The organism is Collinsella aerofaciens (assembly GCF_902501475.1).
In the GTDB taxonomy this organism is placed as follows: Bacteria; Actinomycetota; Coriobacteriia; order Coriobacteriales; family Coriobacteriaceae; genus Collinsella; species Collinsella aerofaciens_AL.
In genome coordinates this window covers 56336-112942 of sequence record NZ_CABWIF010000033.1, presented here as the reverse complement: position 1 = coordinate 112942, position 56607 = coordinate 56336, and the positions used below count along the sequence as shown (strand labels likewise).

The following is a 56607-nucleotide window of genomic DNA, read 5'->3' as shown; positions in this document are numbered from 1 at the left end:
GGTAAGAGCGGCGAGGACCTGATTCTCAAGGTCCCTATGGGTACCGTGGTGCGCGAGCTCGACCCCGAGACGCAGACCCCGATGTTCGATATTGCCGACCTCGTTCACGATGGCGAGCGCGTTGTCGTGGCGCCCGGCGGTGCCGGCGGCCTTGGCAATACGCACTTTGTGACGTCGGTGCGCCGCGCGCCCGCGTTCGCTCAGCTGGGCGAGCCGGCCGAGGAACACTGGATCGAGCTCGAGATGAAGCTTATGGCCGATGCCGCGCTCGTGGGCTTCCCCTCGGTGGGTAAGTCATCGCTCATCGCGCGCATGAGTGCCGCCCGTCCCAAGATCGCCGACTATCCGTTTACAACGCTCGTGCCGAACCTCGGCATGGTGCGTGCCGGCGAATATTCTTACGTCGTTGCCGACGTCCCCGGTCTTATCGAGGGCGCGAGCGAGGGCAAGGGCCTGGGTCACCAGTTCCTGCGTCACATTGAGCGTACGGCCCTGATCATGCACGTCGTCGACATGACGGGTGGTTTTGAGGATCGCGATCCGGTCGAGGATTACCACATCATTAACCGTGAGCTCGAGCAGTATGGCGCCGAGCTTTCGGAGCGTCCGCAGATCGTCGTCGCTAACAAGTGCGATGCGCCGGGCACGGCTGACAAGATTGCCGACCTTAAGCGTGCGGCGCTCGACGATGGCCATATGTTCTTTGCCGTGTCTGCTGTTACGGGCGCCGGCCTCAACACGCTGATGCTTGCCGTGGGCGAGCAGGTGGCTAAGCTTCGCGCCGAGCTGGCGGTTGCTGATGAGCCGGTCGATCTGCGCGACGAGGAGTGGGAGCGCCGCCGTCTGCAGCGCGAGAAGCGTTTCCGCATTGTCCAGGAAGAGCCCGGTGCCTTCCGCGTGGTCGGTCGTGCCATCGAGCGCATGGTCATTCAGACCGACTGGGAAAATGAGGAAGCCGTCATTTACCTGCAGCATAAGTTTGCGCGTATGGGTGTTGACGACGCGCTCGAGAAGGCCGGTTGCCGTGCGGGCGACGAGGTCCGCATTTGCCAGCGCGCCTTTGACTTTGAGGGCGCCGAGGACTTCTCGGAGTACGAGGAGCTCGAGGATGCTGGCGAGGACGTTGCCGTTGGGGCCATTGACGTGACCGATGCTGCGGATGAGGGCGTCGAGGTTGTCGACGCGGTGGATGCCGCGGACGATGCCGAGACCTCGGAGGGCGAGTAAGCCATGTCGCTGCGCGGTGGAATCGGTCTGCCCGAGCTTCCTCTAGAGGACGGGCAGGAGTTTAGGCTCGGCATTATGGGTGGCACCTTTGATCCCATCCATTACGGGCACTTGGTGACCGCCGAGCAGGCGCGCGAGTCGCTCGACTTGGACGCTGTGCTCTTTATGCCGGCGGGCTCTCCTGCCTTTAAGCTTGACAAGCCGGTGACGCCTGCCGAGGACCGTTATGCCATGACGGTCCTCGCCACCGCCGCGAACCCGGCCTTTTTGGCGAGCCGGTTCGAGATCGACCGCCCGGGCGTAACCTATACGGCCGATACGCTTCATGCCCTTCGCGATTTTTACCCGCCGCAGGTAAAGCTCTACTTTATTACGGGCGCCGACGCGATTATCGATATTGTGACTTGGCATGATGCCGAACGAATCGCTGAGCTTGCTACCTTTATTGCGGCGACGCGACCGGGCTTTGATATCGATACGGCGCGTGCCCGAATCAAAGAGTCGGGGCTGCCGTTCGACGTGCGCTATATTCAGATTCCGGCGCTGGCGATCAGCTCGACGAACATTCGTAAGCGAGTTGCCCGCGGCATGAGCGTGCGCTATCTTACGAGCGAGTCTGTGCTCGGCTACATTCGCAAGCGCGGTTTGTATGTCGATCTGGTTCAAGAAGATTTTGAGTGATGGGGGTCTACGTTGTCGGTAGAGGATCAGTTTGAGGGCGATGAGCGCGCGCTGCTCAAGCGCATTCAAGAGCTGCTCGATGTTCGCATGAAGGATAAGCGCAAGCGCTATGTGCATTCGCTGGGTGTTGCCGAGACCGCACTTCATCTGGCCGAGGTCTACGGCGTCGACCGCTTTGATGCCGCTGCCGCCGGCTTGATCCACGACTGGGACAAGGTGCTTTCCGATGACGAGCTGGTCACGCGCGCTCTGCATTACGGCATTAAGATTGCCGGCTCTCCTTCCGCTGCGACGCCGCTTTTGCATGGCCCTGTGGCCGCCTATGAGCTTCCGCAGCTTTTCCCCGAGTTGTCGCCGGCCGTTTTCCAGGCTGTCGACCGTCACACCGTGGGTGCCTGCGACATGACGCCGCTCGATATGGTGGTCTTTGTGGCCGATGCCATCGAGCCCAACCGCCACGGCGACTATGCGCATGCGCTGCGCAAGATGGTGGGGGAGTCGACGCTCGATGAGTTGTTCTTCTCCTGTTTTGCGCAGGGTCTGGTCTATGTGATCCAGTCCGGGCGCTATCTTTATCCCACGGCTATTACGATTTACAACCATTACGCCCAGCTGCGCTAGCTCGGGCTGTCTAGAAAGAGGTATTCCATGGCCGACGAGACCATGACCGATGAGCAGATTCTTGAAGGTGTGGAGCACAAGAGCTTCGTCGCCACGTCCGACCGCACTGCCGCCTCGCTGTCCGCGAGCGGTGTCGCCGCCGAGGATGTCGCCCGCGCCGCCGCGCAGGCCGCCTACGACAAGAAGGGCGAGGACGTTCAGGTGCTCGACCTGACCGAGCTTTCCGACGTATGCGACTACTTTGTGCTTGCCACCGGTACCAACAACCGCCAGGTCGATTCTATCGTCGACGAGATCGAGGAGAAGGTCGCCGAGGCTTGCGGCGAGCACCCGTTCTCCATCGAGGGTCGCGAGCAGAAGACCTGGATGCTCATGGACTACGGTTCGGTTGTCGTCCACGTCTTCACTCCCGAAGCCCGCGACTTCTACCGCCTCGAGAAACTCTGGGGAGACGCCCCCCAGCTCCCCCTCAACCTCCTCTAGTAGCTCATTTGAGACGGGGTTTAGCTATCCTCACTCATATCGCCGGGCAGTTGCGGTTTTCCGCACCTGCTCGGCTTTCTTTTTGCCCAAGGGCGGTTAATCATTGAAGCGGTATTGGCGGCCGAAGGAAAGGGCGGTGTCACCGAATTTGTCTCGGACGGCGTCGATGGCGACGGAGAGGTCGCGTCGGTCGCTGGATTGGGCTCCGCGGTCATCGATCTCGCAGAACAGGTCGGTCTGGATGCCGCCTTGGTGGTCGAAGTCGCTCATGCCGATGCCCGCTAAGCGAACATGCATGCCTTCCTGCCAGATATTGTCGAGCAGCTCGAGCGCAACCGCCACGAAGATGTTCTCATCGTCGGTCGGATGAGGCAGCCGGCGCTGTGCCGTACGCCCGCTGCCATACGAATACTTAAGCTTGAGCGTTACCGTGGCACCCGTCAGCCCCTGACGGCGCAGGCGGCGTCCCACTGACTCGCCCAGCAGCGCAATCGCCGCCTCAATATCCCCACGCTCAGTTAAATCTTTAGCAAAGGTGCGTTCATTGCTGACCGACTTGACCTCGCGCTCCTCATCGAGACTCGTGACTTCGGAGATTTCGAGTCCCAGCGCACGCTGGCGCATGCGTTCGCCGTTGACGCCAAAAATAGAGGCCAAGGTGGATTCCGGTGCACGTGACAGCTCGCCGAGGGTGTAGATGCGCATGCGGCGCAGTCGCTCCTCGGCCGAGCGCCCGATGCCGCTCATGGCAGATACCGGCAGCGCGGCCAAAAAGCGCTGCTCGGTTCCGGGGCGCACGATGGTCAGCCCAAACGGCTTATCCCGCTCGCTTGCGATCTTTGCGACCGTCTTGTTACAGCCCACGCCAATGGAACAGGTCACTCCCAGCGCTGCCACGCGGTCGCTTATATGCCGCGCAACCAGTAGCGGGTCTTCGGGCGCAAAGCGACCCGGCGTGATATCGATAAAGGCTTCGTCGATGGATACGCGCTCAACGCGCGGCGTCTCGTCGGCGAGAATCGCCATGACCTGCGCGCTCACCTCGCGGTAGCGATCAAAGTGCGCGTGCGTCCAAATGGCTTGCGGGCACAAGCGCCGCGCCTCGGCCGAGGCCATGGCAGAGTGCACGCCAAAGCGACGTGCCTCATACGAACACGTGGACACGACGCCACGCGAATCGGCGTCTCCGCCCACGATGAGCGGCTTTCCGCGCCATTCGGGATGATCGAGCATTTCCACGCTCGCAAAAAACGCATCAAGGTCCATCAGGCCCACCGCCGGACCCGTCCAGGGAGGCGGCGTGACGCCCATGGCATCCTCATAACCGTATGTATGTTCGCGTCTTTCCATGTCATGAGTATACCGCGCAGCTCATGTGGGGTGCGTGTATGTGCTTGCAAATCCCGAATTCTTGTCTAAGATATGGATTTGCCCTCGACTACACCGAAGAAGTTGGTCTCACGGACTTCACCTGCCCGCGTCGATGGCGTATTATGTTCAACTGTTTGTTTGTAGTTGCAGCCTAAAGCTGCTTGGTTGGAGGAGTTTCCTTTGGCAGTCAAGATTCGCCTTGCTCGTCACGGCGCTAAGAAGCGTCCGTACTACCGTGTCGTCGTCGCCGATTCCCGCGCCCCGCGTGACGGTCGTATCATCGAGGAGGTTGGCCGCTACAACCCGATGACCGCCCCCAAGACCATCAACCTCGACCTCGAGAAGATCGCCGACTGGCAGTCCAAGGGCGCTCAGCTCACCGACGCCGTCGCCGCTCTGGTCAAGGCCGCCAACGAGGGCGAGAAGACTGAGACCGTCGTCAAGAAGTCCAAGAAGCAGCTCGCCAAAGAGGCCGAGGCCGCTAAGGCTGCCGCTGAGGCCGCTGAGGGTGCCGAGGAGTAAATCGTGCCTGAGGTTGACGCTGCACAGCTCGAGGGTGAGGCAATGCTCTCAGATCGCATCGCCGATCTCGTCGAATATCTCGTTGTTCAGATCGTCGACGACCCGGATTCCGTGAGCCTTGAGGTCATCGATGGTGACGACGCCTCTACGATTGAGGTTTCGGTCGCCGAGGATGATGTCGCTAAGGTCATCGGCCGTCGTGGCCGTACCATCAAGGCCATTCGCACGCTCGCCCGTGCACTGGCCGCTCGCCTCGACACTGCTGTCGAGGTAGAGGTTCTGGGCTAGGACCTTGAGGTCCCAGTACAAAAACATCGCCCGTGTGGTCAAGCCGCACGGAAGGAAGGGGGAGGTCCTCGCGCAGCCGCTGCGGGGGCTTCCTTCTGTATTAGAGCCGGGTATGCGCGTCGCCCTGACGCCGCCGGCGCTCAAGCGCGACCGCTTTTGCACGGTCGTGTCCGTCACCGATACGGGCGATGGCGATCTGGTCTCGTTTGAGGGCATTGACGACTTGACGGCCGCCGAGGGCATCACGGGATGCTACGTGCTGGCAAATCGTGACGACTTTGAGCTCGATTCGCTCGACGCTGCCTATACCGACCTGATGGGTCGCGAGGTGGTCGACGAGCGCTTCGGTTCGCTCGGTACGATCGTCGAGATCATGTCGACGCCCGCCAACGATGTTTGGGTTGTCGAGGGTGATCGGTACGGCGAGGTGCTGATTCCCGTGATCGAGCAGGTCGTGCTCGATCTTCCCGACACAGGAACAATTTCCGTCCACGTTATGGACGGCCTGATCGATATGGACAAGTAGGGAGGACAACATGCTGATCGAGACCCTTTCGGTCTTTCCCGAGATGTTTGAGCCCGTCATGTCCACATCGATCTTGGGCCGCGCCCGCAAGGCCGGCCTTTTTGATTTTAAGGCGTATGACCTGCGCGACTGGACGCACGACCGCCATCGTACCGTCGATGACGAGCCGTACGGCGGCGGGCAGGGCATGCTCATGAAGGTCGAGCCTATTGCCGAGGCCATCGAGGCCATCAGCTCCGAGGGTCCCAAGCCCACCGTAGTGTTCTTCACCCCCTGTGGCGAGCCCTTTACGCAGCATGTGGCCGAGCGCCTGCTCAAAAGTGAGCGCCTGCTGTTTGTGTGCAGCCGCTACGAGGGCGTCGACGAGCGCGCGTATGCGTATGCCGATGAGCGTCTGTCGATCGGCGACTATGTGCTCACGGGCGGCGAGCTTCCCGCTATGGTCGTTGCCGATGCCGTCGTACGCCTGATTCCCGGCGCCCTGGGCGACGAGATGAGCAACGTCGACGAGTCGTTCTCGACCGCCGAGGACGGAGGGCTGCTCGAGTACGCGCAGTACACCCGCCCCGCCGAGTTCAACGGCGAGGGCGTGCCGCCGGTGCTTGTGAGCGGCGATCACGCCAAGGTCGATGCCTGGCGTCGCAAGAACGCCATCGAGCGCACCTGCCGCTGGCGTCCCGATCTGATCGAGACGGCGCGCCTTACGCCCGAGGAGCGTGCGTACGCGCAGGAGATTTTGGACGCTTCGTATTCGCAGAGCGAGGAGTGAGAATGGTTCCATCGCAGCATTCCGCGTTGAGGGGCGCTTTTGAGTGGATCGCGGTCATCGCGATCGCACTGGTCGCCACCTTTTTGATTCGCTCGTTTGTGGTCGAGCCCTTTGTGGTGCCCACCGGCTCCATGGAGTCCACGATCGAGATTGGCGACCAGATCCTGGCACAAAAGGTGAGCCTCGAGCTCGGTCAGCCCGTCAAGCAGGGCGATATCGTGGTGTTCCACAACCCCGATGGCACCTCCGAGCATGATGTTCTTGTCAAGCGTGTTATTGCCACGGCCGGCCAGACGGTCGACCTGCAGGATGGCAAGGTGGTCGTTGACGGCCAAGCGCTCGACGAGGACTATACGACGGGCATGAGCTGGCCACTTTCGGTCCAAGCGCCCGGTGCTCAGGTAAGCTATCCCTACACCGTTCCCGACGGGTGCGTGTGGGTGATGGGCGACAACCGCGAAAACTCTGCCGACTCACGCTACTTTGGTCCCGTCGATCGCTCTGATTTGATCGCCGTGGCACTCGTGCGCTACTGGCCGCTCAACCGCATCGGCGCTATCGACTAAAAACCGCTATAGTACAGTACCTAACCGTGTAATCGTTTCGACGAGGGGATATTAGAGGCATGAACGCTTCATCGCTTTCCTTCCAAGACATCATCCTGCGCCTCCAGCAGTACTGGGGCGAGCAGGGCTGCGTCATTATGCAGCCCTATGACTCCGAGGTCGGTGCCGGTACCTTCCATACCGCGACCACGCTGCGCTCGCTCGGTCCCGCCGAGTGGCGCACCTGCTATGCGCAGCCTTGCCGCCGTCCCGCCGACGGCCGCTACGGCGAGAACCCCAACCGCATGCAGCACTACTATCAGTTCCAGGTGCTCATCAAGCCCTCTCCGGTCAACGCCCAGGAGCTTTACCTGGGGTCTCTTGCCGCTATCGGTCTGGACCCCAACGACCATGACGTCCGCTTTGTCGAGGACGACTGGGAGAGCCCGACGCTCGGCGCCTGGGGCCTTGGCTGGGAGGTCTGGCTCAACGGCATGGAAGTCACGCAGTTTACGTACTTCCAGCAGGTGGGCGGTATCGAGGTCGACCCCGTTCCTGTCGAGATCACCTATGGCCTGGAACGCATCGCCATGTACGCCCAGGGCGTCAACTCGGTCTACGACCTGGTGTGGAGCTACCTGCCCGACGGTACGCCCATGACCTATGGCGACGTGTTCCTCGAGAACGAGCGCGAGTTCAGTGCCTACAACTTTGAGGTCGCCAACGTCGAGATGATGCGTCAGAAGTTTGACGACTACGAGGCCGAGTGCCATTCCTGTCTGGAGCGCAAGCTGCCGCTGCCGGCATATGACTGCGTCATGAAGTGCAGCCACGCTTTCAACCTGCTCGATGCCCGCGGCGCTCTGTCCGCAGTCGAGCGTGCCAACTACATCCTGCGCGTCCGCGCCGTCGCCAAGGCGTGCTGCGAGGCCTACATGGCCGAGGTCGCCGGAGTCAACGAGAATGCCGACCAGGAAGGCGAGGTGGCGTAAGCCATGGCAGACGCTAAGGATTTCCTGTTTGAGATCGGTACGGAGGAAATGCCCTCTGCACCGCTGAACAATGCCGTCAAGCAGCTTGGCACCATGATCGCCAAGGGTCTCGACGAGGCCGGTCTGGCCCACGGCGAGGTCCGCGTGATCTCGAGCCCGCGCCGCCTGGCTGCACTCGTTGCCGATGTCGCCACCGCGACCGACGAGGTTCACGAGGTCAAGCGTGGCCCCGCGGCCAACATTGCCTTCGACGCTGACGGTAACGCCACCAAGGCCGCCCAAGGCTTCGCCCGCAAGTGCGGTGTGGCTGCCGAGGACCTGGTCCGTCGCGAGGACACTGACGGTCGCGAGTATGTGTTCGCCGAGAAGAACATTCCCTCCGCACCGGCTACCCCGATCCTGACGGCCCTGTGCGAGAAGACCATCGCCGGCCTGCAGTGGCCCAACTACCGCTCCCAGCGCTGGGGTCACGAGCATGCTACCTTTGTTCGTCCGGTCCGTTGGATTTGCTGCCTTCTGGGCGAGGATGTTGTGCCCGTGTCGTTTGCCGACGTGACGAGTGGCAACACCACGCGTGGTCATCGCGCACTTGGCCCCGGTGACCATGTGGTCGCCAGCCCCGCCGTCTACGAGCAAGTGCTCGAGGACGCCGGCGTGCTCTCTGCCGAGCGTCGTCGTGAGGCCATCCTCGCCGGTATCGCCGAGGTCGAGGCTGCCCGTCCCGGCTGCCATGTCGATACGCCCAAGAAGGTCTTCGAGGAGGTCATTAACCTCTGCGAGTGGCCGACGGTGCTCGTCGGTACCTTCGATGAGGAGTTCCTCAAGGTCCCGCACGAGATTATCTGCGAGTCCATGCTCACCAACCAGCGCTACTTCCCGATCTATGACGGCGAGGGCAAGCTCACGCGTGAGTTCGTGGTCGTCTCCAACAGCAAGCCCGAGAACGCCGAGCGCGTGATCGACGGCAACGAGCGCGTTGTGCGTGCCCGTCTGGACGATGCCAAGTTCTTCTACGAGGAGGACCTGAAGATCTCCCTCGACGAGTTCCGCGAGCGTCTGGCCAAGGTTGCCTTCCAGGAGAAGCTCGGTAGCGTGCTCGCCAAGTCCGAGCGCATCGAGCAGCTCGCGCTCGCTATTGCCCGTGAGGCACACCTGGGTGCTCACCTGGCAGCCGATGCCGCTCGCGCCGCGCACCTGTGCAAGGCCGACCTGGTATCCAACGCCGTCGTCGAGTTCACGAGCCAGCAGGGCGTGATGGGCGGTTATTACGCGACCGCGATGGGGGAGAACGACGAGGTCGCTCATGCTATTCGCGATCACTATCGTCCTCGCTTTGCCGGTGACGAGCTGCCCGAGGGCACCGCTGGCTGCATCGTGGCCTGCGCCGATAAGCTCGATACCATCGCCGGTATCTTTGCCATCGGCGAGCCCCCGACTGGCTCTTCGGACCCCTACGCGCTGCGTCGTGCCGCTATCGGCATCATCAACATCCTGCGCGACCGCTTGCCGATCGACCCCACGTCGCTCATCGACTTCGCCCTCGAGCTCTATAGCGAGCAGGGTATTGAGTTCGACGCCGCCAAGGTCGCCCAGCAGGTTCGCGACTTCTTCCATGGCCGCCTGGTGAGCATGGCCCGCGACGAAAAGATCCCGGCCGATACCGTTGCCGCCGTCTCCGCGGTGCACATCATCGCCCCGTCCGTCTTCTTCGCCCGCTGCGCCGCCCTCGACGAGGCCCGCAAGAACGACGCCGAGACGTTCGACAACCTTGCGACCGCCTATGCCCGCGCCGCACACATCTCCAAGCCCGAGCTGGGTGCGGAGTACGACCGCGGCCTGATGGGCGAGGCCGAGCTCGCGCTTGCCGATGCCTCCGAGGCTGCTCAGACCGCTGTCGATGCCGCCCTTGCTGCCGAGGATTACCCGGCCGCATTTGCCGCCCTTGCCGCCCTGCGCGCGCCCATCGACCGTTTCTTCGACGAGGTTATGGTCATGGACAAGGACGAGCAGCTCCGCGATAATCGCCTTAAGCTGCTCAACCGCTTCGAGGCCGTTTTCTCCGGCATCGCCAACATCGGTGAGCTTGCCCGCAAAAAGTAAGCTAGCCTGCGCATAAGCGCAAAAGGAGCCCCGCATGGATTGCCCGGTCACCGCTCGTCCCACCGTTATCGTTATCTCCGATTCACTCGGCGATACCGCTTGTGAGGTGGTGCTTGCGGCGTCCGGGCAATTTGATGAAGGGGCTTTTCGTCTCTTGCGCCTGCCCAAGGTGAACTCTGTGGAGCAGGTTAAATCGTTTGTGGGCCCGCGCGTTGATGCGGACCATCGCGATATTGCCGTGTTCCATACCATTGTCGACCCGGCGCTACGTGCTCGTGTGCTCGATTACCTTGGTATGTTGCATATTCGCTCGGTCGACCTGATTGGCCCGACGCTCGCCGTGCTGTCGTCGCTTATCGGTGTGTCGCCCAAGGGCGTCGCGGGCGTGATTCACAGGACCGATGACCGCTATTTCCATCGTATCGAGGCCATGGAGTATTTTGTTGAGCACGATGATGGGCGCGGTTGCGACGATCTGTCAGGTGCCGATATCGTGCTGCTGGGCGTATCGCGCACATCCAAGACGCCGCTGTCGATGTATCTGGCCTATCAAGGTTACAAGGTTGCCAATGTTCCGTTGGCCCATGGCATGGAGCCGCCAAAGTCGATTTACGAGGTTGACCCGATGCGCCTGTTCGGCTTGATTTCGACCGTCGATGTGATTTCCGAAATTCGCGATAGCCGCTTGGGCAATGACTACGCTCGTGCCGTTGCCGGCTCCTATGCCGAGCCCGAGAGCGTGCACAGCGAGCTCGAGGAAGCCCGTGCGCTCATGAAGCGCCTAGGCTGCTTTGTGGTACGTACCGACGGCAAGGCCATCGAGGAGAGCGCCTCCGAGATCATCAGCCACTTGGAGGAAATCCAAGAAGCCCGTGCCCGCCGCGCCGCCCGTCGAACCTAATAGTAGCAGCATTTTGATAAAGCGATTTAGCAAAAATATCGCATCTGACCTGCACTTTCTTACAGTGATATCTTCATAAGGTAACCACCTTTACCTACCGTTTACCGCCAGTTTTAGCACGTTTACCAAACCGCGCACCCTCTGCTTAAGCCTGCTCAAAACCCGCCGTATAGTTCCCTCACGGCCCGCATCTGACGGGTCGATTCGTTACCACGGTCGTGCGCGTAAGCGCATGGAAGGGGAAGTATCGTGAGCGATTGCAAGAGGGTTTACCGTTTTGGAACCGACGCCCAGGGCACCTGTGTCACCGAGGGCGACAAGTCCATGAACTTCGTGCTTGGCGGCAAGGGCGCTAACCTTGCCGAGATGAGCCGTATCGGCCTGCCGGTTCCCGGTGGCTTTACCATTACCTGCCAGACTTGCGTCGAGTACTTCGGTGCCGGCAACGTGTGGCCCGAGGGCGCACTCGATGAGATCGTTGCCGCCGAGGCAGACCTCGAGGTCCGCTGCGGCAAAAAGCTCGGCGACGCCTCCGATCCGCTGCTCGTGTCGGTTCGCTCGGGCGCTCCGTTCTCCATGCCCGGTATGATGGACACGGTCCTCAACTTGGGCCTCAATGACGATTCCGTCCAGGGCCTCATCGCGCAGACGCAGAACCCGCGTTTTGCCTGGGATAGCTACCGCCGCTTTATCCAGATGTTTTCCAATGTCGTCATGGGCGTTGATGCCGACCTGTTCGAGAACGCCCTGACCCAGGCCCGTCTGGTCGCCGGCGTTCGCGTCGATTCCGAGCTTTCGGCCGAGGACCTGCAGGAACTCGTCGAGACCTTTAAGGGCATCTTCTCCGAGAACGTCGATGCCTCCCTGTATCCCGAGCTCGAGGTCGCTGACGGCAAGCCCGTTTTCCCGCACGACCCGGAGCTTCAGCTACGCCTTGCAATCCAGGCCGTCTTTGGCAGCTGGATGAACGAGCGTGCCTGCATCTACCGCAAGCAGCATGGCATTTCCGACGACCTCGGCACCGCCGTCAACGTGCAGGCCATGGCCTTTGGCAACAAGGGCGAGACCTCTGCGACGGGCGTCGCCTTTACGCGTAATCCGGCCGACGGCACCAAGGAGTTCTACGGTGACTTTTTGGTTAATGCCCAGGGCGAGGACGTCGTCGCCGGTATCCGCAACACCGAACCCATCGCCGACCTCAAGACCACCCCGGGCCTCGAGTCCGCAGGTGAGGGGCTCGAGCGCGTGTTCCTGACGCTCGAGGATCATTACCGCGATATGTGCGATATCGAGTTCACCATCGAGCAGGGCAAGCTCTGGATGCTCCAGACCCGCGTGGGCAAGCGCACCGCCACCGCCGCCCTGCGCATCGCTATCGAAATGGTCGAGGAAGACCTGATCACCCGCGAAGAGGCCGTGAGCCGCATCGATCCCGCGCAGCTCGACCAGCTCCTGCACCCGCAGTTCGACGCCTCCAAGATGTACGAGGCTCTGGCCAGCGGTCTGAACGCCAGCCCTGGTGCCGCTGTGGGCGAGGTCGTGTTCTCGAGCGACGATGCCGTCGCGCGCGCCAACGAGGGTCACAAGGTCATTCTGGTTCGTTGGGAGACCAACCCCGACGACCTGAAGGGCATGGTCGCCGCCGAGGGCATCCTGACCAGCCACGGTGGCAAGACGAGCCATGCCGCCGTTATCGCCCGCGGCATAGGTACGCCCTGCGTCTGCGGCGTTGAGCGCTTCCACATCGACGCCGCCGAGAAGGTCGTGCGCATCGAGGGCAGCGACCGCGTACTGCACGAGGGCGATGTCATCTCCATCGACGGCACCCAGGGCATCGTCGTCGACGGTCCCGTCGACCTGGTCTCCGCCGAGCTTACCGGCGACCTGGACACCATCCTGTCCTGGGCCGACGAGATTCGCCTGGACGAGACCTGTGGCCATGCCAACCATGTGCGCGTCAACGCCGACAACCCCGAGGATGCTGCACTCGCACTCGAGTTTGGCGCCGAGGCTATTGGCCTGTGCCGCACCGAGCACATGTTCCTGGGCGATCGCAAGAACATCATCCAGAGCTTTATCCTTTCTGACGATGAGGCCGTGAAGCAGCAGGCCCTGGCCGACCTGCTCAAGGTTCAGACCGAGGACTTCCTGGCGATGTTTAAGACCATGTCCGGTCGCGATGTGGTCGTTCGCCTGCTCGATCCGCCGCTTCATGAGTTCCTGGATAATCCTCGCGAGCTTGAGGTCGCCATCACCAAGAAGGAAGCCGCTGGCGCCAGCGAGGAAGAGCTTGCCGTCCTGCGCGCCCGCCTGCGTCGTATCGACGGCATGGTCGAGTCCAACCCGATGCTCGGCCTGCGCGGTGTGCGCCTGTCCGTCGTCTTTAGCGATCTGCCGCTCATGCAGGTTCGCGCCGTCGCCACGGCTGCTGCCCGCCTCATCAAGGAAGGCGTCGACCCGCGCCCCGAGATCATGGTTCCGCTCGTTTCCATCACGGCCGAGCATGTCCAGACGCGCGAGGTCATCGAGCGTGTCATCGCCGAGGTATCCGCCGAGGAGGGCGTCGAGCTCAACATTCCCGTGGGCACGATGCTCGAGCTGCCGCGTGCCTGCATGGTTGCCGACGAGATCGCCCATCATGCCGACTTCTTCTGCTTTGGCACCAACGACCTCACGCAGACGACCTTCGGCTTCTCCCGCGACGACGCCGAGGCCAAGTTCATCCCGCTGTACATGCACAAGAAGATCTTGAAGAACAACCCCTTCGAGACCATCGACTCGGCGGTACTCGAGCTGGTGCGCATGGCCGTCGAGAAGGGTCGCGCCACCAATCCCGACATGCACTTTGGCGTGTGCGGCGAGCACGGCGGCGACCCCAAGTCCATCAAGGGCCTGTTTAACGTGGCCGACGTGGATTACGTGTCCTGCTCGCCCTATCGCGTACCCCTCGCACGTCTTGCGGCCGCCCAGGCCAAGCTCGAGGCCAAGCGTTCCGCCTAACGTTTTGGGCGTAGACGCCTAGTGTAGCCCCCCCTTCATGCCGCCCGTCTCATTTGTGAGACGGGCGGTTATCATGTGCGGGTTTTGTCTTTTTGTCTGCGTAAAAAATTGTTCTTGCAGCAGAAACCCGCGCGTGTATACTCGAATACGTTTGTTCAACTACGTGCCGGCCATGGTGGTACGGCACCTCTAGAAGAGTAAGGAATTGCACATGGATTACATCCGCGCAATCGAGCGTCAGCAGATCCGCGAGGACATTCCTCAGGTTCGCGTCGCCGACAACGTCAAGGTTCACTACCGCATTAAGGAAGGCGACCGCGAGCGCATCCAGGTCTTCCAGGGCGACGTCATCCGCATGGCCGGCGCCGGTGCCCGCGAGACCTTCACCGTCCGCAAGATGTCCTTCGGTGTCGGTGTTGAGCGTACCTTCCCGCTTCACAGCCCCAAGATCGCCAAGCTCGAGGTCGTTCGTCATGGTCGCGTCCGTCGCGCCAAGCTGTACTACCTCCGCGACAAGGTGGGCAAGGCTGCTCGCATCCCCGAGAAGCGCTAAGAAGATCGCAGCGTCTGTCCACTCGTTTGGACGTAAGGGTCACCTTCGGGTGGCCCTTCTTTTTATCTGATTTGCATGCAAGGAGGGCCTGGTATGGCCAATATGACGAGCTCGGTTTCGGCATCGCAGGTTGCCGGAGAGCTAGCGAGCGCAACGTTTGAGGAGATCCCCGCCCTCGTGGAGCATTATCGCGAGGACCCGCGCCAGCAGGTGATCAAGGCTTGTGAACGCGCCCTCAAACGCCATGCTAAGGAACTTGCCGAGCGCGAGCGCGTCAATGACATGTACGAGCTTATGCATGAGTTTGGCGGCGATGGGGTGGTCGTTGGTGTCGACGAGGTGGGTCGCGGATCGGTGGCCGGTCCCCTGACGGTGTGTGCCGTGTGCCTTCCCATGGAGCCGCGCGTCTGGGGCATTAACGATTCCAAAAAGCTCACGCCGGCGCGCCGCGAGTTGCTCTCAGTGAAGATTGCCGAGGTGGCGACGGCGATCGGTTTTTGCCATATCGCGCCTAAGGATATCGATGAGATGGGCATGGCCCGTGCTATCCGTACCGCCGTTGCGGGCGCCGTGGCCGATACGGGGCTCGAGCCCGACTGCGTCCTCATGGATGGCAACCCCTTGGGCGCTGTTCCTAACGAGCGCGATGTGGTGAAAGGCGATGCCAAGATCGCCTGCATCGCCGCAGCGTCCATCATGGCCAAGGTCACGCGTGACGAGATGATGGTCGAGTACGACGCCGAGTACCCCGAGTACCATCTGGCCGAGTCGAAGGGCTATGCGAGCCCCGAGCACATCGAGGCCATTCGCAAACATGGACTTTGTCCGCTGCATCGCGTGAGCTTTTGCGGAAACTTTCTGCAGACTGAGCGCCTTTTCTAGGCCAATTGTGGAGACAGGGACCTCTGGGGTTTTATAAACCTGCTGGTAGCGGGCCGTATGCAGCACCATTGCTGCGTACGGCCCGTTTTTTGAAGGCATTTGGTCAGCTTTTGGTTTGCTTTCGGTACTTACCCGCATGAAAGGTGCCCTCATCATCGGGGCAATGCAGTGTGCGGGAAAGGAGACCCCATGAGTGCCGCAAGCAAAAAGAGCAAGACGCAGCAGCTCAAGGAGCGTTGGGAAAACGGCGAGCTCGACTGCGGGGCGATGACGCCCGAGTTTATCAAGGGACTCAGTCCCCGCGAGCTGGGCATGCTGGGCGAGCTGATCACCATCGACTACTTTAACGAGCGCGGCTACACCTTGCTGGAGCAGGGTTATCGTTGCACCGAGGGCGAGGCCGATCTGGTGCTGCTCGATGAGCTCGACGATGTCGTGGTGATGGCCGAGGTCAAGACCAGACGCGTTGCGCTGGATTGCAACACGCGGGTCTTTCCCGAGGAGGCCGTGGACGCCCAAAAGCAACGCCGCTACCGCCGCATCGCAAGTTGCTATCTCATGGAGCATTATCCGCTCAAGGCGATTCGCTTCGATGCCGTGGGCGTCACCATCCGCGACGGGCATATTGCCGAGATCGAGCACCAGTACAACGCGTTCGATTGGCAGGTGTCGTGATGGCGTTCGAGACGTTTGCCGTTCACGCGGCCTGCATCCGCGGCGTCGAGGCGATTCACGTCACGGTCGAGGTCTCGCTTGCCGGCGGCGTTCCGGGCATTCAGATGCTCGGCATCCCGAGTATGGAGGTGATGGAGTCACGTGGTCGTATTCGCTGTGCGATGCGCTCGGCCGGCTTTGAGATCCCGCGCTCGGGCATTACGGTCAATCTGGCGCCCGGCGATATTCGCAAGACCGGTAGCGGCTTTGATCTGCCCATCGCCATCGCGGTTCTAGCGGCCGATGGTCAGATTCCCCGCGACAACCTCGATCGTTGTCTTATCGCCGGCGAGCTCGGCTTGGACGGCACGGTGCTTCCTGTCAAAGGCGAGGTGGCGTTTCAGCTATTGGCTCGCGACATGGGGCTGTCTTTTATCGCCGGCAGGTCCGACCAGCATGTGCCACTCGCGGGCGTGGATTGCGGCTTTATCGACCATCTGTCTCAGCTTGCTCACGGCATGGGCGATGCCGCACGGCACTACTTGGATTCCGAGGGTGTCGAGGCGACCTTTGAGCCCGAGCTCGACTATGCCGACGTGCTGGGGCAGGAAGTCGCTAAACGCGGCATGGCGCTTGCGGCGGCAGGAGAACTCGGCTTGCTCATGATCGGGTCTCCGGGATCGGGCAAGACGATGCTCGCACGCCGTATGACCGGCATCCTGCCCGAGCTTTCCGTTGAGGATCAGCAAGAGGCACTGTGCATCCATTCGGTTTTGGGTGAGAACATTGATGGCTTGTTGGCGGGGCACCGCCCCTTCCGCAGTCCCCACCACAGTATTTCGACCGCAGGCCTTATCGGCGGCGGGCGCCCGGTGCACCCGGGTGAGATCAGCCTTGCTCATGGCGGCGTGCTCTTTTTGGACGAGCTTGCCGAGTTTCCCACTGGCGTGCTGCAGACGCTGCGTCAGCCCATCGAGCGCGGCTACGTGAGGATCGTACGCGTCGACGGGGCTTTTACCTTCCCGTCGCGCTTTCAGCTGCTGGCTGCGAGCAATCCCTGCCCCTGCGGCTTTTTGGGCGATCGCGAGGTGCCGTGTCGCTGCTCGGCGGCGATGGTCGAGCGCTATCGGTCTAAACTGCGCGGTCCTTTGGCCGACCGTATCGACATGATGATCGATGTGACCCGTCCCGACCCTCAAGTGATTATCGAGGGTGCGGAGGGCATGTCGTCGGCCGAGTTACGTGACTACGTTGTGCGCGGTCGCGCCTTTCGCGCTTGGCGCGAATCCCGCATGGACGATGCGGATGCCGAGGCCGAGGATGACGAGACACGGTCCATTGACGGCGTCGTTTCGACCTTTGAGCTCGATGATGCGGCGGAGAAGTGTGTGCTCGGCCTGTCGAAGCGCACGCATCTCACAGGGCGTGGCATCGTGCGCCTTGTTCGCATTGCGCGCACGATCGCAGATGTCGCCGAGAGCGAGCAGGTGACGCAGGACCACGTGCTCGAGGCGGCGATGTACCAGGGAAGGAGGGACCAATGATGGCTGAGGGGACCTTCGAGCTGCATCCAGGTGACGCGTTGTATCCCGAGACCGTTTTGGAGCTTTCTGATGTACCTCAGACGCTCTATGTGCGCGGCAACCCCGAGGCGCTTTCGACGCCCGCGCTCTCCATCATCGGTGCGCGAAAGGCCTCGCCGTATGGTCTTGCCGTGGCAGAGCTTGCGGCGAAGGTGGCGGTTGAGGCGGGAGTGACGGTAGTTTCGGGCGGTGCGGTCGGTTGTGACCAGGCCTCGGGTTGGGCTGCGGTCAACGCCGGCGGCAAACACGTTGTGGTGCTGGGGACGGGCGCCGACGTGGTCTACCCGCGTTCGAGCGCGGGGCTGATTACGCGCACGCTTGATACGGGTGGCGCGGTCGTGTCGATCTCTCCGTGGGGCATGGGTCCGCGCAAGTTCGCCTTTCCGCGCCGCAATCGCGTAATCGCGGCCCTGTCGCAAGCCCTCTTTGTATCCGAGGCGGGTATGCCTTCTGGGACGTTTTCCACAGCCGAGGCTGCTATGGATTTGGGGCGCGAACTTCTTGCCGTGCCGGGGTCGATTCTATCGCCCGAGTCGCGTGGCACGAATTATCTCATTGCGAACGGTGCCTGCTGCATCGTCGACGAGGAATCTATCGAGATGGCTATCTCACGCATCTACGGAACCCTGCGCTACTCGCGCCCCGATGCTCCCGGCATTGCCGACCTGGATCCAACGCAGCAGACCGTGATGCATGCGCTCATCGCCTCTCCGCTCAAGGTCGACGACATCGCGGCGCTCGTCTCGCTCGATGCTGTCGGCGTACTCAAACTCTTGGGTTCGCTTGAACTCGAGGGTCTTATCGAGCGCATGATGGATGGAAGGTATGCGCCCTCCAAGTTTGCCCTTCACGCCCAGACACCCTTCGGTCACAATGGAAAACGTGTCAATTAGAAAGGTGTTTGCAGATGCAGTTCGATCAGGTGACAGTTATCGGTGGCGGTCTGGCGGGTTCGGAGTGCGCGATCCAGCTGGCAGATCGCGGTTTTGCCGTAAAGCTGTGCGAGATGCGCCCCCAGGTGAGCTCCCCGGCTCACCATACCGATCACCTGGCAGAGCTCGTCTGCTCGAATTCGTTTAAGTCGACCCGTCCGGATTCCGCGGCTGGTTTGCTGAAGGCCGAGCTTGAGCGCATGGGTTCAGTCCTGCTCGATTGCGCCCATCGCGCGGCTGTTCCCGCCGGCGGTGCCCTGGCGGTCGACCGCGTCAAGTTTTCCGAGCTTGTCGAGGCCGAGGTTGCCGCTCGTCCCAATATCGAGGTCGTGCACGGCGAGGTCACGCAGATTCCCGAGGGTCACGTGGTCATTGCCGCGGGCCCGCTGTGTTCACCGGCGCTGAGCGAAGAGGTTATGAAGCTCGTCGGTGGCGATGCCCTGGCATTCTTTGATGCGGCGGCGCCGATCGTCGATGCCTCCACGCTCGATATGGACGTGCTGTTCTCGCAGTCGCGCTACGAGGAGCAGGGGGGCGGCGACTATCTCAACGCTCCGCTCAATAAGGAGGAGTACGAGGCCTTTATCGAGGCGCTTACCACGGCCGACCGCGTGGTGCTCAAAGACTTTGAGGGCGGCGATCTGTTCCAGGCTTGCCAGCCTGCCGAGGAAGTTGCGCGCACCGGCAAGGACGCCATTCGCTTTGGCGCCATGAAGCCCGTCGGCCTCACCGACCCGCGTACCGGACGTCGCCCCTGGGCGGCGATTCAGCTGCGTGCCGAGAACAAGGAGAAGACCGCCTATAACCTGGTGGGCTTCCAGACCAACTTGACCTTTGGCGAGCAGAAGCGCGTCTTCCATATGGTGCCGGGCCTGGAGAACGCTGAGTTCTTCCGCTACGGTGTCATGCACCGCAATACCTTTGTCGACGCCCCGCATGTGCTCGATGGCACCTTTGCCGTGCCCGGTACCGGTGTGCGCCTGGCCGGTCAGATCACCGGCACCGAGGGGTACATGGAAGCCGTGGCGACCGGTCTGCTCGCGGCGCTCAACACCTATGCCGAGGCTATCGGTGCCGCGGGCGTCGAGTTGCCGCGTGTGGGCGCCCTGGGTGCGCTCGTGGGCTATGCGACCGATCCTGCCACCGTGGGCTATCAGCCCATGCATGTCAACTTTGGCCTGGTGCCGCCGCTCGAGGATGGTAAGCGCCGCAGCAAGCGCGACCGCTACCAGGCCTATGCGGACCGTGCGCTCGAGGCCCTCGATGCCTACTTGGCCACGCGTTCCGACTTGTTTGGAGGCGACCGGTCATAGCCTTTGACCTGTACGACACCGTCGACTCGTTTATCGCCTATATCGCACGCGTCGAGGGACTTTCTCCCAACACGGTGACGGCCTATGGCTCGAGGCTGGAGCGCTTCGCTGCCTGGTGCGAGCGCGAGGATATCGATGCTTTCGCTGCCGACGTGCGCACCATTCGTCGCTATCTTGCCGAGCTTTCGCGTGAGCAGGTGGCTCCCCGAACGCTTGCGGCGCACCTGTCGACTATTCGATCTCTCTATCGCTGGATGGCTGCCGAGGGGATTGTCGAGGGCGATGCGGTCTCGGCGATCGCATCGCCCAAGCTGCCGCGTGACCTGCCGGGTGTCCTTACGACCCAGCAGGTTGAGGCGCTGCTCAAGACGCCTGATACCTCGACGCCCGCGGGACTGCGCGATGCGGCGATGCTTGAGTTGCTCTATGCCTCCGGCGCGCGAATCTCGGAGCTCGCGGCGCTCAACGTGGAGTCTATTGGTTGGTCCGAGCGAACGCTGCGACTTTGGGGCAAGGGGAGCAAGGAGCGTATCGTCCCTCTGTATCGTCGTGCGCTCGATGTGACGCGTCTCTATATTGAGGAGGGGAGGCCGGAGTTGCTCGCTCAGGCAAAGCGCCGCGACCTCGCTACTGGGCCGCATCCGCTGCTTATATCGGCGCGTGGCAATCGCATGAGCGCCGCCATGCTCCGGCGGCGGTTCCATACGCTGGCGACGCTCGCCGGCATTCCGGCCGACATCGCCCCGCATGCGATGCGCCATACCTTTGCGACCGACTTGCTTGAGGGCGGTGCGGACCTGCGCTCGGTTCAAGAGCTGCTGGGTCATGCGAGCCTGTCCACGACGCAAATCTACACGCATCTCACGCCCGATCGGCTCAAGCGTGCCGTGGCTCAAGCCCATCCCCGCGGCGAATAGTGGCTGGGACGTCCCGCGCCGCACCGAGGTGTGTGGTTTTGATTGCGGGTTGGCAGGAAGAAGCATTCCTGCTATCATTCATCGGGTTGCTTCACGGCAACATGTTTTTATCACGCACGCGCGGCTACTTCATACCGTGGTGCCCGGGCTTTGGTAGCACATGTCCGGGTTGGTTTTGGAGGATGACCCCGCGCGGAGGCAAACCACAGGAGGTTTAACATGGCTACCAAGATTAATATCCGCACCCTGCTCGAGGCCGGCTGCCACTTCGGTCACCAGACCCGTCGCTGGAACCCCAAGATGAAGCCGTTCATCTTTGGTGAGCGCAACGGCATCTACATCCTCGACCTCAAGCAGACCATCCTCGACGCCGACCAGGCCTATACCTTCGTCAAGAACGTCGCTAAGGGCGGCAACGTGCTGTTCGTCGGCACCAAGAAGCAGGCTCAGGAGGCCGTCAAGAACGCTGCTGAGCGCGCCAACATGCCTTACATCAACCAGCGTTGGCTCGGCGGTATGCTGACCAACTTCGTCACCATCCGCTCCCGCATCAACCGCATGGAGGAGCTCGAGGCCATGGTCGAGGACGGCCGCATGGCTGTTCTGCCCAAGAAGGAGCAGGCTGTTCTCGGCAAGGAGCTCACCAAGCTCCAGACCAACCTCGGTGGCGCCCGCGACATGAAGGGTCTGCCCCAGGCTCTCTTCGTCATCGACACCAAGCGCGAGGAGAACGCCATCAAGGAGGCTCAGCGCCTGAACATCCCCGTCGTCGCCCTGATCGACACCAACTCCGATCCCGACGAGGTCGAGTACGGCATCCCCTGCAACGATGACGCTATCTCCGCTGTCACCCTTATGTGCGAGCTCATGGCTGACGCCTGCCTCGCTGGCTCCGGCAAGGAGCAGGTCTCCGAGGCCGAGATGGCCGCTGAGCCCAAGGCCGAGTAAATCAGTCTTAGTTAATTCTTTTTCATCTCTTTGAAAGGAACCACAATGGCCCAGATTACCGCCGCTATGGTCAAGCAGCTCCGCGAGATGACCGACTCCCCGATGATGGAGTGCAAGAAGGCTCTCGTCGAGGCTGACGGCGACATGGACGCCGCTGTCGACGTTCTGCGTAAGAACGGCCTTGCCAAGGCTGCCAAGAAGGCTGGCCGTGAGACCAACGAGGGCGCTGTCGCCGCGTTCGTCTCCGAGGATGGCAAGACCGGCGCTCTGCTCGAGCTCTCCTGCGAGACCGACTTCGTTGGCTCCAACGCCAAGTTCACCGGCTTTGCTTCCAAGGTCGCTGAGGTTGTCGCTACCACCGAGCCTGCTGACGTCGACGCTCTGCTCGAGAAGCCGATGGGCGAGGAGACAGTTTCCTCTGAGCTCACCGAGATGATTCACATCATGGGCGAGAACATGAAGATCTCCCGCTTCGCTGCCCGCAAGGCCGAGAACGGCGCGCTCGCTTCTTACATCCACATGGGTGGTAAGATCGGCGTCCTCGTCGAGTTCGCCTTCGAGAAGGCCGAGACCGCTCAGGCTGAGTCCTTCAAGACCTTCGCTCACGACGTTGCCCTTCAGGTTGCTGCCGTCGCCCCGATCTGCGCTACCCGCGATCAGGTTCCGGCCGAGACCGTCGAGCACGAGAAGCAGATCTACATGGCCCAGGCTGCCGAGTCCGGCAAGCCCGAGGCTATCCAGGAGAAGATGGCTGTCGGCCGTCTGGAGAAGTTCTACAAGCAGTCCGTGCTCACCGAGCAGGAGTTCATCAAGGACAGCTCCCTCACCATCAAGAAGTACGCTGAGCAGGTCTCCAAGGAGCTCGGCGACACCATTACCGTCGTTGCCTTTGACCGTCTGGTCCGTGGCGAGTAAATAAGCTCTTGTAGCTGGTAATGAGCAGGCTGTGGGTTTTACTCACAGCCTGCTTTTTCATGGCTCTTCTTAGAGCCTTTGATAGAATGTTGAGAGTTCAATCTAAAGGAGGATCGCTTTGTCCGACATCCGATATAAACGCGTGCTTCTTAAGCTTTCCGGCGAAGCGCTGATGGGCGACGGCCAATATGGCATCGACCCCAAGGTTACCGACCATCTTGCTAAGCAGGTCAAGGAGCTGCTCGCCGTTGGCCATGAGGTCGGCGTCGTTGTCGGCGGCGGCAATATTTTCCGCGGCATGGCAGGCGCTGCCGGTGGCATGGAGCGTGCTCAGGCCGACTACATGGGCATGCTGGCAACCGTTATGAATGCGCTCGCCCTGCAGGATGCCTTCGAGCATAACGATGTTCCCTGCCGCGTGATGAGCGCTATCCAGATGAACGAGATCTGCGAGCCCTATATTCGCCGTCGCGCCATCAACCACCTTTCCAAGGGCAACGTCGTTATTTTTGCCGCCGGTTCGGGCAATCCATACTTTACGACCGACACCGCCGCGGCTCTTCGTGCGTGCGAGATCGGCGCCGAGATTCTGATTAAAGCCACCAAGGTTGACGGCATCTACGACAAGGATCCCGTCAAGTGCGCCGATGCCGTCCGTTTTGACAAGATTACCTATCACGAGGTGCTCGTCCGTGGCCTGCAGGTTATGGATTCCACGGCTACGGCATTGTGCCAGGATAACCGTATGCCGATTTTGGTCCTCAACATCGATGGCGAGGACACCGTCAAGCGCGCGCTTTCGGGTGAGCCCGTCGGCACGCTCGTCTATCAGGAGGATTAAGCATGGCAGAGAACATCACCGCCCATATGGACAAGTCGCTCGAGTCCCTCAAGCATAACTTCTCCAAGGTTCGTACCGGCCGCGCCAATGCCAACATTCTGTCCGACATCACCGTCGATTATTACGGTGTTCCCACGCCGGTCACTCAGGTTGCCGCCGTCAAGACCCCCGAGGCCCACATGCTGCTCATCGAGCCGTGGGATAAGGCGCTCATCAATGCTATCGTCAAGGCCATCGGCGCTTCCGATCTGGGTATTACCCCCAACTCTGATGGCACCGTCGTTCGTCTTCCGTTCCCGGCTCCCACTGAGGAGCGCCGTCACGAGCTCGTCAAGGAGTGCCGCGAGTACGCCGAGCAGGCCAAGGTGTCTATCCGTAACATCCGTCGCGACTTCAACAATAAGCTCGAGCGCGATGAGGAGCTCACCGAGGACGATGTCCGTCGCGAGCAGGCCAAGGTCCAGAAGCACACCGATGAGTATGTCGCCAAGGTCGAGGAGCTTCTGAAGGAAAAAGAAGCCGAGGTCATGGAGATCTAAGGTGCAATACGACGAGCATAAACTGGTCGAGTACTTTGCCGACGCCCCTGCGGGCGTCGGTTTTTCCGACCTTGACCTCAATAACATTCCGCACCATATCTCGTGCATCATGGACGGTAACGGTCGTTGGGCCACGTCGCGCGGTCTCGCACGCACCGAGGGCCACAAGGCGGGTATCGTCTCCCTTCGCGAGATTATTACCGCCTGCGTGCGTCTGGGCGTCGACGTGCTTTCGGCCTATGCGTTTTCTACCGAAAACTGGAACCGTCCGCAGCATGAGGTCAACGTTTTGATGCATCTGTTTGCCAAGACGTTCATCGACGAGCTGCCGCTTCTGAAGCGCGAAAACGTGCGCGTTGTCATTTTGGGTGACATTTCCGCGCTGCCCAAGAAGACCCGCGACGTTTTTGAACGCGGTCTTGCCGAGTGCGCCGATCACACCGGTATGACGCTGGCGCTTGCCGTCAACTACGGCGCGCGTGCCGAGATTACCCGCGCTGTCCGTCAAATCGCACTCGACACTGCCGCCGGTAAGATCGATCCTGCCGCAATTGATGACGACATGGTGGCTTCCCACCTCTATACCGCCGGTCTTCCCGATCCTGAGCTTGTGATTCGCACCTCTGGTGAGCTGCGCCTTTCGAACTATCTGCTGTGGCAGGTAGCTTATTCCGAGTTCTACGTCACCGATACCTATTGGCCCGACTTTGATCGTTGGGGCCTTGTCGACGCCATTTTGGCCTATCAGGGCCGTGACCGTAGGTTTGGTGGACTGAGCAAGACCGAGGAGGCTTAATCGTGTCCGATCGTCCCAAGGCAATTGCTCCCAAGACATCTGAGCGCAAGGCTGTCGCTGCGGGAGCGCCCGCAGCGAACAATGGCACCGGTTCGTGGCTTGCCGGCTTTATCACCCGTGCCGCCGCCGGTATCGTCTATGCCGTTGTCTTTATCCTGTGCCTGGTTTTGGGTATTGTGCCCACGGCCATCTTTGTTTCTGTCATGAGCGGTCTGTGCTGCTATGAGTTTTTCCGTATGACGAGGCTCGATGGCAAGATGGCTAACGAGCGCATGGGTATCGCTGCTGCCGTACTCTTTCCGCTGTCGGCGTTGGGCGATTCGATGTTGCTGAATGTCCTGCTTTTTGCCCTGATGCTCGCTGTGGGCATTTGGTATGTCTGGTCGCCGCGTACCCGCATCTCTGATGTGGCCGTGACGCTCATGGGTCCCATCTACACTGGCTTTATGCTGTCGGCTATCGTGCTGCTGCGCGATGCCGTGCCCGGTTTTGCCGGCGCCCTGCTTTCGGTGGGCGTTTGTGCGTCCCTTTGGGTCTCCGATTCGTTTGCCTACATCGTGGGCAGCCGTATCGGTAAACACAAGATGGTTCCCAAGATCTCTCCCAAAAAGAGCTGGGAGGGGTTTGTCGGCGGCATCCTGGGCTCGGTTTTGATTTGGCTCATCCTGTGGGCGACGCACTTCTACAAGCTCAGCCTGCCCTATGCGCTGCTGTGCGGCGTGGTCGTGTCCGTCCTGGGCGTTATCGGAGACCTCATCGAGTCGCGCATCAAGCGCGGTGTGGGCGTTAAGGATTCCGGTAACCTTATCCCGGGCCACGGCGGCATGCTCGATCGTAGCGATTCGCTTATCTTTGGCTGCATTACCGCGCAGCTGCTTTTGATGATCGGAGGCGTGCTGTAATGTCCTTCCAGACGACGTATGGCCCCGATGGACGTCTCCGTGTTGCCATCCTGGGTTGTACGGGCTCTATCGGCACCCAGGCGCTCGATGTGTGCCGCCAGCATGCCGATCGCCTGCAGGTGACGGCGCTGTCCGTTAACTCCAGTACCTCCGAGCTCGTTGCCGCTGCCCGCGAGTTCTCGGTTCCGGCGGTTGCCGTGGCCGATGTCGCTCATGGCGATGACGCCGTGCTGCAGGAGTTGCCCAAGGGAACGAAGCTCGGCCTTGGCGCGCAGGCGGTTTGCGAGCTCGCGCGTCGCGACGATGTCGACTGCGTGCTCGTTGCTATTGTGGGCGCCGCCGGTCTCGAGGCGAGCCATGCGGCCTTGACCTCAAATAAGCGCCTTGCTCTTGCCAACAAGGAGTCCCTCGTCGTCGGTGGCGACTTGCTTATGCCGTTGGCACAACCGGGCCAGCTTATTCCAGTCGACTCTGAGCACTCCGCCATCTACCAGTGCTATCTGGGAGAGGACCCGCGCGAGGCTCATTGTATTTGGCTCACCTGCTCGGGCGGTCCGTTCTTTGGCCGCACGCGCGACGAGCTCAATCGCGTGACGCGTGCCGATGCCCTCGCACATCCCACGTGGGCCATGGGCGCCAAGATCACCATCGACTCCGCCACCCTCATGAACAAGGGCCTAGAGCGCATTGAGGCCATGCATCTGTTTAACTGCGACCTCGATTTCATTAACGTGGTCGTGCAGCGTCAGTCCAAGATTCACTCTATGGTCGAGTTTGCCGACGGCTCCGTGATGGCGCATCTCGGTGCTTCCGACATGCGTATTCCCATCCAGTTTGCGTTCTCGTATCCCGAGCGTTGGGATACCCCGGCGCCTCGTATCGATTTCCGCGAGCTGGGGCAGCTCACGTTTGATGCTGCCGACATGGATACCTTCCGCTGTCTGGCACTGGCCGAACGTGCCGGCAAGACGGGTGGCACCATGCCGTGCGTGCTCAATGCCGCCAACGAGGTCGCCGTCGATGCCTTCCTGCACGATGGCTGCAGCTTTACCGATATCGATCGCATTGTGGAATCCTGCATGGATGCCCACGATATGCAGGCGGTCGATTCGTTTGAGCAGCTTCGCGACATCGATGCGTGGGCGCGTGAAAAGGCTGCGCAGGTGCTCGCTGCAACCCGTTCCTAACCCATAAGGATTGCTTTTTCGTTTTATGGATACTGTTCTGAGCGTTCTCTCATCGGTCTTTTGGGGCCTACTGATGCTTTCCGTCCTCGTGTTTTTGCACGAGGGCGGCCACTTTTTGGCGGCGCGTGCCTGCGGCGTCCGTGTGACCGAGTTCTTTTTGGGCCTGCCGTGCCGCTTTGACATCCATTACGCGTCGCGTCGCATTGGAACCAAGTTTGGCGTGACCCCGCTGCTGCTGGGTGGCTACGCTGCCATCTGCGGTATGGATCCGACCGACGTCTCGTGCGCCGATCGCGTGCTCGCGGCTATCTATCGTCATGGTCGCGTGACCGTGGCCGACCTTGCCGCCGAGCTCGAGCTATCCGAGGAGGATGTGCTCGAGGCATGCGCCTTGCTCTTGGGTTGGGGCTCTATCGCGCCTTGGTATGAGGAAGGGGAGAAGCCCTCGCCGAGCTACTATCCCACCAAGTATCAGACGCTGCCGCGAGACGCGGCGGGTTACACCACCTTTGACGGCCGCCGTTTCGATCGCGAACATTCAACTGCCGAGGGCGATGTGTGGGAGCTGCCGTGCGGCGAGGCCGAGTTCCTTGCACAAGAGCGTTCGCACACCTATCTTGGCCAGGGCTTTCTCAAACGCGCCTTTATGCTGCTCGCGGGCATTATTGTCAATATCCTGACGGGCTTTTTGCTCCTTATGAGTATCTATTCCATTGCGGGTGTCACTGTGCCGATGGATACCAACGTGATCGGTCAGGTTGACGAGGGGTCTATTGCCGCCAAGGCGGGTTTCGAGGGCGGCGACGCGATCCTTTCGGTTGACGGAGTATCGTGCTCTACTTGGATGGACGTTTACGATGCCATCGGCAAGGCCGCCGGTAAGGACGATATCGCCATCGAGTACGAGCGTGACGGCAAGCAGCATTCGACCACGGTTGCGCTCAAAGAGGACGAGCGCCTAGGTGTGTATGCCTCTACGCAGGTGGTCCGTTTAGACCCCATCACGTCGGCTCGCCTGTCGTTCTCCTATGTCGTGCAGACAGCGCAGGGCGTGATGCGCCTGCTCCAGCCGCAGCATACGATGGAGATTCTCGATCAGTCTTCTTCGATCGTGGGCATTAGCGTTATGTCCTCACAGGCTGCTGCTGCCGGCCCTGCCACGTTCCTTTCGTTTGCCGCCCTCATTTCGTTCTCGCTTGGCTTTATGAACCTGCTTCCCATCCCACCACTCGATGGCGGCAAGCTGGTCATCGAGATCATTCAAAAGATTGCGGGCCGCGAGCTTCCGCTCAAGGTCCAGACGATTGTGAGCTATGTGGGCATCGCGCTCTTCGCACTGCTGTTTGTCTATATGCTTCGTTCCGACATCCTTCGATTTATTCTGTAGGGGAGTGTTTGGATTGTCTTTATCCCATCCTTTGCCGCGCGAGTTGACGCGCCCCGTGCATGTGGGCGGTGTACAGATCGGTGGCGGCGCGCCGGTGGTGGTCCAATCCATGACCTGCACCGATACCGCTGACGCCCAGGCAACGCTTGCGCAAGTGTGCGCGTTGGCGCAGGCTGGCTGCGATATCGTGCGTGTGAGCGTGCCCACCGAGGCCGCGCTTGAGGGTTTCCGCACCATCTGTGCCGAGTCTCCGGTGCCGATCGTCGCCGATATTCACTTTAACCATAAGCTCGCCATCGGCGCCGTCGAGGCTGGTGCCGCCAAGCTTCGCATCAATCCCGGCAATATCGGCGATTGGGCTAAGGTCGATGCCGTCATCGACGCCGCGGGTGCCGCTGGGTGCGCGATTCGTATTGGCGTGAACGCGGGCTCGCTTGAGCAGGATATCGCCGAGCGCGACGACCTCACACAGCCCGAGAAGCTCGTGATGTCGAGCGAGCGCTTTGTGCGGCACTTTGAGGATCGTGGGTTTACCAACATAGTGCTTTCCGCCAAGGCCCATAGCGTGCAGACGACGCTCGATACCTATCGAGCCCTGTCGCGTGAGATTCCCCACGTTCCGCTTCACCTGGGCGTGACGGAGGCGGGGACCAAGCTCCAGGGCACCATCAAGAGCTCTGTAGGCTTGGGTATCTTGCTTTCCGAAGGCATTGGCGACACCATGCGTGTGTCGCTCACAGCCGATCCGGTTGAGGAGCCGCCGGTTGCCTGGGGAATTTTGCAGTCGCTGGGCCTGCGTCGCCGTGGTCCCGAGATTGTCTCGTGCCCCACGTGCGCCCGCTGCCAGGTTAACCTTATTCCCATTGCCGAGGAGGTTACCGAGCGGCTTAAGAACTACTCCGCGCCGCTTTCGATCGCTGTGATGGGATGTGCCGTTAATGGCCCCGGCGAGGCTTCTGATGCCGATCTGGGCGTTGCTTGCGGACGTGGTCAGGCCTTGCTCTTTTCGCATGGCCAGATCATTGGTAAAGTAGCTGAGGACCAAATTGTCGACGCGCTTATGGCCGAGGTCGACAAGCTTATTGAGGAGAAATAAATGACCCGAGCAATGTATATGTCTAAGCTTTATGCGCCGACGCTTAAAGAGGATCCGGCGGACGCTGAGCTCGCCAGCCACCGTCTGCTGCTCCGTGCCGGCATGATCCGCAAGGAGGCCGCCGGTCTATATTCCTACCTGCCGCTTGCTTGGCGCTCGATTCGCAAGATCGAGAACATCGTGCGCGACGAGATGGACGCCGCCGGCGCCCAGGAGCTTATGATGCCTATCATGGTCGATGCCGAGTTGTGGCGTGAGTCCGGCCGCATCGACGCCTATGGCAAGGAGCTTGTGCGCTTTGACGACCGTCACGGTCGCGAGTTCGTCCTGGGCCCCACGCACGAGGAGACCGTCACGGCCCTGGTGCGCAATGAGCTGCGCTCCTACAAGCAGCTACCCGTTAACCTCTACCACATCCAGGATAAGTTCCGCGACGAGTTCCGCCCCCGCTTTGGCCTGATGCGCGGTCGCGAGTTCATCATGAAGGACGCCTACAGCTTCTCCGCCACGCAGGAGAGCCTGCAGGAGGAGTATGACAAGATGAAGCAGGCCTACGCTAACATCTGCGAGCGCTGCTATATCAAGGCCCTGCCCGTTGTTGCCGACTCCGGTGAGATCGGTGGCGATACCTCCGTCGAGTACATGGCTTTGGCCGACGCCGGCGAGGCTTCGCTCGTCTACTGCGACGATTGCGGCTTTGCTGCCGATGACGAGGCGGCAAGTACCAAGGTCGTCGTGACCGAGGGTCCTGGTGACGGTACGCTCACCAAGGTTGAGACTCCGGGCATGGGCACCATTGAGGCAGTTGCTAAGTTCTTTGGGTTCCCCGAGAACGGCACGCGCAAGTCGCTGGCGCTCATCGACGCCGAGGGCAAGCCGGTCGTGGCCATTGTTCCGGGCGATCACGAGCTCAACGATTGCAAGGCCGAGCACGTCTTTGGCAAGGGCTATCGCATGATGACCGACGAGGAGCTTCAGGCGAACGGTCTGCACAAGGGCTTTATCGGACCGGTTAACCTGCCCGATGGCATTCGTCTGGTGTGCGACGAGAGCCTGCGCGATTCCAAGCAGTGGGCCTGCGGTGCCAACGAGGTCGATTATCACTTTACCGGCGCCTGCCCCGAGCGCGACTTTACCGTCGATGAGTGGGCCGATCTGGTCACCGTTGTCGCCGGCGACCCCTGCCCGCACTGCGGCAAGCCGCTCTCCGCTGCCCGCGGCATCGAGGTCTCTCAGGTCTTCCAGCTGGGCACCAAGTATTCCGAGGCCATGGGTGCCACCTTTATGGACGAGGACGGCAAGGAGAAGCCGCTCATCATGGGCTGCTACGGCGTTGGTGTGTCCCGCTCGCTCGCTGCCGTCGTGGAGCAGCACAACGACGAGCACGGTATCGTCTGGCCGGTCTCCGTTGCCCCGTACGAGGTCGCGGTGATTCCGCTCGATCCCAAGAAGGAGGAGTGCGCTACCGTCTGCGAGCAGATCGTTGATGGCCTGTGCGCCGAGGGTATCGAGGTTGTCGTCGACGACCGCGACGAGCGTCCCGGCTTTAAGTTTGCCGACAACGACCTTATGGGCTTCCCGTATCAGGTCGTTCTGGGTAAGCGTGGCCTTAAGAATGGCACCGTTGAGCTCAAGGACCGTGCCACGGGTGAGCGCGAGGATGTGGCGATCGACGAGGTCGTCGCCAAGGTTGCCGAGCTGGTGAAGGCAGCACGCCGTTAATCTACGATTTCGCTTGTAGTTCGATATGCGGGACGGCCTCGCATTTCTCCAGATTGGGGAGATGCGAGGCCGCCCTTTTATCTTGCCGTCGTGCTCAATCGCTAAAAGAAAAACCCCACAGCCCATATGAGCTGCGGGGTTTTCTTTGTGCCTCCGATGCGAAATAAATCGCTCAGATATTACTGATAATCGACGACGTCGATCCAGTTCTTCAGGAACTCATCGTTCACGTTGCGCTTACGAGCGAGCTCGGAAGCGGCGACGATGCTCGTCCACTGACGCACGACCTGCATGGGCATGTCGGCGCGGTCGCAGTAGAGCTCCAGGTAGGCCTCGGCCTGGTCCTTGCTGTTGAGGGCAAAGAGCAGGTAGGTGGTGGCAACGTCGGCAGCAGGGGAGCCCTGGGTAGCGTGTGCCCAGTCGCACACATAGAGCTGGCCGTCGTCGCCGACGATGACGTTGGAGGGGTTGAAGTCGCCGTGGCAGACCTTGAACTCCTTGGTCATGCCGTCCAGACGCTCCTGAAGGTTGTAGCGCGTGGTGGCATTGAGCTGATCAAGGCTGTCGATCATGCGGGCGAACTTGTCGCGCTGACGGTTAAGCAGCGGGGAGGTGTAGCCGTGGATCTCGATCTGGAGGTCGACGAAAATCTCGAGGTACTCACCAAAGCGCTGGGGCTCGGCAGTCATCTTCTCGGCAAGGGTAGTGCCCGGAACCTTCTCGGTCACGAGCGCCCAGCCGTTGGCGTTCTCGAGCTGGGAAACCTCGAGAGCCTTGGGGCTGCGGATGCCGCACTCATTGATGCGGGCAAGATTCAAAGCCTCGTTGAACACGTCGGAGACGGGCTTGGTCTCGTTAAAGACCTTGACGATCTTGTCGCCCAGGTCGTAAACGACCTTGTTGCCACGGCGGACGAGCTCGGTCTTGGAATCGGGTAGCAGCATGGTTGCATCCTTTCAACGATGCGATAGAAGCGACGGCGGGGGTGTGTGAAACACCCGTGCACCCCCGCCGTTAAAAACCGTGCTAAAACTAGCAGACGGCGTAGTCCTGAGGCTCGCGGCCGTAGTAGGCGTCAAGGTAGAGCTCCTTGATCTCGCTCATCAGCGGGTAACGGGGGTTAGCGCCGGTGCACTGGTCGTTGAATGCCTGCTCGGTCATCTCGTCGAGGGTGTCGAGGAAGTACTTCTCGTCAACGCCGTACTCAGCGATGGTGTGCTTGACACCGATGAAGTCGCAGAGCTCGGTGAGCTTGGTGATGAAGTTCTCGAAGACCTCACGGTCGTCCTTGCCGTCGATGCCGCAGTAACGAGCCATCTCGGCGTAGTTGTGCAGCGCGTTGGGGTAAGGATACTGAGAGAAGGTTCCCATCTTGACAGGAGCCTCGGCGGCGTTGTAACGCATGACGCGGGTCAGGATGACTGCGTTTGCGAGGCCGTGGGGCAGATGGTGGAAAGCGCCGAGCTTGTGGGCCATGGAGTGGTTGAGGCCCAGGAAGGCGTTACCGAATGCCATACCGGCCATGCAGGATGCGTTGTGCATCTCCTCGCGAGCGTGCGGATCCTTGGCACCGTTGGTGAAGGAGCTCGGGAGGTTCTCGAAGACGAGCTTTGCGGCGCGCTCGGAGAGGCCCTTGGTGTAATCGGAAGCCATGATGGAGACGTAGGACTCGATGGCGTGGGTCATGACGTCAATACCGGAAGCTGCGGTGAGGCCCTTCGGGGCGGTCATGCAGTTGTCAGCGTCGACGATTGCCATGTTGGGGAGCAGCGCGTAGTCGGCGAGCGGCCACTTGATGCCGGTCTCCTTGTCGGTGATGATGGCGAACGGCGTGCACTCGGAGCCAGTGCCCGAAGAGGTCGGGACGGCGACGAAGTAAGCCTTCTTGCCCATCTCGGGGAAGGTGAAGATACGCTTGCGGATGTCCATGAAGTCCATGGCCATGTCCTCGAAGTTCGCCTCGGGGTGCTCGTACATCATCCACATAATCTTGCCGGCGTCCATTGCGGAACCGCCGCCAACGGCGATGATGACATCCGGCTCGAAGAGCGTCATCTGCTTGGCGCCGCGACGTGCGCACTGCAGGGAGGGATCGGGCTCAACGTCGTAGAAGCAGTCGTGAGCGATGCCCATCTCATCGAGCTTGGCCTCGATGGCACGCGTGTTGCCATTCTTGAAGAGGAACTGGTCGGTAACGATGAAGGCGCGCTTCTTGCCCATTACGGTGCCGAGCTCGTCGAGTGCGACGGGCGTGCAGCCCTTCTTGAAGTAGACCTTCTCGGGTGCGCGGAACCACAGCATGTTCTCGCGGCGCTCTGCCACGGTCTTGACGTTGATCAAGTGCTTCACCCCAACGTTCTCGGAGACGGAGTTGCCACCCCAGGAGCCGCAGCCCAGGGTTAGAGACGGCTTCATGCCGAAGTTGTAGAGGTCACCGATGCCGCCGTGCGAGGACGGGGTGTTGATGACGATGCGGCAGGCCTTCATGACGTGCTGGAACTTAGCGATCTTCTCGCTCTGTGCCGGGTGCACGTAGAGAGAGGCGGTGTGGCCCGGGCCACCTGCGAGGACGAGGTGCTCTGCCTTGTCAACGGCCTCCTGGAAGTCACTGGCGTGATACATAGCGAGGACCGGGGAGAGCTTCTCGTGGGAGAACTCTTCCTTCTCGGGATCGGTGGAGGTGACCTCGGCGATCAGGATCTTGGTCTTGGCGGGAACCTCGATGCCGGCGAGCTCGGCGATCTTGGCGGCAGCCATGCCGGGGATGCGGTGATCGAGAGCGCCGTTCTTGAACATGGCGGCACGCAGGGCCTCCATCTCGGCACCCTGCTTGACGAAGTAGCAGCCGCGCTTCTGGAACTCGGCCTTGACCTGGTCATAGATGGTGTCGATGACGGTCACGGACTGCTCGGAAGCGCAGATCATGCCGTTGTCGAAGGTCTTGGAGTGGATGATGGAGTTGACGGCGAGCTTGATGTCCGCGGTATCGTCGATGATGACCGGGGTGTTGCCGGCGCCGACGCCGAGTGCGGGCTTACCGGAGGAGTAAGCAGCCTTGACCATGCCCGGGCCACCGGTTGCGAGAATGATGTCGACGTCGCGCATGACCATGTTGGTCAGCTCGATGGACGGCTTGTCGACCCAGCCGATGATGCCCTCAGGAGCACCGGCCTTGACAGCTGCGTCGAGAACGAGCTTGGCGGCGGCGATGGTGCACTTGGCGGCTGCCGGGTGCGGGGAGATGATGATGGCGTTACGGGTCTTCAGGCAGATGAGGGTCTTGAAGATGGCCGTGGAGGTCGGGTTGGTGGTCGGGATGACAGCGCCAACGATACCGATCGGCTCGGCGACCTTGGTGATGCCGTAAGCGTCGTCGCGCTCGATGACACCGCAGGTCTTGGTGTTCTTGTAAGCGTTGTAGATGTACTCAGCGGCGTAGTGGTTCTTGATGACCTTGTCCTCGAGAACGCCACGGCCGGTCTCCTCGATGGCGAGCTTGGCCAAAGGAATACGAGCCTTGTTGGCGGCCATAGCAGCCTCGTAGAAGATCTTGTCTACCTGCTCCTGAGTGTACTCAGCGAATTTAGCCTGGGCCTCACGCATAGATTTGAGTTTGGCCTCAAGCGCCTCCACGTTGTCCACGATGGCGGGAGTAGTGTTTTCCGGTGACTTTTTCACCATTTGTGTCTCCTTGCGATCGGAGATTTACCCTACGCCTTGCATGATAGCAAGAAATTATTCGGCGAACGGTAAGATTCCTGTAAAAGGCACACTAAAACGCTTCAATAAACTGAAGCGTTTTAACAACAACTATCTGCCAGTGCATCGCCTCACTTATTGGGGACAGACTTACATGAGTGCTTTCACTCATTTGGGACAGACATCGTTTTGCCATTTTGCCGTTCTGAACCTGTTTTTGCCGATCATTGGATATAAATAGGTCACAGGCTCAGCATTTCGCGTTCCTTCTCTCCTTTTAGGTGTTGCCTGTTCAGTTTTGAAAGGAGAGATTATGCCCCGATGTGCCCGCGCCGTTTCGCTCACCGGCTATTACCACGTCTTTGACCGTGGCAACTCCAAACAGATTATTTTTGAAGATGACTCTGACCGATATCGTTTCTTATCGGACATCTCGGACAGGTTTGCACGCCATAAAGTGGCAGTGTTGGCTTGGTGCCTTATGGACAACCACTTCCATTTGATGGTTGATGACCCATATGACAACCTTTCAAAGGCAATGCAGTGCGCACTGACGGCGTATGCTAAGTATTTCAATGGGAAAACGGGAAGAACGGGCCATCTGTTTGACAATCGCTATTCGCGTGTTGCGGTTGAGTCGGACACACAGGCGGTGCAGCTTCTCGATTATATCCATCTCAATCCTGTGAAAGGTGCGATCGACTCTCTCGAAGCATACCGCTGGTCAAGCTTTAGGGCATACCAGCTGGGCTACGATCCCTTTGACATCTGCGATGCGGCCCCTATGCTCGATATTGTCGGAGGTTCCCGTTGCTATTGCGAGCATATCGAGGAAGTTGCCGGGCGCATCTGGTCAGAGGAGATTCTTCCGCGCCGACGGATCCCCGATGAGGATGCTCTTTCTGTTGCGCGCGAAGTCCTGCCCAGCATAGATCCTGCGCTGCTCAAGGCCTTGCCACGCCCCGAACGCGATGCCTGTCTGCTGAGGCTTAGGCGGGCACATCTCACGGTCAAGCAAATTGCCCGTATCACTGGTATCGGCTCTTCAAGCGTAACCAAGGCCACCACAGGCTGGAAGGAGGCTGCGTGAGGCAGGGGGCGAACCGATGCCGGCACGCGTTATGTCTGTCCCAAATGCGTGAAATCACTCATGTAAGTCTGTCCCCAATGAGTGCAAAAAGGCGCCCTCCGTAGGGGAGGACGCCTTTGGTAAGTTCTATGTGAACGCGAGGTCTTTGACCCGGAGAGTCCGAGGTACTTGTTGGTAAGACCTTATTTAGGAGCGCGCAACCTTGCCGGACTTGAGGCAGGTGGAGCAAACGTTCATCTTGCGACGGTGACCGTCGACGACAACGTAGACGCGCTGGATGTTGGGGCGGAACTTACGGTTGGTGACGCGGTGAGAGTGGCTGATGGAGCGACCGGCAACGGGGTGCTTACCGCAAACTTCGCAAACTTTGGACATAACTGACCCTCCTTGGGCGACAAACGAACATGTCGCGTTAACAAACAAGCCTGAACTATAGCACAGAAGCAGATCCCTGTGCGTAATCTACACAGAGATATTTCTCTTTTGGCGATAGTGCCCACGCCACGGCCCTGGACGTAGATCCGATTTGCGTGCGGCAGAGGGGATTATGCCAGCTCGCAACAAGGTTTTCAAGCTCGTCCCACAAATATATATAGCTTTATGGTGCGTTGGGCTCCGTTTTCGGATTGCTTTGTATTTATGCTCGCAATTAGGCTCGAGGTTGGCTACACTATCACTTGACCATTAAAGGGGTACGAGATACCCACATGGAATTACATAGCTGCCAATGAGCAGCCCTTCCTGTGGGTGTCTGGTCCGCTTTGAGCGGTCGGGCATCTATTTTTTTGACTGTGTCAGCAGTCAAGACATGTGAGGAAGGAGATCGATGGGCACGACTTCCCCCAAGGCGGTCATCATGGACGAGACCGCCGTCAATCGAGCGATGACCCGCATCGCGCACGAGATTCTCGAGCGCAACGAGGGCTGTGAAGACCTCGCTCTGGTCGGCATCGTCACGCGCGGCGACCTTCTGGCAAAGAAGCTCGCTGAGGAGATCAAGGAGATTGAGGGCGTCGAAGTTCCGCTCGGCAGCCTCGACATCAGCTTCTACCGCGATGACTATGCGACCAATTTCGCTCCCGCGATCCACGCCACCAACATTCCCTTTAGCGTCGACGGCAAGCGCGTCGTGCTGGTGGACGACATCCTGTATACGGGCCGTACCATCCGCGCCGCTCTCGACGCCGTCATGGACCTGGGCCGTCCGAGCCGCATTGAGTTGGCAGTCCTCGTTGACCGCGGCCACCGCGAGCTCCCCATCTCGCCGGACTTTGTCGGCAAGAACGTTCCCTCGTCGCATGAGGAGAACGTGCATCTATATATGAAGGAAGTCGACGGCCACACCGCCGTCGAGATCAACGACGTCGCGCCGGGCTCCCACGTGGGTTCTGCGCCGCTGGGAGGTGAGTAGTACCGTGGCGTTCAACCATAAGCACCTGATCGACATTACCGAGTACTCCGAAGAGGACATCAAGCTCATCCTCGAGACCGCCAAGGCGTTCTCCGAGGTCAACGAGCGTGCGATCAAGAAAGTCCCCACGCTCAAGGGCAAGACCATCGTCAACATGTTCAACGAGCCCTCGACGCGCACCCGCAGCTCCTTCGAGCTTGCCGAGAAGCGCCTTTCGGCCGATAGCCTTAACTTTGGCGGCTCCTCGACCTCTACGGTCAAGGGCGAGAGCCTCGTCGACACCGTCGAGACCCTCAACGCCTATAAGATCGACTGCATCGTCGTGCGCGATAAGCACGCCGGTGCTCCCTACATCGTCACGCAGAACTCGCCCGCGAGCGTCATCTGCGCCGGTGACGGCAAGCACAACCACCCCACGCAGGCCCTTCTCGACCTGTACACCATCTGGGAGCATAAGGGTGACTTCCACGGTCTGAAGGTCGCCGTCGTCGGCGATATCTCACACTCCCGTGTCTGCGGCTCGCTGATTCCCGCCCTTAAGATCATGGGCTGCGAGACCTACGCCGTCGCCCCCGGCACGCTGCTGCCGCCGGCGCCCGAGGTTCTGGGCTGCGACCACGTGACGAGCGATCTCGATTCTGTCCTGCCCGAGCTGGACGTCGTCTACATGCTGCGCGTGCAGCAGGAGCGCCTCGAGGGTGCCCCGTTCCCGACCATTCGCGAGTACCACAAGCTCTTCGGCCTGACCAGGGACCGCGAGAAGCTCATGAAGCCCGATGCGATCATCTGCCACCCGGGCCCCATCAACCGCGGCGTCGAGTTCGACTCCTATATGGCCGACCACCCGCAACGCTCCGTCATCCTGGAGCAGGTCTACGCCGGTATCTGCGTGCGTATGGCTATCCTGTATCTGCTGCTTGGAGGTGCCGATAATGGCCTTGCTTCTTAAGAATGCCCACGTCGTCGACCCGTCCGTCGAGCTTGACGGTGTCGTTGACGTCCTGATTGACGGCGACAAGATCGCCGAGGTCGGCGAGAAACTCGCCGTCGAGGGAGCCGAGGTCCGCGACCTTTCCGGCAAGTACCTCGTCCCCGGCCTGGTGGATATGCACGTTCACCTTCGCGAGCCCGGCTACGAGGTCAAAGAGGACATCGAGAGCGGCACCCGCGCGGCTGCCAAGGGCGGCTTTACCGGCGTGTGCTCCATGCCCAACACCGATCCCGTCACCGATAACGGCACCGTCGTGGAGTTCGTCAAGTCCCGTGCTGCCGAGGTCGGTCACTGCCGCGTCTATCCGTCGGGCGCCATGACCCGCGGTCTTAAGGGCGAGGCCATGTCCGAGATGGGCGATATGGTTGCCCACGGCGCCGTCGCCTTCACCGACGACGGTCGCGGCGTGCAGGGCGCGGGCATGCTCCGTCGCTGCATGGACTACGGCAAGATGTTCGGCAAGGTTTTTATGAGCCACTGCCAGGACGAGGACCTGGTCGGCCACGGCCAGATCAACGAGGGCAAGGTTTCGACCCGTCTGGCTCTCGAGGGTTGGCCGGCTGCCGGCGAGGAGCTCCAGATCGCCCGCGACATCGAGATCGCCAAGCTGACTGGTGCCAAGCTGCACATCCAGCACATCTCCACCGCCCATGGCCTGGAGATCGTGCGTGCCGGTAAGGCCGCTGGCGTTCAGGTTACCTGCGAGGCCACCCCGCACCACATGTTCCTGACCGAGAACGACCTGGACGAGACCTACAACACCTCGCTCAAGGTCAACCCGCCGCTGCGTACCGAGGAGGATGCCGAGGCCATCCGTCAGGGCGTCATCGACGGCACCGTCGACGTTATCGTCACCGATCACGCTCCTCACACCCCGTGGGAGAAGGCCCGTGAGTTCGAGCTTGCGCCCTTTGGTATGATCGGCCTCGAGACCTCGCTGTCGCTCGTACTCACCGAGCTGGTCAACACGGGCAAGATGAGCATGGGCCGCATGGTCGAGCTCATGGCCATCAAACCGCGTGAGATCCTGGGCCTCGACCAGGTTCAGGTCAAGGCGGGCTCCGTTGCCGACCTGACCGTGTTCGATCCCGCTGCCACCTGGACGGTCGGCGAGGACGGTTACGAGTCGCGCGCCGAGAACTCCGGTTTTGCCGGCCGTACGCTCACCGGTCGAGCCACCGATGTGTTTGTCGGCGGTAAACAGACGCTTGCCGACGGCTGCATCTGCTAGCATAGCCTTGTCGCTTTTGTGCGCGGCGCCCTTGCGGTGCCGCGCTTTCTGTTCGTTTGGACCATGCAACCGCATGGGGGATTGGAGCGTCTATGCCCACACCTTCCACTGCACGCATGCACGACTTCGAGGTCGTCTCGAACCAGGAGATCGCCGATGGCATCTTCTCGCTCGTCATCTCGGCCCCCAAGCTTGCAAGTGCGCTCAAGCCCGGTCAGTTTGTGAACATCGCCGTACCCGGCGATGCGTCCTCGCTGCTTCGCGTGCCCCTGAGCTACTACCGCGCCGACGCCGAGGCCGGCACCGTCGAGCTGTGGTACGCCGTCGTGGGCGACGATACCCGTCGTTTGTCCCAGATGGGCCCTGGCTCCACCTCTAACCTGCTGGGCCCCGGTGGCCGTGGCTGGATGGTACCCGAGGGCACCAGGAAGGCCCTGCTCGTCGCCGGTGGCATCGGTGTTCCGCCCGTGCTGTGCCTTGCCGACAAGCTTGCCGAGCAGGGTGTGGCCGTCGACGTGTGCCTGGGCTTTGGCACCGCGTCCAAGGCCGTGGGTGTCGATGAGTTCCGCGCGCTGGGCGCCACGGTCAACGTTTGCACCGACGACGGCTCGCTCGGCACGCACGGTTTTTGCACCGACCCGGCAGCCGAGCTGCTCGGCGAGGGCGGCTACGACTACGTAGCCAGCTGCGGTCCCGCCGTCATGATGAAGAAAGTCGCCGCCGCTGCCGCTGAGGCCAGTGTGTACTGTGAGGTGTCGCTCGAGCGCATGATGAGCTGTGGCTTTGGCGCCTGCAACACCTGCAATGTCGAGACGGTTGACGGTATGAAGGGCGCCTGCATGTGCGGCCCCGTGTTCGATGCTTCCAAGGTGGTGGTCTTCTAGTGGGTACCGTGAACATGGCCGTCGATTTCGGCGGCGTCAAGATGCAGAACCCCATCAACACCGCAGCCGGTACCTTTGGCTACGGTTGGCAGTTCCAGAACTTCTTTGATGTTTCCCAGCTGGGCGCCATCACCACCAAGGGTTGCGCAGCCGAGCCCTGGCCCGGCAATCCCGCGCCCCGCATGGCCGAGATCCCCGGCGGTATGATCAACTCCGTGGGCCTTCAGAACCCCGGCGTGGCCGCCTTTGCCCGCGAGTCCGGCCCGTGGCTCGAGCAACTGTCCAAGGACGGTTGCCAGGTCATCTGTCAGGTTGCCGGCCACTCCGTTGACGAGTTTGTGCGCGCGCTCGAGATGTATGTCGAGCTATGCCCCTGGGCTGCCGGCTACGAGATCAACGTGAGCTGCCCCAACATCGCCGCCGGCGGTGCCGCCATGGGCTCTACGCCCGAGGGCGCCTCTTCCGTTATGGCTGCCTGCCGCAAGGTGACCGATAAGCCGCTGTTCGTGAAGATGGCGCCGGTCAACGTCGCCGAGATCGCCAAGGCCCTCGAAGCCGCCGGCGCCGACGGCCTTTCGGTCATTAACTCCATCCAGGGCATGGCCATCGACGTCCATACCCGCAAGTCCCGCGTGGCAAAGCCCAAGGGCGGCCTTTCGGGCCCGCTGTGCCACCACATCGCCGTGCGCATGGTCTGGGAGGTCGCCCAGGCCGTCGATATCCCCATCAACGGTGTCGGCGGTGTCATGACCGGCGAGGATGCGGCCGAGTTTATCCTGGCCGGTGCCACCTGCGTGTCGGTTGGCATGGCCAACTTCGTCGATCCGTGCGCTTCGCTCAAGATCGCGCATGAGCTCGAGGCCTGGGCCGAGTCCCAGGGCGTAAAGGACATCAACGAGCTGGTAGGTGCTTTCGAATGCTAGAGGCCGATGCCCGCGACCGCGTAATCGTCGCCCTCGACTGCGATCGTGAGCGTGCGCTCGAGCTCGCCCACGAGCTTTCGGGCCATGCCGCCTGGCTTAAGGTTGGTATGACGCTCTATTACGCTGAGGGCCCCGAGATCGTCAAGACCTTTAAGGACCTGGGCTTTAAGGTCTTCCTTGACCTTAAGTTCCATGATATTCCGCATCAGGTTCGCGGTGCCGCCCGTTCGGCCTCGCTTGCCGGTGCCGACCTGCTCTCGGTTCACGGCTTGGGTTCGGGCGCCATGCTCGCTGCCTGCCGCGAGGGTGCCGAGGAGGCGCGCGAGGACCGCGCCAAGCTCGTCGCCATCACCGTGCTCACGAGCATGAATCAGGATGCCTTGAGCGAGATCGGCGTCGAGTCGCCCGTGGCCGAGGAGGCCGCCCGCCTGGCAAAGCTCGCTCAGGCCAACGGCATCGATGGCATTGTGTGCTCGCCGATGGAGGCTCACGACATGCGTGAGCTGCTGGGCCCTGATGCCCTGATCGTGACTCCGGGTGTGCGTCCGGTGGGTGCCGCCCTTGGTGACCAGTCCCGCGTGGCGACGCCTTCCCAGGCTATCGAGCGCGGTGCGAGCCACATTGTGGTGGGCCGTCCCATCACCGGCGCCGACGATCCGGTTGCCGCCTTTGACGCCGTCGTCGCCGAGCTGGTCGAAAACGTCGCCTAAAAGATTCCCCTAAGTCACCACTTTTGGGTCTCATTAGCACAAAATAGCCCCTGTGCCTGCGTAAACTTTCCCATCCTTTGTGTGGAATCGCAGGTCAGGGGCTTAACTTTGGGCGCAGTATATTGCACTTTTTGCGGGTATCGTCTAACCTATGGAGCCGCGATTGGGCATTTTGTACGTTCTACGTGCTAAAATGCCAATTATTGAATCAGATATAACCCAACTATTTGGAGGTACGAATGGCACTCCCTCAGCTTACCGATGAGCAGCGTAAGCAGGCTCTTGAGAAGGCTGCTGCCGCACGGCACGCCCGCGCTGAGCTTCGCGAGCAGATCAAGAAGGGCGAGAAGTCCCTCGAGTCCGTGCTCAACTCCGATGACCCCATCGCTTCCCGCATGAAGGTTTCCACCCTCATCGAGTCTCTTCCTGGTTATGGCAAGGCCAAGGCTGCCAAGATCATGGAGGAGCTTGGTATCTCCGCTACCCGTCGCGTCCAGGGCCTCGGCGTCCGTCAGCGCGAGCAGCTCCTCGAGCAGCTGACCAAATAAGTGAGCGCTCAGGATTCCAAGCTCTTTGTGATTTCTGGACCGTCAGGCGCAGGGAAGGGTACGCTCGTCACTCGTGTGCGCGAGCGCCGCTCGAACCTGGGCCTGACGGTTTCGGCTACCACGCGAGCACCACGCAAAGGTGAGGTCGACGGCGTCAACTACTTTTTTCTGACGCGCGAGGAGTTCGACCGCCGCGTGGCAAACGGTGAGTTTGTTGAGTGGGCCGAGGTCCACGGTAACTGCTACGGCACGTTGGTGAGCGAGGTCACATCCAAGCTCGCCTCTGGCGCATCTCTGATTTTGGAGATCGATGTCCAGGGCGCCCTGCAGGTGAAGGAGCGTTTCCCCGAGGCCGTGTTGATCTTTATCAAGCCGCCTTCGCTTGAGGTACTCCGCGAGCGCCTGGTCGGTCGCGGTACCGAGACGCCCGAGACGATTGAGCTGCGTATGGCAAACGCCGCCGATGAGCTTGCCCTTGCCGACCGCTACGACGACGTCGTGGTTAATGACGATCTCGACCGCGCGACCGATGAGCTCGTTCGCGTTCTCGATATGCATGAAAGGATCTGAGGTCCGTGTCCGTTGTAAAGCCTTGCATTGACGATCTTCTGGAGAAGACCGATCACAACCGCTTCCTGCTCGCTTCGCTTGCCTCCAAGCGCGCCTGCGACATTAACAGCATGCTGCGTGGCCAGCACAACCGCGTGCTTGCCGTCCAGGATGTCGATGACATCACCATCGGGCTTTCCGGTGCCGATACCATTTCGATGGCTATGGACGAGATTGTCGACGGCGACATCTCTTACGACGAGGCCCGTTACGAGAAAGCGCTCGGCCACAAGGTTGCTGAAGCCTAAATGGCGGCTCGCGTCTGCCTGGTCCACTATCACGAGGTTGGACTGAAGGGTAAGAACCGCGCACATTTTGAGCATATCCTCATGGATAACATCAAGGCGGCCTTGGCCGCCTTTTCCGTGAATGCCGTGTCTCGAATTTCCGGTTATATCCTCGTGACCTTTAACGAGCATCAGGCCGACGAGGCGGCGCGTGTCATTCGCACCGTTCCCGGCGTTGCTCGCGTGTCTTTGGCGTATCACACCAATCGCGACCCTCAGGAGTACTGTGCCGCCGCCGTGAAGGCGCTGCGCGAGTTTGGTTCCTTCGATTCGTTTAAGGTGCACGCCAAGCGCTCCAATACCGACTATGAGCTCACCTCGATTGACATCAATCGTCAGGTGGGCGAGGTGCTGTGCGAGGCCTTCCCCGATAAAAAGGTTCAAATGCACGACCCCGATGCGATGGTGCACGTACTGGTGGTCCAGGGTAGCGTTTATGTGTACGCGCGCTCTGAGCGCGGCGTGGGCGGTCTGCCGGTGGGTTCTGCCGGCAAGGTCGTGACGCTGCTGTCGTCGGGTATTGATTCTCCGGTGGCGACCTGGATGCTCGCGCGTCGCGGCGCGGTGTGCGTGCCGGTACATTTCTCAGGTCGTCCGCAGACGCCCGACACGAGCGAGTATTTGGTGCAGGACATCATCCGTGCGCTTGAGCCGGGTGTCCAGATCGGCCGCCTGTACGTGGTGCCGTTTGGCGACTGCCAGCGTGAGATTTCGGTCACCTGTCCCAGCAACCTGCGCGTGATCATGTATCGCCGCATTATGTATTCGGTTGCCGAGCGCATTGCACACATCGAGGGCGCCAAGGCCATCGTGACGGGCGAATCGCTTGGACAGGTTGCCTCCCAAACGCTTGAGAATATCATGGCCGTTAACGAGGCCGTGAAGATCCCCGTGTTCCGTCCTCTCATCGGTTCGGACAAGCAGGAGATTATCGCGCGCGCCGAGGAGATTGGTACGTTCGATATCTCGACTGAGGCCGCTCCCGACTGCTGCACGCTGTTTATGCCGCGCCGTCCCGAGACGCACGCTAAACTCGATGCCGTGCATGAGGCCTGGGAGTTGTTCGATCACGAGGAGATGATCGAGCGCCTGCTCAAGCAGACCGAGTATATCGACTTCGAAAGCAACACGTATAAGGCCCCTAAGACCTTAAAACGCAAACATTCGGAGCTTGCTCCGCGTGAGATTTACCAAAATCACGAGTAAATTTGTGCATAGACCGACGATGCGCCTACATCGTCGGCCTTTTGCTATCTGGGCATTTTGCGGCTAAGTGTTCATTTGCTGACGTGTGCCTGAATAAATGGACAGATTTGTGCAAGGTTTTGGTCGGTTTTTGGTTTGACCGTTAAAACCGGTTTTGGAGCGTGGCTGTTGTGGAGCTCCCTTCCTGACACGATGGTGTTGGGAGGTTTTGCTATGGCGCAGCGCGAACAACACGAACGAGTCAAACGGATGGACCGCTTGGCGGACAAGCTGTTCGGTCATAAGGCAGTGGTGATGGCGATATTGGTCGTCATTGCGATGGCGAGTGGACTGGCGATGGCGAACCTTGGCGGCGGTGCCGGTGGCGTGTCGTTTGAGCGCACTGACGGTTCGGGCTCGTTGGTGGATCCGGGATCCGGTGATGCCTCGAGCGGAAAGACATCCGAAGGTTCTTCGACTAAGGCTTCTGCCGCGGCAGAGGTCTATGTCGATGTCGATGGCGCCGTTGTGTCGCCCGGTGTATATCGTCTCAAGGACGGCGCGCGGGTGGCTCAGGCGATTGATGCCGCCGGCGGGCTGGCGCCCGAGGCAGACGTTACGGGGCTCAATCGGGCATCTAAGGTCGTTGATGGACAGAAGATTCACGTTCCAACGGTAGGGGAGCAGCAGGCGTCCATTGCGGAAGCCGGTGTTGATGGCGGGGCTTCCGCATCATCGGGCGTGAGTGGCGCAACAGGCCTAGTAAATATCAATACGGCAAGCGCGGCAGAGCTACAGACGCTCTCGGGCATCGGTCCCTCCATGGCCCAGTCGATTATCGATGAGCGGACAAAGAACGGTGCTTTTGCCTCGGTTGACGATCTGATTCGTGTGTCGGGAATCGGCGAGAAGAAGCTTGCCAAAATCAAAGATTGCATCTGCGTATGAGTGCGACCGAGCGCGAACATGTGATGCCTCCGCGGCCCCTGATGCCGTGGACGATGGCCCTGTGTGCCGGCATGTGCATGAGCTGCGCCTTGGTGCTCAACGTGGCCGCTGATGCGCTGCTGAGGGAGCAGGCGCCGGCGGTCGGGCTGCTATGGGCCATTCCCGTTGCGGCGGCGGTCTTCGTTGTGCTGGCTCAATCTTGTGCGCGGCTTGCCCCTTGGAAGCGGTGGCTGTATGCCGCGTCCGTCGGTCTCGTGGCGGGAGCGGTCGTCTCGGCGTGGTGGGCTGTGGGCACGCTAGGCGCCTCGAAGGCGCTCGACGGTCGAGCGGCTAGCAGCCTCGAGTTTGTCGTGCAGGGTGATCCATCCATAAACGACGACGTGTATTCCTATACCTGCGAGGCACGCGCGGACGGTAAGAACTTGGCAACGGTTCGTCTATCGTTTGACCGCGAGCTCAAGGTCGGGGCGCACGTGCGTGTTATCGGTCGCGTTTCACGTTTTGAGAACGATCCATATGGACGATCGCGCGTGCTCCGAGGCGAGGTGCGCAAGGTTCAAGCCGTTCGAGTTGTGTCGGTCGATGGGGGCTCTCCGGGGCCGCTGCTTCGGCTGCGAAATGGGCTGCTAGCGTCCATCGCGCCTGCGACCGACCCGGCGCGTGCGCTCATAGCCGGTGTCGTCTGCGGTCGTTCGGCCGAGCTACGCGCCCAGCCGGCGGGCGACTGGTTTTCGGTAACGGGAACGGCGCATCTTATCGCCGTCTCGGGCAGCCATTTGGCTATCGTGGGGTTTGTAATCGAGGGTTTATTGCAAAAAACTCGGTGCTCACGTGGTCTTCAGCGGGCGATATTGGCGATAACGCTTGTTGGCTACGCTGCCTTTACTGGCGCGTCTCCCTCGGCCGTGCGCGCGTGCTGCATGGTGTTCGCGACGCTTGTCGTAAACGGCGCGGGGCGTCGCCGGCACGGCGCATCGGCACTCTTCGCAACCATGTCCATCTTTGTGCTGCTGCGGCCGACGGTGCTGTTCGAGATGGGCTTTCAGCTTTCATGTGCCAGCGTCTTTGCCATTTTGTGCTTTTGCCCCTATGCGACCTACGCTTTGGGTGAGCTGGGTGTGCCATCGGGCGTCGCCAGCATGCTTTCCGTCACGCTGTGCTCGCAACTGGCGACACTTCCCATTACCATTCCTGCATTCGGTACGTTCTCGCTCATTGCTCCGCTGGCAAATGCGGTCATCGGTCCGGTGGTGAGCGTACTGCTTGCCGTATCGATCGTGCTGGTTCCCTTTTCGCTTGTGACACCGTTGCGGACTTGGGTGCTCGTTGTGCCCATGATTGTCGCCCGTTGCGCGCTGTTCTTCGGGCAGCTGTTTGCCGCCGTGCCGGGTGCATCCGTGAGCGTGCCGCCCGATAGCATGTGGATTTACCTAGTGCCGTGTTTGCTGGCGGTTCTGCTGGTCTGGTGGCCGCGTCCCCGTGCACGTCCTATGGCGGTGGGGCTTGCATGCCTGGTGCTCTTGGCTGCGATTCCGTACGTCTACTGGGATCGATTCGCTCCGCCTTCGGTGACGGTGCTCGATGTGGGCCAGGCGGATGCGATTCTTATCCGCCAGGGCGGCGCGGTAGCACTCGTCGACTGCGGGCTCGACGAGCGCGTGGTAGCGGCGTTGGTTCGCAATAACGTGCACCATATCGATGCCGTCTTTGTGACGCATTGGGATGAGGACCACTGGGGTGGTCTGCCTGCCGTGCTCGGACGGTTTTCGGTCGGAACGATTGCCGTGGCGGCGGATGCGCTGGAGGATGCTCCTGCCGAGGTATTGAACCGACCTGGCGTTGAGTATCGGCAGGTGCGCTGTGGGGATACGGTCGACATCGGCTCATTTTGCGCCCGCGTGATGTGGCCATTCGAGTCCGTGGATGGCGAGGGAAATGAGGACTCGCTTGTCCTGCTACTCTCTTATGTTCAGGAAGGCAAGAGGCTGCGTATGCTCCTCACCGGTGATGCCGAGCTCGACCAAGAACGGGAATTCGTGCAGGAGGTGGGGGATATCGATGTACTTAAACTTGGGCATCACGGCTCCAAGGTTTCAGTTGATGGGGAGTTGCTGGACGTCCTGAGACCCGAGCTTTCCCTCGCGAGCGCGGGCGAGGGGAATCGATACGGCCATCCGTCCGATGTCTGCATCGATGCCGTGAAGGAAGCGGGTGGTGTGTTCGCGTGCACCATCGAACACGGCGACATTACCGTCATGCCGACTGCGAATGGCTTTGCGATGCGATGCCAGCGACTGTGACGACGTCGTTGGCGTGTGGTGGGCCCCTGGGCTAGAATGGCACGGAGCGAATACGAAGGCCTGCGGGAGGGGAGCGCAATGTCCGAAACCGGTCTGCTGCCGGCATATCTGATCGTCGGTACCGACGGAGTCAAGCGCGATCACGCCGTCTCGCGTATGAAAGCGCGTCTGGAAAAGTCGGGTATGGTCGAGTTCAACCTCGACGAGCGCGACATGACCAAGGACCCCGATATCGAGTCCATTATCGGATCGCTTAACACCTTTCCGATGGGCAGCGAGTTTCGCCTGGTAATCCTTGACGGCTGTTCAAAGCTTGCCAAGGCGGTCTCGGAGCCGCTCGTTGAGTATCTGGCGAGTCCCAGCCCCACGACGGTCTGCCTTATCATCGCCGACTCGCTTGCCAAGAACACGCGCCTGTATAAGGCGATCGCCAAAATCGACAAGAAGGCCGTGATCGATTGCTCCGGCACCAAGCGCTGGGAGTTACCGCGCCGCGTGCAACAGATGGCGACGCAGCACGGCAAGTCGATCTCGACGGCGGCCGCCGAGGAGCTCGTCTCGCGTTCGGGTGAAAACACTCGCATGCTCGATAACGACTTGGCTAAGCTTGCCCAGATGGTCGAGGCACCGCAAATTGAGCTTGCCGACGTTGAGCGCTGGATTGTACGTACGGCCGAGGTTCAACCCTGGGACTTTCTCAATGCGGTCTCGGCCCGTGACATGCGCCGTTCGCTCGAGCTCTTCAATCTAATGCCCGCCAAGAGCTACGTGTGGACGTACACGTTGCTGTGCGGCCGCATCCGCGAGCTTATCGTCGCCAAGGCGCTCGATGCGCGCGGACAGGGTCGTGAGCTGGCCGCAACGCTCAAGCTCCAGTCCTGGCAGGTTAAGAATCACCTGACCTGGGCACGTCGCTTTTCGATGGCAGAGCTCGTCGCGGCGCTCGAGGGGGCGGTCGATGTAGAGCTCGCGCTCAAGGGTTCGGCCGATTCTGAGACCGCGCTTTTGCTCTGGATTACGAACATCTTGAGTAAATCGTGATGATACCTGCCTATTTGACAAATTCGTTCTATCCCTTTGAGGGGGAGCGTGCTATAGTAGGCGCTTGCATGACCTCACCGTGTCTCAGAGGTGTCATACATTTTTTGCAAGGAACTCGAAAGGAACTCCAGAAGTGGCAAACATCAAGTCTCAGAAGAAGCGTATCCGCACCAATGAGGCAGCTCGCATGCGTAACAAGGCTGTCAAGTCCGAGCTCAAGACGCTGACCAAGCACGTCCAGTCCGCCGTCGCCGAGGGCGACGCCGAGAAGGCCCAGGCTGCCCTCAAGACCGTCACCAAGCGTCTCGATATGGCTGCTGCCAAGCATGTTATCCACAAGAACCAGGCATCCAACCGTAAGTCCGGTCTTGCCAAGCTCGTGAACAGCATCAACGCCTAAGTTGTAAATTTCACACCAAACAGATTACGCGCATAAATGGAGCCTGTTTTATGGAACAGGCTCCATTTTTTGTACCGCTCGGGTAAGATAGTCCGCATGAATACTTCAATTGACATTTCCCACATCCGCAACTTCTCAATCGTTGCGCACATCGACCATGGCAAGTCCACGATCAGTGACCGTATCCTCGAACTCACCCATACAGTCGACGAACGCGACATGGAGTCGCAGCTGCTCGACACCATGGATATCGAGCGCGAGCGCGGTATCACGATCAAGTCCAATGCCGTTCGCGTTTCCTATGACGCCGACGATGGCGAGACGTATCAGTTCAACCTGATCGATACGCCGGGCCACGTGGACTTTACCTACGAGGTCTCGCGTTCGCTGGCCGCCTGCGAGGGCGCGGTGCTCGTCGTCGACGCCACGCAGGGCGTCGAGGCGCAGACCGTCTCCAACGCGACGCTCGCCATGAACGCCAATCTGGACATTGTGCCGGCCATCAACAAGATCGACCTGCCCTCGGCTCATCCCGACGAGGTTAAGACCGAGATCGAGGATGACCTGGCGATCCCTGCCGATGATGCCGTGTGTGTCTCGGGCAAGACCGGCGAGGGCATCCACGATCTGCTGGAGTCCATTGTCTTTCTGATCTCTCCGCCCAAGGGCGATGCGAATGCACCGCTTAAGGCACTCATTCTGGATTCATACTTCGACGAGTATCGTGGCGTCGTCGCCACGGTGCGCATCTTTGACGGCTCCATCAAAAAGGGCGATACCCTGCGCATGATGCAGGCAAAGGGCGACTTTTTGGTCGATGGCGTGGGCGTCAAGCGTCCCGCCGAGACTCCGGTTGACGCGCTGACGGTCGGCGAGGTCGGATACGTGGTCACGGGCCTGAAGGACCCCGAGGCCGTTCGCGTGGGCGATACCCTCACGTGGGCGTCGAATCCCTGCCCCGAGCCGCTTCCCGGCTACCGCGAGGCCAAGCCCATGGTCTATACGGGCCTGTTCCCGATCGATAACAAGGACTACGAGAACCTGCGTGACGCGCTCGATAAGCTGCACGTCAACGACCCGTCGTTGGTGTGGGAGCCCGAGACCTCGGTGGCGCTCGGCTTTGGCTTCCGCGTGGGCTTCCTGGGCCTGCTGCATATGGAGGTCGTCAAGGAGCGCCTGGAGCGCGAGTTCAATCTTGACCTCATTGCCACGAGTCCATCGGTCGACTATCACGTCTACAAGACTGACGGCGAAATGATCGATGTCCGTAGTCCGCAGGACCTTCCCGAGGCCACGCGCATCGAGCGTATCGAGGAACCCTACCTCAAGGCAAAGATCATCTGCCCGCCTGAGTACACGGGCGCCGTTATGCAGCTCGCCATTGAGCATCGCGGCATTACTACCGATATGATTCACCTCACGAGCAAGTCTGTCGAGATGCGCTTTGATATACCGCTCGCCGAGCTCATTTTGGACTTCTTTGACCAGCTCAAGAGCCGCACCAAGGGTTACGCTTCGCTCGACTACGAGTTCAACGAGTACCGTCCCTCCGAGCTCGTTAAGCTCGATATTTTGCTTTCGGGCGACGAGGTGGACGCGCTGTCGTTTATCGTCCACAAGGACAAGGCCTACGGTCTTGCCCGCGGCCTATGCGACAAGCTCAAGGAGATTATTCCGCGTCAGCTGTTCGAGGTGCCCATCCAGGGCGCTATCGGCAACAAGATCATTGCCCGCTCCACCGTCAAAGCGCGTCGCAAGGACGTGCTTGCCAAGTGCTACGGCGGCGATATCTCGCGTAAGCGCAAGCTGCTCGAGAAGCAGAAAGAGGGCAAGAAGCGCATGAAGGCCATCGGCTCGGTCGAGGTCCCGCAGGAGGCCTTTATGGCGATCCTCAAGGTGGACGAGTAGGTCCATGGCGCTTTCTGAATACAGCAAGCGGCTGCTGGGTGCCTATGCCGAGCAGCCGTTCCTTATGGCTCCCATGGCGGGCGTGACCGACCCCGCCTATCGCATCATGTGCCGCCGCCGCGGTGCCAACCTTGCCTACAGCGAGATGGTGAGCGTGGCGGGCCTTGCCTATGCCAGCAACAAGACCTGGCGCCTGGTGTTACCGGCCGACGAGGAGCAGCAGATTTGCGTGCAGCTCTTTGGCTCCAAGCCCGATCAGTTTGCGAGTGCCGTCGCCGCCGTCGAGGAGCGTGTGGGCGATCGCCTGTCGCTCATCGATATCAACATGGCCTGTCCTGCCCGCAAGGTTGTCACCAAGGGCGAGGGCTCTGCCCTTATGCGTACGCCCGATTTGGCCGAGAAGATCGTTGAGGCCACGGTGGGTGCGGCACACGTGCCCGTGACCGTCAAGATTCGCAAGGGCTTTTATGCCGAGGACCGCAATGCCGCGACGTTTGCCCAGATGCTCGAAGGCGCCGGTGCCGCCGCCGTGGCGGTGCATGGTCGTTGCGCCACGCAGCTCTACACAGGGCAGGCCGATTGGTCGGTCGTCGATGAGGTGGCCGACGCCGTCGAGATTCCCGTGATCGGTTCGGGCGATGTGTTCTCGGCCGAGGACGCTGCTGAGCATCTGCAAGGCTCGGGTGCCAGCGCGGTGTTTATCGCGCGCGGTATCTACGGTAATCCCTGGGTCTTTGGCGATGCTCGCGCCCTTGCACTCGATGGCACGCCGGTGCCGGCTCGCAGCTCCGTCGAGCGCCTAGACGCCCTGCGTGAGCACCTAACGCTGACGCATGAGCTTCTGCCGCTCATGTCGCGCGCCCGCACGTACGCAAGCTGGTACTTAAAAGGCATGCCCCATGCGGCCGCTTGGCGTGCCCAGGTGGTGCGCTGCTCCACGTATGAGGAGTTCATGGCGCTGGTCGATGAGATCGAGCGCGATGTGGTGGCCTGCGAGGCTGCCCTTGCCGCCGGCGAATCGGTGCCACCTCATCCGCTGGAGGCTTAAGGGTGGCCGTTACCGCGCTGTATGCGCACGTGCCGTTCTGTGCCCAAAAGTGCCGCTACTGCGACTTTGATTCGCGCAGTTTCGCTCCTTGCGAGCTTGGTGCTGCGCTCGATGCCTATTTTGAGCAGTTGTACGCGCGCCTCGATGCTTTTGGCAAGGCCGGGGCCCTCGATCAGATTCGCACCGTCTATGTTGGCGGCGGCACGCCGTCGCTGGCGGGGGAGCGTCTGGTGGAGCTGGCGCGGCGTATTCGTGCGTGGTGCGCCCCCGTTGAGTTTACCTGCGAGGCCAATCCCGAGTCGCTGACCGCCGAGCTTGCCGCTGCGCTTGCCAAGGTTGGTGTCACACGCGTCTCTCTGGGCGTGCAAACGCTCGATAACACCGAACTTACCGCCATCGGCCGTATTCACGATGCCGATCGGGCGCTCGCTGCCATCGCAACGGTCAAGGACGCTGGGCTTGACGTGTCGTGCGACCTTATGTGTGGACTTCCCGGGCAGACCGCAGCGAGTTGGAAGCGCACGCTCGAGGGCGTGCTGGCGGCGGCTCCGCACCATGTGTCGGTTTACCCGCTCACGCTCGAGGAGGGGACGCCCCTCTATCGCGTGGCGTGCCGCGACGAGTCGCTCGAGCCTGATGAGGATTTTCAGGCCGCCTGCATGGACACGGCGCGTGGGCGTCTGGGTGCGGCCGGCTATCACCCGTATGAGGTGGCGAGCTACGCGCTCGACGGCCATGAGTGCGCCCATAACATTGCCTACTGGACCGGACGGGGCTACCTGGGCCTGGGTCGCTCTGCCGCGGGCATGCTCGACGCCGAGGATTTCGACCGTCTTGCAGGTTTGTTCCCCGGTGTGACTTCTCGAGGCGATGCGCACCGCGTGCGTCTGGTGCAACGTGACGATGACGCGACGGCGTTCGAGGCCGAATACCTGTCGCAGCGTGAGGCTGCGGCCGAAGACCTGATGCTCGCTTGTCGCATGACGCGTGGTGTTGGGCCCGACCTGTTGGTTCGCGCGGCCTGCGTCATCCCAACGGGCGAGCTGTCAGCTGCCTGCGATCGCGCGCTCGAATTGGGTCTTGCCACGTGGGTGCCCGATGGCGTCGAGGGATATGCGGCGCGTATCGCCCCGAAAGACGTTATCGCAGGTCGCGCCCACGCCCGTTTGGTGCCCACCCACTTGGGCTGGCTCGATGGAAATGTTCTGTTCGAGCTGTTTTGGGGTCTAGCATAGACCGCTCGGGTAGAATTACCGCAAGATATACGCTGCTTTGAGCAGGAGGTTGCCGCGCATGGCGACGATGAACGAAAAAGATTACTACGAGATTCTCGGTGTCTCTAAGGACGCCACCTCGCGTGATATTCAAAAGGCCTTCCAGCAAAAGGCCCGCAAGCTCCATCCGGACGTCAACAAAGAGCCGGGTGCCGAGGAAAAGTTCAAAGAGGTTTCCGAGGCCTACGCTGTGCTTTCGGACGAGCAGAAGCGCGCACGCTATGACGCCATGCGCTCGGGTAATCCCTTTGCCGGTGCACCTTCGGCCTCGCCCTACGGTGGCGGCTATGCCGGCGGCGCTGCCTATGGCAATCCCTTTGAGGGCGGTTTTCCCTTTGGCGGCGCTTGGGGCCAGCCGCGGCGCGGGCGGGCAGCCTACAATCCCGAAAGCGGTGCCAACGTGGTCGTTGACATCAAGCTCGATGCCAAGGAGGCCAAGGGCGGTGCCCGCAAAACCGTTCGCTACACGCGATTCGATACGTGCGGACATTGCGGCGGCTCGGGCTCTGTCTCCTCCGAGCATGCCCATACCTGCCCAAGCTGCGGCGGACGCGGCCATATCGATGTGGACCTGTCCTTTCTGTTTGGTGCCGGCACGTTTCAGTCAGTTTGTCCCGAGTGCGGCGGCTCGGGCAAGGTCGTAGCCGATCCGTGCCCCGATTGCGGCGGCAGCGGTCGTACCCGCGTGACCTCCGAGCAAACGATTGAGTTTCCTGCCGGCACGCACGACGGCGACGAGGTTCGCATTAGCGGCATGGGCCACGCCGGTACCAATGGAGCCATGGGTGGTGACCTGGTCGGTCGCGCCCATGTTGAGGCCGAGCGCCTGGAGGGTAAAGCCCGTACCGGCTTTTACCTGATGGGTATCGTGGCGCCGTTTTTGGTGCTGTCGGCCATCTCGGGCGTGTTCTCGGCCTTTGCCGTGATGTGTTTTGTCCCGTTTGCCATGGGTCTGCTCATGGTGCTCTCAGACGGGATTCTTCACCGTAGCCTACTGTGGTGGAAGCGTGGCGCGATGCAGTTTGCCAACGGTTTTGCCAACGGCTTCATGTTCGCGCTCGTGTCGGTTTGGTTCGCGAGCTGCTCGCAACGGGCCATGCTTTCGCCGTATCAAATGCAATAACATCAAACCCTCTGTTTGCGGTCGGCCCAGCTTGGGTATAGGACGCACTGTGACAATAATGAAAGTCGGAAGGATTCGGTCGTGTCGGAAAATAGGGATTACTACGAGGTACTTGGCGTCGACAAGGATGCCGACGCGCGGACGATCAAGCGCGCGTTTCTAAAGAAGGCCCGTACCGTACACCCGGATGTTTCGGACGACCCCGAGGCCGAGGCCAAGTTCAAGGAACTCAACGAGGCCTATTCCGTTCTTTCCGATGAGCAGAAGCGTGCTAACTACGACCGTTACGGCACCGCCGACGGCCCTGGTGGTTCGGGCTACGTCGATATCAACGATATCTTTGGTGGCATGGGCATGGACGACTTGTTCTCGTCGTTCTTTGGCGGCGGTGCCGGCGGTGGCGCCCGCAGCCGTCGTGAGCGTCGTCGCGGACGTGACATGGCCATCTCGCTTTCGGTGACCCTTGAGGAGGCGGCGCTCGGCTGCAAAAAGGCGATCAGCTATGACCGCCTTGCTCCTTGCGAGGACTGTAATGGCACCGGTAGGGCAGAGGGCGCACAGGAAAAGCAGTGCGGCCGCTGCCACGGTACGGGCTACGTCACGACGGTTCAGCGTTCGTTCTTGGGCCAGGTTCAGTCTTCCTCGCCTTGTCCCGACTGCCATGGCGAGGGCACGGTTATCGACCATCCCTGTGAGACCTGCGACGGTCAGGGCCGCACGCCTTCGCACGAAAAGATCGACATCGATATTCCCGCCGGCGTTTCGACCGGTCGCCAGCTGCGTGTGGGCGGCTTTGGCGAGGCCGGCCTTCGCGGCGAGCCCTCGGGCGACCTGATTGTCAACGTGCGTGTTGCCGACCATGAGCGCTTTAAGCGCAACGGTGACGACCTGTACCTGGTGAGCGATATCTCGATTGCGCAGGCTGCGCTCGGCTGCGAGATCGAGGTCGAGGGCATTATGCCCGATGAGGTCGTTAAGGTGACGGTTCCCGCCGGCGCCCAGTACGGCGACACCGTGAGCGTCAATAATTACGGCATGCCGCGCATTGGCGGTGGCGGTTCGCGTGGCCGCCTGATCGTGCAGCTGCGCGTGGTCGTTCCCACCAATCTTTCCAATAAGCAACGCGAGCTGCTCCGTGCTTTTGCCGATGAGATGGGCGATGACGTCGCTTCCGGTAAGAAGTCGGTGACCGACCGTATCAAGAGTGCCCTCGACGATATCCTCGATTAAGGAGCCCGCGTGCTCGCACCCCATATTTCCGTCGTCAACCTCGGCTGCCGCGTCAACCGGGTTGAGTCTGACCGTATCACTGCCGATCTTATGCGCCTGGGATTTGCTATTGTGGAGCCCCAGGATGCCGATCTGATCGTCATTAACACCTGTGCCGTTACGGGCGAGGCCGAGGCCAAGACCCGTAAGGCCGTCCGTCATGCGCTGGCCTATCCGGGCGAGCCTTACGTGGTCGTAACCGGCTGCGTCGTCAACCTGCATCCCGAGGAGCTGCTGGAGCTTTCGGATCGCGTGATCGCCGAGCCGTCCAAGATCGATGTCGCCGATCGTGTCTGCGAGGTGCTGGGCGTTGAGTCCGATCGCGTTCCCGCCTGCAGCGATGGTGAGGTGGTCGATGCGCTCGGTCGCTCTCGCCTGGGCGTGAAGATTCAGGACGGCTGCAACCATCGCTGCACCTATTGCATTGTGTGGAAGGCGCGCGGCCCCGAGCGCTCCGTGCCCGTCGAGTCCGTGCTCGAGCAAGTTCGCGAGGCCCAGGAGGCCGGCGTGCCCGAGGTGGTGCTGACCGGTGTGA

At 60.9% G+C, this 56607-nt stretch carries 55 protein-coding genes (2 of these 55 only partly in view); 51 read left to right on the top strand and 4 right to left on the bottom strand.

The annotated features are described in order from the left end of the window. The 4 genes from obgE to rsfS form a co-directional block, all read left to right on the top strand. Window positions 1-1227: the 3' portion of a GTPase ObgE gene (obgE, locus tag GDJ93_RS06970; protein WP_193221478.1), read on the top strand. Its footprint begins 240 nt before the window's first position; only the last 1227 of its 1467 coding nucleotides appear in the window; the start codon falls outside the window, past its left edge; its stop codon occupies window positions 1225-1227. 3 nt (window positions 1228-1230) lie between these two features. Further along, window positions 1231-1908 (top strand): nicotinate-nucleotide adenylyltransferase, encoded by a 678-nt coding sequence (nadD, locus tag GDJ93_RS06965; protein WP_152068241.1) that lies wholly within the window; start codon window positions 1231-1233, stop codon window positions 1906-1908. 87 nt (window positions 1909-1995) lie between these two features. Beyond that, complete coding sequence (yqeK, locus tag GDJ93_RS06960) at window positions 1996-2529, top strand: bis(5'-nucleosyl)-tetraphosphatase (symmetrical) YqeK (protein WP_193221482.1); 534 nt, start codon at window positions 1996-1998, stop codon at window positions 2527-2529. Between the two features lie 27 nt (window positions 2530-2556). Then, on the top strand, window positions 2557-3012 hold the full coding sequence (gene rsfS, locus GDJ93_RS06955; protein ID WP_035138582.1) for a ribosome silencing factor: 456 nt from the start codon (window positions 2557-2559) through the stop codon (window positions 3010-3012). Window positions 3013-3108: 96 nt separating this feature from the next. On the opposite strand, the gene dinB is transcribed toward rsfS, so the two are convergent. After that, the gene (gene dinB, locus GDJ93_RS06950; RefSeq protein WP_193221477.1) at window positions 3109-4362 is read right to left on the bottom strand and encodes a DNA polymerase IV; all 1254 of its coding nucleotides are present in this window, start codon (window positions 4360-4362) and stop codon (window positions 3109-3111) included. Window positions 4363-4563: 201 nt separating this feature from the next. On the opposite strand from dinB, the gene rpsP reads away from it, so the two are divergent. The 26 genes from rpsP (at window position 4564) to GDJ93_RS06820 (ending at window position 31193) form a co-directional block, all read left to right on the top strand. Further along, on the top strand, window positions 4564-4905 hold the full coding sequence (rpsP, locus tag GDJ93_RS06945; protein ID WP_022094749.1) for a 30S ribosomal protein S16: 342 nt from the start codon (window positions 4564-4566) through the stop codon (window positions 4903-4905). A gap of 42 nt (window positions 4906-4947) precedes the next feature. Continuing rightward, window positions 4948-5193, top strand: a complete 246-nt coding sequence (locus GDJ93_RS06940) for a KH domain-containing protein (protein WP_171021534.1) — start codon at window positions 4948-4950, stop codon at window positions 5191-5193. 34 nt (window positions 5194-5227) lie between these two features. Then, a complete protein-coding gene (rimM, locus tag GDJ93_RS06935) occupies window positions 5228-5719 on the top strand; it encodes a ribosome maturation factor RimM (RefSeq protein ID WP_226812527.1) in 492 nt (163 codons plus the stop codon). 10 nt (window positions 5720-5729) lie between these two features. Beyond that, window positions 5730-6488, top strand: coding sequence for a tRNA (guanosine(37)-N1)-methyltransferase TrmD (trmD, locus tag GDJ93_RS06930; protein ID WP_152068238.1), 759 nt, complete (start codon window positions 5730-5732; stop codon window positions 6486-6488). 2 nt (window positions 6489-6490) lie between these two features. Then, window positions 6491-7054 carry a signal peptidase I gene (gene lepB / locus GDJ93_RS06925; protein WP_035138578.1) on the top strand — a complete coding sequence of 188 codons (564 nt, stop codon included), beginning with the start codon at window positions 6491-6493 and terminating at the stop codon, window positions 7052-7054. A 59-nt stretch (window positions 7055-7113) separates the two neighbouring features. Beyond that, a complete protein-coding gene (locus GDJ93_RS06920; RefSeq protein WP_006236091.1) occupies window positions 7114-8025 on the top strand; it encodes a glycine--tRNA ligase subunit alpha in 912 nt (303 codons plus the stop codon). Window positions 8026-8028: 3 nt separating this feature from the next. Next, window positions 8029-10125 (top strand): glycine--tRNA ligase subunit beta, encoded by a 2097-nt coding sequence (glyS, locus tag GDJ93_RS06915; protein ID WP_152068237.1) that lies wholly within the window; start codon window positions 8029-8031, stop codon window positions 10123-10125. A gap of 34 nt (window positions 10126-10159) precedes the next feature. Next, a complete protein-coding gene (locus tag GDJ93_RS06910) occupies window positions 10160-11026 on the top strand; it encodes a pyruvate, water dikinase regulatory protein (protein WP_152068236.1) in 867 nt (288 codons plus the stop codon). A gap of 249 nt (window positions 11027-11275) precedes the next feature. After that, on the top strand, window positions 11276-14026 hold the full coding sequence (gene ppdK, locus GDJ93_RS06905) for a pyruvate, phosphate dikinase (protein ID WP_152068235.1): 2751 nt from the start codon (window positions 11276-11278) through the stop codon (window positions 14024-14026). Between the two features lie 211 nt (window positions 14027-14237). After that, window positions 14238-14579 carry a 50S ribosomal protein L19 gene (gene rplS / locus GDJ93_RS06900; RefSeq protein WP_006236098.1) on the top strand — a complete coding sequence of 114 codons (342 nt, stop codon included), beginning with the start codon at window positions 14238-14240 and terminating at the stop codon, window positions 14577-14579. Window positions 14580-14672: 93 nt separating this feature from the next. Then, a complete protein-coding gene (gene rnhB, locus GDJ93_RS06895) occupies window positions 14673-15461 on the top strand; it encodes a ribonuclease HII (protein ID WP_152068234.1) in 789 nt (262 codons plus the stop codon). 189 nt (window positions 15462-15650) lie between these two features. Beyond that, window positions 15651-16136 (top strand): YraN family protein, encoded by a 486-nt coding sequence (locus GDJ93_RS06890; protein ID WP_152068233.1) that lies wholly within the window; start codon window positions 15651-15653, stop codon window positions 16134-16136. Then, entirely contained in the window at window positions 16136-17659 is a 1524-nt protein-coding gene (locus GDJ93_RS06885; protein WP_035138568.1) for a YifB family Mg chelatase-like AAA ATPase, read from the top strand. Before GDJ93_RS06890 ends, GDJ93_RS06885 begins: the two co-directional genes overlap by 1 nt. Then, window positions 17659-18591, top strand: a complete 933-nt coding sequence (locus tag GDJ93_RS06880; RefSeq protein WP_148331238.1) for a DNA-processing protein DprA — start codon at window positions 17659-17661, stop codon at window positions 18589-18591. Before GDJ93_RS06885 ends, GDJ93_RS06880 begins: the two co-directional genes overlap by 1 nt. Before the next feature lie 14 nt (window positions 18592-18605). Next, complete coding sequence (gene trmFO, locus GDJ93_RS06875) at window positions 18606-19943, top strand: methylenetetrahydrofolate--tRNA-(uracil(54)-C(5))-methyltransferase (FADH(2)-oxidizing) TrmFO (protein ID WP_152068232.1); 1338 nt, start codon at window positions 18606-18608, stop codon at window positions 19941-19943. After that, complete coding sequence (locus tag GDJ93_RS06870; RefSeq protein ID WP_152068231.1) at window positions 19940-20860, top strand: tyrosine recombinase; 921 nt, start codon at window positions 19940-19942, stop codon at window positions 20858-20860. The genes trmFO and GDJ93_RS06870 overlap by 4 nt, the downstream gene beginning before the upstream one ends. Before the next feature lie 219 nt (window positions 20861-21079). After that, entirely contained in the window at window positions 21080-21808 is a 729-nt protein-coding gene (rpsB, locus tag GDJ93_RS06865; protein WP_006236109.1) for a 30S ribosomal protein S2, read from the top strand. A 45-nt stretch (window positions 21809-21853) separates the two neighbouring features. Further along, entirely contained in the window at window positions 21854-22723 is an 870-nt protein-coding gene (tsf, locus tag GDJ93_RS06860) for a translation elongation factor Ts (RefSeq protein ID WP_022094736.1), read from the top strand. Between the two features lie 118 nt (window positions 22724-22841). Further along, entirely contained in the window at window positions 22842-23564 is a 723-nt protein-coding gene (pyrH, locus tag GDJ93_RS06855) for a UMP kinase (protein ID WP_035138557.1), read from the top strand. 2 nt (window positions 23565-23566) lie between these two features. Further along, window positions 23567-24103: a ribosome recycling factor gene (gene frr, locus GDJ93_RS06850; protein ID WP_152068230.1), complete on the top strand. Its 537-nt coding sequence runs from the start codon at window positions 23567-23569 to the stop codon at window positions 24101-24103. 1 nt (window position 24104) lies between these two features. Continuing rightward, a complete protein-coding gene (gene uppS / locus GDJ93_RS06845) occupies window positions 24105-24899 on the top strand; it encodes an undecaprenyl pyrophosphate synthase (protein WP_152068229.1) in 795 nt (264 codons plus the stop codon). Between the two features lie 2 nt (window positions 24900-24901). Then, a complete protein-coding gene (locus tag GDJ93_RS06840) occupies window positions 24902-25801 on the top strand; it encodes a phosphatidate cytidylyltransferase (RefSeq protein WP_226812518.1) in 900 nt (299 codons plus the stop codon). After that, the gene (gene dxr / locus GDJ93_RS06835; protein WP_152068228.1) at window positions 25801-26988 is read left to right on the top strand and encodes a 1-deoxy-D-xylulose-5-phosphate reductoisomerase; all 1188 of its coding nucleotides are present in this window, start codon (window positions 25801-25803) and stop codon (window positions 26986-26988) included. The genes GDJ93_RS06840 and dxr overlap by 1 nt, the downstream gene beginning before the upstream one ends. A 25-nt stretch (window positions 26989-27013) precedes the next feature. Beyond that, complete coding sequence (locus tag GDJ93_RS06830) at window positions 27014-28375, top strand: M50 family metallopeptidase (RefSeq protein WP_152068227.1); 1362 nt, start codon at window positions 27014-27016, stop codon at window positions 28373-28375. A gap of 13 nt (window positions 28376-28388) precedes the next feature. Beyond that, window positions 28389-29471, top strand: a complete 1083-nt coding sequence (gene ispG / locus GDJ93_RS06825) for a flavodoxin-dependent (E)-4-hydroxy-3-methylbut-2-enyl-diphosphate synthase (protein ID WP_152068226.1) — start codon at window positions 28389-28391, stop codon at window positions 29469-29471. Beyond that, the gene (locus GDJ93_RS06820) at window positions 29472-31193 is read left to right on the top strand and encodes a proline--tRNA ligase (RefSeq protein WP_226812516.1); all 1722 of its coding nucleotides are present in this window, start codon (window positions 29472-29474) and stop codon (window positions 31191-31193) included. It abuts the gene before it with no gap. A gap of 179 nt (window positions 31194-31372) precedes the next feature. Here the strand turns inward: GDJ93_RS06820 and GDJ93_RS06815 are convergent, their stop codons facing one another. Next, window positions 31373-32137 carry an aminoglycoside phosphotransferase family protein gene (locus tag GDJ93_RS06815; RefSeq protein ID WP_152068225.1) on the bottom strand — a complete coding sequence of 255 codons (765 nt, stop codon included), beginning with the start codon at window positions 32135-32137 and terminating at the stop codon, window positions 31373-31375. Between the two features lie 88 nt (window positions 32138-32225). Then, window positions 32226-34874 carry a bifunctional acetaldehyde-CoA/alcohol dehydrogenase gene (gene adhE, locus GDJ93_RS06810; protein ID WP_152068224.1) on the bottom strand — a complete coding sequence of 883 codons (2649 nt, stop codon included), beginning with the start codon at window positions 34872-34874 and terminating at the stop codon, window positions 32226-32228. A 331-nt stretch (window positions 34875-35205) separates the two neighbouring features. Here adhE and GDJ93_RS06805 point away from each other — a divergent pair, with 331 nt between their 5' ends. Continuing rightward, window positions 35206-35982 (top strand): transposase, encoded by a 777-nt coding sequence (locus GDJ93_RS06805; protein WP_152068223.1) that lies wholly within the window; start codon window positions 35206-35208, stop codon window positions 35980-35982. 186 nt (window positions 35983-36168) lie between these two features. Here the strand turns inward: GDJ93_RS06805 and rpmB are convergent, their stop codons facing one another. Next, window positions 36169-36357 (bottom strand): 50S ribosomal protein L28, encoded by a 189-nt coding sequence (gene rpmB, locus GDJ93_RS06800; RefSeq protein WP_022094725.1) that lies wholly within the window; start codon window positions 36355-36357, stop codon window positions 36169-36171. A 451-nt stretch (window positions 36358-36808) separates the two neighbouring features. Here rpmB and pyrR point away from each other — a divergent pair, with 451 nt between their 5' ends. The 20 genes from pyrR to GDJ93_RS06700 form a co-directional block, all read left to right on the top strand. Beyond that, window positions 36809-37393 carry a bifunctional pyr operon transcriptional regulator/uracil phosphoribosyltransferase PyrR gene (gene pyrR, locus GDJ93_RS06795; protein WP_117770320.1) on the top strand — a complete coding sequence of 195 codons (585 nt, stop codon included), beginning with the start codon at window positions 36809-36811 and terminating at the stop codon, window positions 37391-37393. Between the two features lie 4 nt (window positions 37394-37397). Continuing rightward, window positions 37398-38342, top strand: coding sequence for an aspartate carbamoyltransferase catalytic subunit (locus GDJ93_RS06790; protein ID WP_152068222.1), 945 nt, complete (start codon window positions 37398-37400; stop codon window positions 38340-38342). Further along, complete coding sequence (locus GDJ93_RS06785; protein WP_152068221.1) at window positions 38326-39615, top strand: dihydroorotase; 1290 nt, start codon at window positions 38326-38328, stop codon at window positions 39613-39615. The genes GDJ93_RS06790 and GDJ93_RS06785 overlap by 17 nt, the downstream gene beginning before the upstream one ends. Before the next feature lie 116 nt (window positions 39616-39731). Next, the gene (locus GDJ93_RS06780) at window positions 39732-40499 is read left to right on the top strand and encodes a dihydroorotate dehydrogenase electron transfer subunit (protein ID WP_035138534.1); all 768 of its coding nucleotides are present in this window, start codon (window positions 39732-39734) and stop codon (window positions 40497-40499) included. Between the two features lie 14 nt (window positions 40500-40513). Further along, window positions 40514-41422, top strand: a complete 909-nt coding sequence (locus GDJ93_RS06775; RefSeq protein WP_006236128.1) for a dihydroorotate dehydrogenase — start codon at window positions 40514-40516, stop codon at window positions 41420-41422. Beyond that, window positions 41416-42132 carry an orotidine-5'-phosphate decarboxylase gene (gene pyrF, locus GDJ93_RS06770; RefSeq protein WP_152068220.1) on the top strand — a complete coding sequence of 239 codons (717 nt, stop codon included), beginning with the start codon at window positions 41416-41418 and terminating at the stop codon, window positions 42130-42132. The genes GDJ93_RS06775 and pyrF overlap by 7 nt, the downstream gene beginning before the upstream one ends. Window positions 42133-42371: 239 nt before the next feature. Beyond that, window positions 42372-42680 carry an integration host factor, actinobacterial type gene (gene mihF, locus GDJ93_RS06765; RefSeq protein WP_006236130.1) on the top strand — a complete coding sequence of 103 codons (309 nt, stop codon included), beginning with the start codon at window positions 42372-42374 and terminating at the stop codon, window positions 42678-42680. Continuing rightward, entirely contained in the window at window positions 42681-43250 is a 570-nt protein-coding gene (gmk, locus tag GDJ93_RS06760; protein ID WP_006236131.1) for a guanylate kinase, read from the top strand. A 5-nt stretch (window positions 43251-43255) separates the two neighbouring features. Then, the gene (locus tag GDJ93_RS06755) at window positions 43256-43537 is read left to right on the top strand and encodes a DNA-directed RNA polymerase subunit omega (protein WP_035138532.1); all 282 of its coding nucleotides are present in this window, start codon (window positions 43256-43258) and stop codon (window positions 43535-43537) included. Next, window positions 43538-44782 (top strand): tRNA uracil 4-sulfurtransferase ThiI, encoded by a 1245-nt coding sequence (gene thiI, locus GDJ93_RS06750; RefSeq protein ID WP_152068219.1) that lies wholly within the window; start codon window positions 43538-43540, stop codon window positions 44780-44782. It begins immediately after the preceding gene. A gap of 249 nt (window positions 44783-45031) precedes the next feature. After that, window positions 45032-45709: a ComEA family DNA-binding protein gene (locus tag GDJ93_RS06745; protein ID WP_226812514.1), complete on the top strand. Its 678-nt coding sequence runs from the start codon at window positions 45032-45034 to the stop codon at window positions 45707-45709. Continuing rightward, entirely contained in the window at window positions 45706-48009 is a 2304-nt protein-coding gene (locus GDJ93_RS06740) for a DNA internalization-related competence protein ComEC/Rec2 (protein ID WP_152068217.1), read from the top strand. The genes GDJ93_RS06745 and GDJ93_RS06740 overlap by 4 nt, the downstream gene beginning before the upstream one ends. A gap of 78 nt (window positions 48010-48087) precedes the next feature. Beyond that, window positions 48088-49050: a DNA polymerase III subunit delta gene (gene holA / locus GDJ93_RS06735; RefSeq protein WP_152068216.1), complete on the top strand. Its 963-nt coding sequence runs from the start codon at window positions 48088-48090 to the stop codon at window positions 49048-49050. A gap of 133 nt (window positions 49051-49183) precedes the next feature. Beyond that, window positions 49184-49450, top strand: coding sequence for a 30S ribosomal protein S20 (gene rpsT, locus GDJ93_RS06730; protein WP_022094714.1), 267 nt, complete (start codon window positions 49184-49186; stop codon window positions 49448-49450). 96 nt (window positions 49451-49546) lie between these two features. Further along, entirely contained in the window at window positions 49547-51358 is a 1812-nt protein-coding gene (gene lepA, locus GDJ93_RS06725) for a translation elongation factor 4 (RefSeq protein WP_152068215.1), read from the top strand. Window positions 51359-51362: 4 nt separating this feature from the next. Then, the gene (dusB, locus tag GDJ93_RS06720) at window positions 51363-52406 is read left to right on the top strand and encodes a tRNA dihydrouridine synthase DusB (RefSeq protein WP_152068214.1); all 1044 of its coding nucleotides are present in this window, start codon (window positions 51363-51365) and stop codon (window positions 52404-52406) included. 2 nt (window positions 52407-52408) lie between these two features. Then, a complete protein-coding gene (gene hemW / locus GDJ93_RS06715; protein ID WP_152068213.1) occupies window positions 52409-53641 on the top strand; it encodes a radical SAM family heme chaperone HemW in 1233 nt (410 codons plus the stop codon). Between the two features lie 58 nt (window positions 53642-53699). Then, complete coding sequence (locus tag GDJ93_RS06710; RefSeq protein ID WP_193221476.1) at window positions 53700-54803, top strand: DnaJ domain-containing protein; 1104 nt, start codon at window positions 53700-53702, stop codon at window positions 54801-54803. Between the two features lie 81 nt (window positions 54804-54884). Further along, window positions 54885-56033, top strand: coding sequence for a molecular chaperone DnaJ (gene dnaJ, locus GDJ93_RS06705; RefSeq protein WP_152068212.1), 1149 nt, complete (start codon window positions 54885-54887; stop codon window positions 56031-56033). A 9-nt stretch (window positions 56034-56042) separates the two neighbouring features. Next, window positions 56043-56607 carry the start of a MiaB/RimO family radical SAM methylthiotransferase gene (locus GDJ93_RS06700; RefSeq protein ID WP_152068211.1) on the top strand. The gene runs 728 nt beyond the window's last position, so the window shows 565 of its 1293 coding nt (coding positions 1-565); the start codon lies at window positions 56043-56045; its stop codon lies beyond the right edge, outside the window.

Excerpts from the sequence above, each read along its gene's own strand:
- nadD (WP_152068241.1), top strand. The coding sequence starts at position 1,231 with ATGTCGCTGCGCGGTGGAATCGGTCTGCCCGAGCTTCCTCTAGAGGAC.
- yqeK (WP_193221482.1), top strand. The coding sequence starts at position 1,996 with ATGAAGGATAAGCGCAAGCGCTATGTGCATTCGCTGGGTGTTGCCGAG.
- rsfS (WP_035138582.1), top strand. The coding sequence starts at position 2,557 with ATGGCCGACGAGACCATGACCGATGAGCAGATTCTTGAAGGTGTGGAG.
- dinB (WP_193221477.1), bottom strand. The coding sequence starts at position 4,362 with ATGGAAAGACGCGAACATACATACGGTTATGAGGATGCCATGGGCGTC.
- GDJ93_RS06940 (WP_171021534.1), top strand. The coding sequence starts at position 4,948 with ATGCTCTCAGATCGCATCGCCGATCTCGTCGAATATCTCGTTGTTCAG.
- trmD (WP_152068238.1), top strand. The coding sequence starts at position 5,730 with ATGCTGATCGAGACCCTTTCGGTCTTTCCCGAGATGTTTGAGCCCGTC.
- lepB (WP_035138578.1), top strand. The coding sequence starts at position 6,491 with ATGGTTCCATCGCAGCATTCCGCGTTGAGGGGCGCTTTTGAGTGGATC.
- GDJ93_RS06920 (WP_006236091.1), top strand. The coding sequence starts at position 7,114 with ATGAACGCTTCATCGCTTTCCTTCCAAGACATCATCCTGCGCCTCCAG.
- glyS (WP_152068237.1), top strand. The coding sequence starts at position 8,029 with ATGGCAGACGCTAAGGATTTCCTGTTTGAGATCGGTACGGAGGAAATG.
- GDJ93_RS06910 (WP_152068236.1), top strand. The coding sequence starts at position 10,160 with ATGGATTGCCCGGTCACCGCTCGTCCCACCGTTATCGTTATCTCCGAT.
- rplS (WP_006236098.1), top strand. The coding sequence starts at position 14,238 with ATGGATTACATCCGCGCAATCGAGCGTCAGCAGATCCGCGAGGACATT.
- rnhB (WP_152068234.1), top strand. The coding sequence starts at position 14,673 with ATGGCCAATATGACGAGCTCGGTTTCGGCATCGCAGGTTGCCGGAGAG.
- GDJ93_RS06890 (WP_152068233.1), top strand. The coding sequence starts at position 15,651 with ATGAGTGCCGCAAGCAAAAAGAGCAAGACGCAGCAGCTCAAGGAGCGT.
- GDJ93_RS06885 (WP_035138568.1), top strand. The coding sequence starts at position 16,136 with ATGGCGTTCGAGACGTTTGCCGTTCACGCGGCCTGCATCCGCGGCGTC.
- GDJ93_RS06880 (WP_148331238.1), top strand. The coding sequence starts at position 17,659 with ATGGCTGAGGGGACCTTCGAGCTGCATCCAGGTGACGCGTTGTATCCC.
- trmFO (WP_152068232.1), top strand. The coding sequence starts at position 18,606 with ATGCAGTTCGATCAGGTGACAGTTATCGGTGGCGGTCTGGCGGGTTCG.
- rpsB (WP_006236109.1), top strand. The coding sequence starts at position 21,080 with ATGGCTACCAAGATTAATATCCGCACCCTGCTCGAGGCCGGCTGCCAC.
- tsf (WP_022094736.1), top strand. The coding sequence starts at position 21,854 with ATGGCCCAGATTACCGCCGCTATGGTCAAGCAGCTCCGCGAGATGACC.
- frr (WP_152068230.1), top strand. The coding sequence starts at position 23,567 with ATGGCAGAGAACATCACCGCCCATATGGACAAGTCGCTCGAGTCCCTC.
- dxr (WP_152068228.1), top strand. The coding sequence starts at position 25,801 with ATGTCCTTCCAGACGACGTATGGCCCCGATGGACGTCTCCGTGTTGCC.
- GDJ93_RS06830 (WP_152068227.1), top strand. The coding sequence starts at position 27,014 with ATGGATACTGTTCTGAGCGTTCTCTCATCGGTCTTTTGGGGCCTACTG.
- GDJ93_RS06820 (WP_226812516.1), top strand. The coding sequence starts at position 29,472 with ATGACCCGAGCAATGTATATGTCTAAGCTTTATGCGCCGACGCTTAAA.
- GDJ93_RS06815 (WP_152068225.1), bottom strand. The coding sequence starts at position 32,137 with ATGCTGCTACCCGATTCCAAGACCGAGCTCGTCCGCCGTGGCAACAAG.
- adhE (WP_152068224.1), bottom strand. The coding sequence starts at position 34,874 with ATGGTGAAAAAGTCACCGGAAAACACTACTCCCGCCATCGTGGACAAC.
- GDJ93_RS06805 (WP_152068223.1), top strand. The coding sequence starts at position 35,206 with ATGCCCCGATGTGCCCGCGCCGTTTCGCTCACCGGCTATTACCACGTC.
- rpmB (WP_022094725.1), bottom strand. The coding sequence starts at position 36,357 with ATGTCCAAAGTTTGCGAAGTTTGCGGTAAGCACCCCGTTGCCGGTCGC.
- pyrR (WP_117770320.1), top strand. The coding sequence starts at position 36,809 with ATGGGCACGACTTCCCCCAAGGCGGTCATCATGGACGAGACCGCCGTC.
- GDJ93_RS06785 (WP_152068221.1), top strand. The coding sequence starts at position 38,326 with ATGGCCTTGCTTCTTAAGAATGCCCACGTCGTCGACCCGTCCGTCGAG.
- GDJ93_RS06780 (WP_035138534.1), top strand. The coding sequence starts at position 39,732 with ATGCACGACTTCGAGGTCGTCTCGAACCAGGAGATCGCCGATGGCATC.
- GDJ93_RS06775 (WP_006236128.1), top strand. The coding sequence starts at position 40,514 with ATGGCCGTCGATTTCGGCGGCGTCAAGATGCAGAACCCCATCAACACC.
- pyrF (WP_152068220.1), top strand. The coding sequence starts at position 41,416 with ATGCTAGAGGCCGATGCCCGCGACCGCGTAATCGTCGCCCTCGACTGC.
- mihF (WP_006236130.1), top strand. The coding sequence starts at position 42,372 with ATGGCACTCCCTCAGCTTACCGATGAGCAGCGTAAGCAGGCTCTTGAG.
- thiI (WP_152068219.1), top strand. The coding sequence starts at position 43,538 with ATGGCGGCTCGCGTCTGCCTGGTCCACTATCACGAGGTTGGACTGAAG.
- GDJ93_RS06745 (WP_226812514.1), top strand. The coding sequence starts at position 45,032 with ATGGACCGCTTGGCGGACAAGCTGTTCGGTCATAAGGCAGTGGTGATG.
- GDJ93_RS06740 (WP_152068217.1), top strand. The coding sequence starts at position 45,706 with ATGAGTGCGACCGAGCGCGAACATGTGATGCCTCCGCGGCCCCTGATG.
- holA (WP_152068216.1), top strand. The coding sequence starts at position 48,088 with ATGTCCGAAACCGGTCTGCTGCCGGCATATCTGATCGTCGGTACCGAC.
- lepA (WP_152068215.1), top strand. The coding sequence starts at position 49,547 with ATGAATACTTCAATTGACATTTCCCACATCCGCAACTTCTCAATCGTT.
- dusB (WP_152068214.1), top strand. The coding sequence starts at position 51,363 with ATGGCGCTTTCTGAATACAGCAAGCGGCTGCTGGGTGCCTATGCCGAG.
- GDJ93_RS06710 (WP_193221476.1), top strand. The coding sequence starts at position 53,700 with ATGGCGACGATGAACGAAAAAGATTACTACGAGATTCTCGGTGTCTCT.